Origin of the sequence: Actinophytocola xanthii, from assembly GCF_001921205.1 — a bacterium.
Classification (GTDB): domain Bacteria; phylum Actinomycetota; class Actinomycetes; order Mycobacteriales; family Pseudonocardiaceae; genus Actinophytocola; species Actinophytocola xanthii.
The window spans coordinates 1-55489 of the sequence record NZ_MSIE01000071.1 but is presented as its reverse complement, the minus strand read 5'-3'; the positions used below and the strand labels follow the sequence as shown (position 1 = coordinate 55489).

Genomic DNA, 55489 nt, shown 5'->3' with positions numbered 1-55489 from the left:
GGGATGGTCCCGGTCGTCGTAGGCCAGCCAGGACAGTGCGGCGTCGCCGAGCGGTGGTGCCCGGTCACCCGGACCCCGAACACCGTCCGACGAGCCGGATGCCGTCGCGGCGCCGTCGGCACCGTGGTGGCCACCGGGGCCACCGGCGGCGCTACCACCCGTCACCGCGTTCGAGCCGAGCGGAGCGCCCGGACGTTCACCCGGGCCACCGGGCACCGCGGGCGCGGCGGAGGTCTCGGCCGAGGTCCCGGCCGAGGTCGTCGCCGACCAGCTCTCCACCACCGGTACCCGGTTCTCGGCCGCCCAGTCGTCCACCGGTTCCCCGGTGACGGCCGTGCGGCTGGGCACCGGCGCTGTCGGCTCCACCGTCGGAACCACTGGCGTGACTGGCTCCACCATCGGAACGACCGGCGCAACCGGCTCCACTACCGGAACCGCCACCTCCGATGACGGAGTGACAGCCTCCTCCACCGGCGCCACCGCGGGAGCGATGGCATTGGTGAGCGGTGCGACGGTGTTGACCACTGGCGCCACCGCCGGGGCGATGGCGTTGGTGAGTGGCGCGACGGTGTTGACTACCGGCTCGACCAGCCGGTCGACGACCGGCGTGACCGTCTCGGCCAGCGAACGTGCCACTGGCTCCGCGGCTCCGGTGACCTTCTCGACCACCGGCTCCGCCTGGGCCACGGCACCGCGCACCGGCGACAGCAGACCTGTCACCAGGCCGTCGTCCCCGTCCGTTGTGCCCTCGTCCGCGCTCGCCTGTCCTGCTGAGATCAGTGCCAGCAATCCGAGTCCGAACAGGAACCCGACGACCGTGAGCACCTGACGAACGCTCACGACCGGTACGGCCGGCACCACTGTGTGATCCCTCATCCCATCACCTCCCCTCGATCGGGGGTCATCACATCGGGGGATTCGCGCCTGGAGACGGCGATGGCTTGGTACACGATGAGTATTTCTTTTCGTGCTGCCCGGGGTTTGACCAACCCGATAAGGGGAACGCGCGAGAAAACTCACTCAGTGTGGTGATCCCGCAGCCCGCGCAGCTGCTCCCGCCGGTCCTGCTCGACACCGGTCGCTGGTTCACGTACTCGGTACCGCAGAAGGTCCACATCGGAGTCACGGCGGGCGCCAGCAGCTGGGCGAGCACCCACATCCGCGCGGTGACCACAGGCGGCCTGAAGATCGAACACCGCTGACGCCGGGCCGGTATCCCTTAGCCTGCGGGCAGCTCGACCTCCACGCGGAGCCCGCCGCCGGCTTGTGGCCGGGCGTCCAGGCGCCCGCCGTGGGCGGTGACGACGGCCGCGACGATCGGCAGTCCGAGGCCGAGGCCCTCACCGGTGCGCTCACCGGCGAGCCGGGTGAAGGGGTGGAACAGCTGGTCCAGCTGCTCCGGCGGGACCACCGGGCCGGTGTTGGCGACGGCCAGCACGGCGGCGCCCGCCCGGGCACCGGTGGTCACCTCGACCGTGCCGCCGTCCACGTTGTGCAGCAGCGCGTTGTCCACGAGGTTCACCACCATCCGCTCGATGAGGCGGGTGTCGCCGAGTGCGGTGGCGGCGTCGAGCCGGACGAGCACCCGGCGGCCGGGCACCTGGCGTGCCCGGACCGCGCCCGCCGCGATCGCCGGGAGGTCGACGGGCTCGCGCCGGTCCAGGCCGCGTTCGCTGCGGGCGAGGGTGAGCAGGGCCTCGATCAGCCGCTCCTGCTGCTCCCCGGCCGCGAGCACCCGCCGGCAGACCGCCTGGAGCGCCGCCACGCTCGGGGTCGGGTCGGCCAGTGCCACCTCGAGGACGGTCCGCTGCCGGGCGAGCGGGGTGCGCAGCTCGTGCGAGGCGTTCGCGACGAACTGGCGCTGCGCGGTGAACGCGCTCTCCAACCGGGCGAGCAGCCCGTCCACGGTGTCGCCCAGCTCGGTCAGCTCGTCCCGCCTGCCGGTCATCGCGAGCCGTTGGTGCAGGTCGTTCGCCGAGATGCGGCGGGTCGTCGCGGTGATCGTCCGCAGCGGCCGCAGGACGCGTCCGGCCACGAGCCAGCCCAACCCGACCGACCCGACGGTCATGATCGCGAGCGCGATGCCGCCCTGCAGGAGGAACCGGCGCATGGTCTCGGCGCGTTGGGCGTCCAGGAGGGCCCTCGCGTCCGCGGCGCATGCGGCGAACTCGCCACCCAGCGCGACGGTGCCGTCCTGCCGAGCGCAGATCCGGCTGACGCCGTCGACGTCGGTGCGGAGCTGGACCACGGGGAACCCGCTCGCCAGCAGCAGGTAGGTGACGAGCAGCAGGCCCACCCCGGACACCAGGAACAGTCCGCTGTAGAGCAGAGCCAGTCGCAGGCGGACGGTGCGGCGAGGGGCGCTCACGGGCCGATCCGGTAGCCGGCCTGTGGAACCGTCTCGATCAGCCGCGGTTCACCGAGCTTGCGGCGCAGCCTGCTGACGGTCACCTTCACCGCCGTGGTGAACGGGTCGGTCATCTCGTCCCACACCCGCTCCAGCAGCTCCTCGGCCGGAACGACCCGTCCCCGCGCGGCGAGCAGCAGCTCGAGTACGCCGAACTCCTTGGGGCCGAGGTCGAGCGGCCGCCCGTCGCGGGTCGCGGTCCCGCTGGCGGGGTCGAGCACCAGTCCGGCGAGTGCCAGCACGGGAGGCACGGCGGGCTGAGCCCGCCGGAACAGCGCGCGGAGCCGGGCGACCAGCTCGGCGAACGCGAACGGCTTCGGCAGGTAGTCGTCAGCGCCGAGCCCCAGGCCGTCGACCCGGTCCTCGATGGTGGCCGCGGCGGTCAGCATGAGCACCCGGCCGCGTCGCTGGTCGGCGGCCAGCCGTGCGCACACCTCGTCGCCGTGCCGCCCGGGCAGGTCCCGGTCGAGCACGATCACGTCGTAGTCGTGCACCTGGGCGTGCGCCAATCCGCTGACGCCGTCGAACACGACGTCCACGGCCATCCGCTCACGGCGCAGCCCGACCGCGATGGCCTCGGCCAGCTCGACGTCGTCCTCGACCACCAACACCCGCACCCCCGCGAGTGTGCCCCGCCGGCGGTTGCGTCGCGGTTACGTCGGTGGCTGGCGCCGCTGTCACCACGCCGCAACCGGACGGTCGGTACTCCTGATGGCCATGACACGCCACTCACGCAGAACCGTGCTCGGCCTCATCGGCGCCGCTCCGGCCGTCGCGGCAGGCCTGCTGCCGGCCGGCGCGACCGCGCGGGCGTCCACCCGTGACGACGTCCTCGCGGCCAGGATCGCCGAGATCACCACTCGACCGGAGTTCGCCGAGTCCTCCTGGGGCATGCGGTTCCAGGTGCTCGGCGGCGCCGAGCCGGTCCATGCGGTCAACCCGGAGCAGCGGTTCGTCGCCGCCTCGACGGTGAAGGTGTTCATCGGCGGCTCGGCCTTCGCCGCGCTGGGCGCCGGGCACCGCTTCCGCACGACGGTCCACCGCACGGGCCCGGTCATCCGCGGTGTCCTGCGCGGACACCTTGTCCTGGTGGCCGGCGGTGACCTGCTGCTGGGACCGCGCACCAGGCCGGACGGCTCGCTCGCACTGCCGTACCCGGACCACTCCTACGGCAACGCGACCGAACCGGTGCCCGGAGACCCGCTGCGGCAGCTCCGGCACCTGGCCCGGCAGACCGCCCGCCGCGGGATCCGGCGGGTCGAGGGCAGGGTGGTCGTCGACGCCTCCCTGTTCCGCCAGGGCACCGAGGAGATCGCGAACGGGTTCACCCCGATCCCGGTGTCCCCGATCATGCTCAACGACAACATCGTCGACGTGGTCGTGACACCGGGAGCCCGCCCCGGCGACCCCGCGGTCTCGCGGGTGTCGCCGGAGACGGCCTACGTGCGCGTCGTCAACGAGGTCGTGACGGTCACGACGCCCACCCGGTCTCCGGCGTTCGGCCCGCCGACACCCGGCCCGGACGGCACGCACACGGTGCGGCTCAGCGGTGAGGTGGCGGTCGGCGCCACCCCGGTCCTCCTTCCGTACTACGTCCCGGACCCGGTCCGCTTCGCCGAGGTCGCCTTCGCCAAGACCCTGCACGAGGAGGGGATCGAGGTCGCCAACAGATCGTCCACATCGGACGTCGCGCATCGGGTTCGCGTCGCCGAGCACGTCTCGCCGCCGCTCGCCGACCAGGTGAAGGTGATGCTCAAGCTCAGCTCGAACGTGCACACGGTCTACTTCCCCTACCTGGTCGGGGCGATCGCCGGCGCGGACCCGGTCACCGCCGAGGCGACGGGGGAGCGGTACCAGCGTGCGTTGATCGAGCAAGCCGGCCTCGACCCGGACGATCCGGCCAACGGCGGGCACACGCCGGACTTCTTCGTCGGCTTCCTGAGCCACCTGGCACGGCAGCCGTACTTTACCGCCTACCGGGAGGCGCTGCCGATCCTGGGCCGGGACGGGACGCTGGCCGACGTCGTGCCCGACTCACCCGCGGCCGGCCGGGTGTTCGCCAAGACCGGTACAGGCGTCTCGCGGACGCGTGTGCACAAGGCCATGACCGGTTACCTCGTGCTGCCGGACGGGACCCTGGTCGTCTTCGCCGAGTTCATGAACCAGCCAGTGACCTCGCACACCGAGGCCATGCTGGTACAGCAACGCGCCGGCACCGCTCAGGGCGAGATCGTCACCGCCGTCTACGAGACCCTGGCCGGCTGAGGAGAGACCCGTGCAGACAGTCCACAGAAGACGATCGATACTGGCTCTCCTGGGTGCGACCGGGCTGGCGACGACGACCGGCGGCATCGCCCGCGCCGGGGGACGCGACCGCCTCCCGCGGGACCTCCTGCCCGGCGGCCGCCTCGACCTCTTCGTCGCCGAACGCGCGGCGGCCGACCAGTTCTCCGGCACCGTCCTGGTCGCCCATCGCGGCCGCCCCGTGCTCACCCGGTCCCACGGCCTGGCCGACAAGGCCGCCGGCATCCCCAACACGGCGGACACCGGCGTCGACCTCGCGTCGATGACGAAGTCGTTCACCGGCGTGGCGCTCACCCACCTCGCCGAGCAGGGCGCGTTGGCGTTCCACGAGCCGCTGGGCGCCTTCCTCGACGGTTTCCCGAGTGACGTCGCGGCGGTCACGCTGCACCAGCTGGCGACCCACACCGCCGGAGCGGGACGGTCCGCCCTCACCACCCAGCGTCCTCCCGGCGAGGCGGAGTGGGGAAGCGAGGAGGAGGTGTGGCAGGGGATGCTGGCGTACCTGCGCACGCTCCCCCTGCGGTTCACCCCCGGCACCGCGTTCGGCTACGGCAACGACGGCTACTTCCTCCTGGGCGCGGTCGTCGCCGCGGTGTCCGGTCTGTCCTACTACGACTACGTGCGGCAGCACGTGTTCGCCCCCGCCGGCCTCACCCACACCGAGTTCCACACCCGTCCGCAGGTCCTCGCCGCCACCGGTGTGGCCCATCCCTACGCGACCCAGCCGAACGGCGAGCGGGTCGACATGGCCCCGTCGCTGCCCTACATCGGGGCCCCGTCCCACGGCGCGTTCTGCTCGGCCCGGGACCTGCTTCGCTTCGCGCACGCGCTGCACACCAACGGTTTGCTCGGCCCCGCGTACACCCGGGTCGTCACCGGCGGGAAGCACGCCCTGAGCCCGGCCGACCGACCCGCTCCGGCGGGGCAGCGCGAGTTCTACGGGTACGGCCACGTCGAGACGGTGGCCGGGGAGCACCGCATCGTCGGTCACTCCGGCGGCGGTCCCGGCCGGGCGACCAACCTGGACGTGTTCCCCGAGACCGGGTGGACGGTGGTCGTCCTCAGCAACTACGACACCACGATCCGGCCCATCGTCGATCTGGCCCGACAGCTGGTGATGTCGGCAGCGGGACGTTCCGCCACCCTGCCGGTTGGCGGTTGACCGCGGTGACCGGGCTGCCACGACGAAGCGTCGACGAGACGACCACTGGGCAGGAACACCTGGGATTCGCCCGGCGCGGGATCCGAGTCGTCAGCTCGCCACGGTGCCCGTCGCGGTCCGGCGGCCGTGGAGGTCCCGGACGGCGGTGGTCGTCGTCTCCGGGCCGGGGTCGGCCCGGGCGACCAGACCCTGGTGGTCGAACAGCGGCGCGACGAGCCGGTACTCGAAGGCCAGGTTCCCGGTGAGGCCGCGAGCACGGGCGGCCTCGGCCATCGCGAGGGCCTGCAACGGACCGTGGGTGAGCAGCCCCGGGTAGCCCTCGACGTCCCGGGCGTAGTCGCGGTCGTAGTGGATGCGGTGCCCGTTGTAGGTCAGCGCCGAGAACCGGAACAGCAGCGTCGGCGACACGTCGATCGACCACTCGTCCTCGGTCGGCGGCACCGGCTCCCCGCCGTCCGGCGCGACCGGTGCGGGGCTCGCGGCATCCCGGTAGACGATGTCCTGTTCCTCGTCGACCACGACCCGGCCCGACTGCTCGAGCTGGTGCCCGACCACGAGGAAGGTCAACGGCCCCGAACGCCCCTCGGTGTCGCGCACGGACCGGACGGTCGAGCGCCGGGTCGCCGGCTCCCCACACCGCAGCGGCCCCAGCGTGCGGACCCGGCCCCCGGCCCACATCCGCCGCCGACCCGGACCCGGCGGGGCGGCGACCGTGTTGCGGACGGGATGGCCGTCCGGTCCCAGGTCGGCCTGGGCCGGACGGTCGAGCAGGTAGAGCCAGTGCCACAGCAGCGGCAGCCCCTCACCGCGCTCGAGGTCCGGGACCGGGACATCCAGGAGCGCGCCAAGCGCGTGGGCGGGCTCGGGCAGCAGCAGCTCGGTGCGCTCGCTGACGTCGGTCACGTGTGGACATTCTTCCGGAGCGGACCTCAGGACGGGAGGCGATACCGCTTCACCAGCTGGCGGGCGATGACCGTGCGCTGGATCTCGTTGGTGCCCTCGCCCACGATCATCAGCGGTGCGTCCCGGAAGTACCGCTCCACGTCGAACTCGGTGGAGTAGCCGTACCCGCCGTGGATGCGCATCGCGTTCAGCGCGATCTGCATCGCCGTCTCCGAGGCGAACAGCTTGGCCATGCCCGCCTCCAGGTCGGCGCGGTCCCCCGAGTCGTAGCGGCGAGCGGCGTGGTGCACCAGCTGGCGGGCGGCCTCGAGCGAGGTGGCCATGTCGGCGAGGTAGTTGCCGACCGACTGGTGCTGCCAGATCGGCTTGCCGAAGCTCTCCCGTTCCTGCGCGTAGCGGAGCGCGTCCTCCAGCGCCGCGCGGCCGACGCCGAGTGCCCGGCTGGCCACCTGGATGCGGCCGATCTCCAGTCCGCGCATCATCTGCGCGAACCCCTGTCCCTCCTCTCCGCCCAGCAGCGCGGTGACCGGTACGCGCACGTCGTCGAAGGTCAGCTCGCAGCTCTCGACGCCCTTGTAGCCCAGCTTCGGCAGATCGCGCGAGACGTGGAAGCCGGGGCCCTTCTCCACCAGCAGGATGCTGATGCCCCGGTGCGCCGGCGTCGCGGCAGGGTCGGTCTTGCACAGCAGCGCGACCAGCTGCGACCGGCGGGCGTTGGTGATCCACGTCTTGGACCCGTCCACGACGTACTCGTCGCCCTCCCGGCGGGCCGTGGTGCGCAGGGCCTGCAGGTCCGACCCGCCGCTCGGCTCGGTCAACGCCATCGTCGCCCGGACCTCGCCGGTGGCCATCCGGGGGAGGTAGGTGTCCCGCTGTTCCGGCGTGCCGTAGTCCACCAGGAGCTTGGCGACAACGGTGTGCCCACCCATCGCCCCGGCGAGGCTCATCCAGCCGCGGGCCAGCTCCTCGGTCACCGCGGCGTAGCACTGCGCGGACACCCGGTTCTCGCCCCACGGCTCGGGGATCGCCAGCCCGAAGACGCCCATGCCCATCATCTGCTCGACGAGCCGCTCGGGGTAGGTGTCGGCGTGCTCCAGCTCCCGCACCACCGGCCGCACCTCGCGGTCCACGAACTCCCGCACCACGGCCACGATCGCGCCCTCGTCGTCGCTGAGCCCGTCCATCGCGACATGATACGAACAGCGGTGTCCCGATGGAGGCCGTCGACCTGGTCGTCGCCGGTCAACGCTCGCGGGTGAGGCGGGAGCGGGCCAGGCCGATCCCGCCGAGGACCAGTCCGACGAGCCCCAGCACCACGGCCATGACGGCGCCGGCCAGGCCGTTGCCGGTACCGAGGCCTCCGGCCGCGTTGACCCCGTGCAGCCCGCCGACGACCACGCCGACCAGCCCCGCGACCAGCGCGCCGACGGCGCCGTCGCGGCGGGCGGAGCGAACCGCGAGCACCCCGAGGACCACGCCGGCCAGCCCGACCACGAGGGCCACCGTGGGCACGAGCCGCCCGTGGCCGAGCTCGTAGCCGGCGGCGACGGTGATGGAGACAGGTGCGGAGAGCAGGTGCGGGAGGGACATCGTGACTCCTTCGACGGGTGACAGGTACCGGAAACCTAGGCACCGGCGCGGTCGCCCGTCCTCGCCCGACGAGCGGGACCGGATACGCGTCTCGACGTAGCCGGCCCGCCGCGGACCGCGCTCCTCGACGTAGGCGTCCGGGCGGGCGGGAACCCTATGATCGCGCCATGCAGGACCGCCTGACGGTGTTCTACCTGCCCGCACGGGCGCAGGACGTGCTGCTTGCGCTGTTCGTCACGGTGATGCAGGTCCAGGGCACCGTCGTGCGCAACGCGGGGGCGCCGGAACCGGCGGCGCGCCACCTGTCCGACCTCGGGCAGCTGGGCTATGCCCTGCTGGTCCTCAGCGGACTGGCCCTGGTCGTGCGGCGCCGCCGGCCGGTGGCGGTGTTCGCCGTGACCGCGCTCGCGAGCCTGGCCTACTACCTGCTCGGCTTTCCGGACGGACCCGGCTGGCTCGGGCTGTTCGTGGCGACCTACACGCTCACCGCCCTCGGCGACGGACGCCGTTCGCTGGTGACGGCCGGTGCCGGGATCGCGGTCCTGGCGGCGTGCTGGCTGGTCGCCGCCGCCGACGTCGAGCCGCCGGCGGCGATCGGCTGGGTGTTCTTCCGGATCGGTGCCTCCGTCATGAGCGCCGCCCTCGGCGAGAGCGTGCGGTCGAGGAGGGTCGTGGCCGCGGAGGCTCTGGCCCGGGCGGAGCTGGCGGAGCGGAGCCGCGAGGAGGAGGCCCGGGCGCGGGTCGACGAGGAACGGCTGCGGATCGCGCGCGAGGTCCACGACACCGTCGCGCACGCCATCGCGATCATCAATGTCCAGTCCGGCGTCACCGCGCACGTGCTCGACAAGCGACCCGACCGGGCGCGCGAGACCCTCGAGGCCATCGAGCGGACCAGCTCCCACGCGCTGCGGGAGATGCGGGCCATCCTCGGTGTTCTCCGCGAGGACGGCGACGACGGCGACCAGACCGCCCCGTACCCCGGCCTCGGGCAGCTCGACGAGCTCACCGCCCAGGCCCGAGAGGCCGGGCTCGAGGTCGACCTCGTGACCACCAGCCCACCGCACCCGGTTCCCGGCGCGGTGGGCAGCGCCGTGTACCGGATCCTGCAGGAATCGATCACCAACGTGATCCGCCACGTCGGACCGACCCGCGTGCGCGTCGAGCTGGACTTCGGGGCGGACACCGCGGAGGTCCGGGTCCGGGACGAGGGCCGGCGATCGGGCACCCGCGTGGAGACCGGGCCCGCTGGCCGGGGCATCCTCGGAATGCGTGAACGGTGCCAGCTCCTGGGTGGCGAGCTCGACGCCGGGCCGCTTCCGGACGGCGGCTTCGCCGTCACCGCACGGCTGCCGTTGGCTCCGATCGGGACGGTGAGCGGATGATCCGGGTGCTGCTCGCCGACGACGAACAGCTGGTGCGGTCGGGTTTCCGGCTGCTGCTCGACACCGAGGACGACCTCGTCGTGGTGGGGGAGGCGACCACCGGCGCCGAGGCCGTGGAGCTGGCCCGCACGACCCGCCCGGACGTCGTGCTGATGGACATCCGCATGCCGAGGCTGGACGGCATCGAGGCCACCAGGCGGATCGCCGCGACCAACGGGCTCGACCAGGTCCGCGTCCTCATCCTCACCACCTACGACACCGACGCCTACGTCTTCGAGGCGCTGGCGGCTGGCGCGAGCGGCTTCCTGCTCAAGGACGCCGGCCCGGCCGAGCTCCTGCACGCCATCCGCGTCGTCGCGGCCGGCGAGGCCCTGCTCGCCCCGCGCGTCACCCGCCGGCTCATCGGCCAGTTCACCGCGCGACGGGCGGCCGACAAGGCCGCCGAGCAGCGCCTCGCGGTCCTCACCCAGCGGGAGCGCGAGGTGCTGGCCCTGGTGGGGAAGGGCATGAGCAACGCCGAGATCGGCGCGGAGCTGTTCCTCAGCCCGGCCACCGCCCGCACCCATGTCAGCCGTGCCATGGTGAAGCTCGGCGCCCGCGACCGCGCACAGTTGGTCGTGATCGCTTTCCGGACCGGGCTCGTCACTCCCTAGGCCGTTCCCGCCTCCCGGCTCGCCGGGCAACGTCCGCGGCCCGAGTGACGTTCGTCGCATGTGGTCAGGCGCGTCGGTGCGGTGCCGACCGGTTTGCCATGCCACGTCGCCTCGTTGTGTCCCTGCTCTGCTTGGCCGCCCTCATCGCGGTCTCCCCGGTGGCCCAGGCCAGCACCGCGACCACCGCCCCCGGCTGCGGGCGGACGGTCACTCCGGGAAGCACGACCCAGACGATCGCGGTGGGCGCCGCCAGCCGCAGCTACCTGCTCGTGGTGCCGACCGGTGTCGTCGCCGGTACGCCGACGCCGGTGATCATGGCCCTGCACGGCGGCAGCGACACCGCGCAGAACGCCCAGCGGTACATGGGGCTGGGCGGCCAGCGCCCGGCGATCTACGTCTACGCGCAGGCGCCGTACTGGCCGGAGGCCGGCGGCGTCGGGTGGAACGTCGACCCCGCCGGCGTCGACCTGCCCTACTTCGACGCCCTCCTGGCCGATCTCCGCAACAAGCACTGTGTCGACAGCACCCGGGTGTTCGCGACCGGCAAGAGCAACGGGGCCTTCATGGTCAACGCCCTGGCCTGCCTGCGTCCGGGCATGCTGCGCGCCATCGCGCCGGTCGCCGGCGGCGGCCCCCAGGGCTCCCGCTGCACCGGGACGACGACCCGGGGCCCGGCGGCCATGATCGTGCACGGCGCCGCCGACACCGTCGTGCCGCTGCGCTCCGGCCAGTTCACCCGGGACTACTGGCTCGCCCGCAACGGCAACACGGGAGCGGCGCCGACGCCCACCGCTCCCGCACCGTGTGTCCGCTACCCGGGTGCCGTCGTGCCGGTGCTCTGGTGCCAGCACACCGGCGGGCACACCTGGCCCAGCTGGACCGGCCCCGGGGTCACCAACTTCTTCCTCAGCTTCTGAGACCGATCCGGCTCAGGCGGCGGTGCTCGAGGACCACAGCCACCGCGTAGCCGCCCCCGCCCGCGGCGGTCAACAGCCAGAACAGGCCGGGGGTGCCGAGCGACAGCGCGGCCGCGGAGACCAGGGCGAGCCACGTGCCGAGGCCGTAGTGCAGCAGGTTGCGCCGCACGGTGCCCTCGGCGAGGTAGAGCAGGCCGACGACGAGGCCGGAACCGGCCGGCCAGAGCACGGTCGACAGCTCCGGGTTGTCCATTGTGGAGCTGAGTCCGGTGATCGCGAGGAACAGCGCGGCGAACGCGCTGACCCAGGCCAGGCCGAGTAGGTTGGCGGAGAGCCGGCCCGCCTTGTCGGCACCGCGTTGGGCGCGGGCGGCTGCGAGGGTCGCGAAGACGGTGCCGGCGGCCAGACCGGCGACGAGCAGCGTCGGCGGCAGCCAGCCGGGCAGTGCGAGCAGCGAACTCTGGGACAGGGCTGTCGAGCCGTGCCCGAGCACGTAGGCGGACCCGAAGCCGAGATAGGCGGCGCGGTTGTCGACCTCACCGGCGCGGGCGGGCGAGCTGGTTGCGGGGAGCGCGATCGTGGTCATGGTGGTGTCTCCGGCGTTTGTTGCAAGTGGACTACGGAACGATGACGACCTTGCCCGCGACGGTGCGGGACTCGGCCAGTGCCAACGCCTTCGCGGCGTCGGCGAGGGGGAGCTCGGCTGCGATCTGCGGGGTGAGCACACCCTCGGACAGGAGTCGCAGCACGGTCGTGAGGTCCTCCCGCAGGCGATGCTGGAAGGCGTCCAGGCGGCGCCTGCCCGCCCAGAAGTTGTAGAAGTGCGCGCGCTTCCCGTTCGGCAGGTAGTTCCACAACGCCAGGAGGGCGAACGACCTCAGCACCGGCAGCCGCGAGTTCCCGTCCTCGTCCTTGGTCGCGGCGGTTCCGTAGGACACCAACACCCCACCCCGGTGCAGCAGGCGCCACGACTCGGCGAGCCCCGCCCCGCCGACGTGGTCGAACACCGCGTACACCCCGTCCGGCGCCAGTTCGCGGATCCGTTGGTACATGCCAGGGTCGCGGTAGTCGACGGGGACGGCACCCAGCTCCCGCACGGCGTCGTGGTGGCGCGGTGACGCCGTGCCGATGACGGTGATGCCGGCGTGCCGGGCGAGTTGGACGAGCGTGGAGCCGACTCCGCCGTTGGCGCCGAGCACGACGATCGTCGCGCCGGCGGGTACCCGGGCGGTGCGGTGCAGCATCTGCCAGGCCGTGATCCCGTTGACCCCGATGGTCTCGGCCGCGGCCGCCGACACGCCTTCCGGAACTGCCACCAGGTCCGCGGCGTCGAGCAGCAGGTGGCTGGCCCAGCCGCCGATCTTGGTGACCGCGGCGAACCGGCGCCCGACCATCGCGGTGTCCACGCCCGGGCCGACCGCCGTCACCGTGCCGACCACGTCGTAGCCGGGCACGAAGGGGAACGTCGGCTGGTCGTAGTACTTGCCGCGGCGCATCTGCTGCTCGGCGAACGACACCCCGGTGGCGTCCATCCGCAGCGTCACCTGACCGGTGGCGGGGGCCGGGAGGTCGCGCTCACGGATCTGCAGCCCGCTCGGCTCGACGATGCCCGGCAGCACGACCTCCGTCGTGCGGGTGCCAACAGTGCTGTTCATGGCCTACTCCGTGTTTCGATCGCTTCTGGCTTACAGAAGTAAACTTACGACCGTTAGCATAAGGAGCGCAAGAGCTAACGCAGATAAGTTTTCGCATGTAAGCTCACGGCATGGTGAACGAGCCCGCCGCGCCGCCCGCACGCCCCCGCAACCGCCGGGGGGAGGGCGGCAGGCTGCGTGAGGAGATCGTGGCCGCGGCCGTGGAGCTGCTCGACGAGAACGGGGACGAAGGCGCGATCACCCTGCGCTCGGTCGCCCGCCGGGTCGGCATCGCCGCCCCCTCGATCTACCGGCACTTCCCGGACCAGCCCGCCATCATGCTGGCCGTCGTCCAGCAGGCCTTCGCTCAGCTGGAGGCACAGCTACGGACGGCCCTGGACGCCGCTGACGACGACCCGCGCCGGCGGCTGTTCGCCGTCTGCCACGCCTACCTGCGGTTCGCCCAGGACCACCCGCAGCGGTATCGGACCATGTTCGGCGGCGTCTGGATGCCCGCCCTGCAGGGCACCTCGGTGACCAGGAGCGACGTGGCGAGCCTCGGCGACACCTGCATCCGGCTGCTCACCGACGCGCTGGGCGAGTGCGTCACCGCCGGGCACGCCGGCGGCACCGACCCGCACGCGGACGCCGTCGCGCTCTGGCTGGGTCTGCACGGCCTGGCCCACCAGCGAGCGGTGACCGTGGCCTACCCGTGGCCGCCGGACATCGCCGACCGCATGATCACCACCCTGGCCCACCTCCGGGACACCTGAGCCGGCCGCGGACGCCCTACCAGGGCTGCCGCACCACGGAGGTGTCGAGGAGGCGCTCAGCGACCGTCAGGTCGTGCGGATAGGTGATCTTGAAGTTGTGCTCGTCGCCGCGCACCCAGCGGACCGGCAGCGAGGAGTACCGCTCCATGCACGAGGCCGTGTCGGTGCCGAGGAACCCCTCGCGGGCGGCCTGCTCGTACGCGTCGACCAACGCGGCGGCGCGAAAGCCCTGTGGGGTCTGGGCCCGCACGGCGCCCTCCAGCGGCGCGCCGCTGACCGTCGTGCCCGCGCCCGTGACGAGGTCCTCGGCCGGGAGACCGGGGACGGCTCCGCCGTGCTCGCGGGCCGCCTCGACCACCTCCGTGACCAGAGCAGGCCTGACCAGCGGGCGGGCTGCGTCGTGCAGGAGGATCACGTCGATCGTGCCGTCGTCGACCCGGTCGGAAAGGTGGCGCAGCGCCGCCAGCTCGGAGTCCTGCCGGGTGTCGCCGCCGTGGACGAGCTCGACCTGTGTGCCGGGCAGGTCGCTGGAGAGCACCAGGTCGAGGTGCTCGGCGTCCTCGGGCCGCGCGACCAGCACCAGCACCCCGACCTCCGGCACCTGGCCGAACGTCAGCAGCGACCACGACGCCAGCCGCCGGCCGGCCAGCGGCAGGTACGCCTTGTTCATCCCGGCGCCCATCCTGGTCCCCGACCCGCCGGCGAGCACGACCCCGGCCGCGTAGGGCACATCGGGCGTTCGTCTGCGCACCCGCCGATCATAGGAGCCGCCCGGTCGCCGGTCCCGGGTCCGTCAGAGGTGCCGGTGCAGGAAGTCCGCCGTCGCGTCGACCGCCTCGCCGACGTACGGCTCGGCGTCGTAGAGGTCGATGTGGACCTTCGTGTCCAGCCAGCGGATCTCCTTCATGCCGGGAGTCCGCTCGTACAGCTCGCGAGCGAGGTTCGGCGCGCAGTAGGCGTCCTCGACCCCGTGGACGACCAGTAGCGGTGTCGCGGCGAGCAGCTCGGCCGCGCCGAGGGCGTCGAAGGTCATCAACGCGTGCAGCGAGCCGCGGGTCACCTCGTTGCGCCAGTGCGGGGAGGCCGAGCGGTCCGTGCCGTAGTAGGCGTAGGGCTCCTCGCCCGGCATCGCCGCCTCGCCGTCGGCCGACACCGCCGGCAGCAGCTCGTCGTAGCGGTCGAGCATGCCGCCGAGGGCGGCCCGGTAGCTGTCGATCCCCATCCCCTCGGCGAATTGCACCGGGCTGTTGTAGGCACCGGCGATCCCGGCGACCGCGCGCACCCGGGCGTCGGTCGCGGCGGCACGCATCGCGTAGCCGCCGCCGAGGCAGACCCCGACCAGGCCCAGCCGCGCCGGGTCGACCTCCGGGCGGCCGGCCAGCAGACCGATCGCGGCCCGCAGGTCGGCGAGTTTGCCCTGGCTGTCCTCGTGCTGGCGGCGGCCTCCGCTCTCCCCGAAGCCGCGGTGGTCGAACGCGAGCGTGACCAACCCGGCGGCGGTCAGCCGTTCGGCGTACCCGCCGACGACCTGCTCCTTGACGCCGGTGAACGGGCCGGTCAGCGCGACCGCGGGAGAGCGCTGCCCGCCTGCCGGCACTCGCAGCTCCCCGACCAGCTCGACGCCGTCGCTGTCGAAGGTGACCCTCATGCGGCCCGCTCCTCGGCGGCGAGCCGGGCGAGTGGGGTGTCGGGCATCGGCATGGTCATGATCGCGGTCAGCTCCCGCTTCCGTGCGTAGGGCGGCCGTTCGGCGCCGGCGGCGAGCCTACGCCCAGACCGCGGCACCATGATCTCCTCCGCCTCAGCGTGCCTTCGGGTCGGAGCCGGCCTGCCGCCAGCGGGCGGGGCTCATGCCGTGTGTCCTGCCGAACGCGCGGGCGAAGTAGCCGGGGTCCGGGAAGCCCACCCGCCGGCCGACTTCGCCGATGGGCAGGTCGGTCGCGGCGAGCAGCCGTCTGGCCTGGACCATCCGGCGCTCCGTGATCCACTGCTGGACCGTGCGCCCGGTCTGCCGGCGCACGGTCGAGGTCAGGTGGCCGGGTGAGATGTTGACCGCGGCGGCGACGTCGCGCAGCGACAGTGGTCGCGCGTAGCGCCGCTCGATCACCTCGAACACCTCGGCGAGCAGCGGTTCCCGGTTCTCGCGCAGGTCGTCCACCACGTCGGCGGCCAGCCGGGACACCCCGACCAGCAACAGCACGAGGTGGGCGAGCGCGGCCTCCCGGTAGCCGTCCCTGCGTTCGGTCAGCTCCTCGCGCAGGGTCTGGATCCGGGTGGCCCATCCGGCCCGGTCCGGCTCGGGCACGCGCAGCCGCAGCGCCCCGATCGCGCCGCCGCGGACGAACGGGAACAGCAGCGGGTGGGTGCGCCAGGCCAGGTGGGCCCCGGGGACGTCCGGGCCGAGCGCGTCGGCGGTGAAGAACACGCCCCAGCCCTGGTTGTCGGCCAGGTCCGAGGCCTGGAAGCGGCCCACGACGTCGCCAGGAGCGATCACGAACAGGTCGCCGGCCTCGATCGGGAACGTGCGCCGCCCGGTGTGCAGCTGCCCGCCGGAGGTCTGGAAGTACGCCAGGCCGGGGAAGTCGTGGGTGTGCTCCTCGAACGAGGCCGTCCAGCCGTGCTCCAGCCGCCAGGTCCCCACCGGCAGCTCGCCGGGCGAGGGCAGCATCGAGTAGGTGGCCGGTCGGTCCCGACCAGGCGCCGTTCGAACGGTCCGCACCGTCAGATCGTCCCATGAAACCCGACAATCGGTATGGCTCCGCCGCTCCACGCGTCGACAGGATGTCCGTATGACCGAAAGAACGTCTCAGCCGAACACCGAGCGGGAGTACATCCCCGGCCTGGGCAAGCACTTCCTGCTTCCGCTCTACGACGTCGTGCACCACGTGTTCGGGCTCGGCCCGATCCACCAGCAGATGATCACGCTGGCCGGACCGCGGGAGGGGCAGCGGGTGCTGGACGTCGGCTGCGGCACGGGGAACCTGCTGCGGGCGACCGGCAGGCGGTACCCGAACGTGGACCTCGTCGGGCTGGACCCGGACCCGAAGGCGCTGGCGCGCGCCGCTCGCAAGGCGCGGCGGGCCGGTCTGCGGGTCCGGTTCGACCGCGGGTTCGCCCAGGAGCTGCCCTACCCGGACGGCTCGTTCGACCGGGTCCTCTCCAGCCTGATGCTGCACCACCTGGACGGCCCGGCCAAGGACTCGCTGCTCGCCGAGGTTCGCCGGGTGCTGCGAGCGGACGGGATGCTGGTTCTCGCCGACGCGGTGGTCGAGGAGCACTCCCGGGGACACGGCCACGGGATGCGCGGTCGGATGCGTGAACAGCTGCGCGACAACGTGGGTGACGCGGTGGCGGAGCGCATTGTCGCCGCTGGCTTCACCGTGGAACCCACCCGGACACTGGCCCTGCGCGTGGGCGGGAACGTCGGCATCGTCCTCGCCCGGCCACAACCGGAGAACCTCGGCGGTGGGCCAGGGCCCAGCCGCGTCACCCCGTAGAGGTGCGCCTACCCGCAGCCGCCGGAGTCGCCGAAGGTGCTGCAGGTGTCCTGGTTGTACGGTGCCGCCTGCCATGCCTCGGGGGACAGTCCGCGCCCGGCGTTGTGGGCGACGAACGTCCACGGGCCGTAGTACAGGTTGTCGTACCACCGGTTGTCCTGCTGGAAGGTGATCGCGTCGGAGACCGTCCAGGCCTTGTACGGGGACCAGTCGGGGAAGGTGCCGTAGTTCGACAGCACGGCCATCCGCCCGCACAGCGACAGGCACCCCGGCGTCTGCGAGTCGAACTCGAAGGTGTTCCCGTGTACGTGCACCCGCTGGGTCTTCCACCGGCAGTCGCCCAGCAGCGGCGGCGAGGCGATTCCGGGCTGGGCGCAGGACGAGACCTGCGGCACCATGGGCGTGCAGGACAGCCCCGAGGTGTTGGCCGGGCTGTTGCAGAACCGGTCCGCGTTCTCCCACAGCGTGATGGCCGACCAGTTGTCGGAGAACATGTTGCCGCTGATGTCGATCAGGTTGGTCCGCGCGGGAATTCGCGGCTCGCCGCCGGACTCGCTGATGTAGACGGCGGCGACCGGGAAGTTGTCGCCCAGCTCGGCTCGGCGCCGGCCCTGCGGCAACATGTTGCGGCGGAAGGTGTTCCCGCTCAGGACGAGGTTGTAGGAGAGCTCGTAGAACAGGCCCTCGGCGTCGTTGTCCTCGATCAGGTTGCCCTCGATGACGAAGTCGTTGTTGTTGGTGTCGGCCCAGAGCCCGGCGCCGCGGTTGTGGTGCACCCAGTTGTCGCGGATGTCCGCGCCGTCCACCGCCCAGAACTTCGCACCTCCGGTGCAGCCGCAACCCGGTACCTGGGCCTCCCAGTCGTCGGTGTTGTTGCCGGTGATCTCGTTGCCCTCGACGACGAGGTCGGAGATCCCGCCGTTGCGGTAGGCGTTGATGCCGTACTGGCCGTTGTTTCGCAGGCAGTTCCGCAGGATCCGCTGACCGTTCCCGGCCATCATCCCGGCGCCGTCGTTGTCCTCGATGACGTTGCCCTCGATCACCCAGCCGGGCGCCGAGTCGTGGTTGACCACCCCCTGGTTCAGCGACGCGACGAAGCCGCGGATGGTCAGGCCGCTGATCACCACTCCCGAGGCCTGTTGGGTGAACGCCGCCCGGTTGATCCCGCGCCCGTCCAGCACCGCGCCCGGTGCGCCGAGATAGACGTTGCCGTCCTTCGGTATCACCTGCCCGAACTGGTCGGCCACCAGCGTGTGGGTGCCGGGGCCGAGCCAGAACGTCGTGCCCGGCGGGCTGTTCCGGGTGGCCGTCGACAGGTCGGTACCCGGCATCACCGTCGTGGCGTCGGCGGGTGCCGAGGGCACACCGATGGCGGCACCGCACGCCCCGGGAGCCCGCTGCTCGGCCGCCGGCGATCCGACCGGCGCCGCGCCCTGCAGGGCGACCAGGGAGATCGCCAACGTCAGCGCGCGTGACGAAACCTTTTTCATGAGCCCTCCGGAAACAGCGTGCTCCCCCGCGTATTGAGGAGGGTGTCGCTGCCGGGCGCGGTGCCGTTGCAGTGGTTTCGAATTCCCCGCCCAATGCTGCGAAATACACGGCCGTACGGAGGAACGTGGTTTCGACCGGTCGGAATCCTCGGCTCAGATCCAGTGGGCGCGGTGGGCGTCGACGGCCTCGGCGGCCCAGCGTGTGATGGTGTCGCCGTTCTCCTCGGTGGGATAGACGACGTATCCCTCGGTGAAGCCGTTCAGCGTGGTGAACGAGACGCCGGCGTTGCCGCTGTTCACCGCGAGGTCCCGCTGCTGGCGCAGCCAGTCGGTGGTGAACCCGTAGCTCCCCAGGTGCGGGAAGACGATGCGGGCGTCGTACCCCGGCAGCAGCGGCGCGAGGTAGGGAATGCCGGAGGCCGCCCAGGTCCGGGTGATCTGCCGGGCGTAGGCCATCCGCTCGTCCGGGGTGATCTGCTCCTCCGGTTCCGCCGCGCCCGGGCTCTGGGAGGTGATGTTGAACGGGTTGATGCCCAGTACGCTCGACGTCGTGCGCAGGGCCGCCGGGTCCGGGCCGGCATGTGAGCCGAACGGAGGAAGCGGTGTGGGGTCGAGCCACCAGCCCGGCAGGTGGCCGCTGCGCTGGTGCAGCAGCCGGGCCGCGGTGTCGAACCCGGCCGCGAAGTCCACCGGGTCCACCTGCCCGAGGTGGATCGCCTCGATCTGCCCCAGTACGTGGCGGGCCTTGCCGGTCCGGTCGAAGACCCGCAGGAAGTTGGGCTCGTCACCGAAGTGCTTGAGCAGCCACCCGGCGCGGTCGAGCAGCACGTCGAGGTTCGTCGGGAAGTACTCGAAGAACCGGTTGTTCGGCGTCACCTCGAGCAACGGGGCAACCAGCAGGCCGACCTCCCTCGCCACGGCGAACAGCTCGCGGACCCGGGCGATCTGTTCGGCTTCGGTGTAGGTGCCGGGAACGTTCTCGTGCGGCCACCGGGTCCGGGAGAACAGCCAGGTCGGGGCGAAGGCGTCGGTGTCCCCCTCGTGCCCGAAGTAGGACAGCGTGACCGTGTTCAGCCCGACGCCGACCAGCCGCTGCAGGGCGAACCGGATGTCGGCCGTGCTCGTCCAGTCCAACCGGTCCGGGTCGAGGGGGTGCCGGGTGAACAGCGGCACCGAGTTCGGGTTGTGCGGTCCGCCGAAGAAGAGTCCTGTGTAGACCCGACGGTTGACGTGCGAGCCGTTGGCGATCCGCCCCCAGGTGCCGGCCTGCGCCGGCCGCGCGCCGGCCAGTAGTGGCACCCCGAGCGTGGCGGCCCCGCCGACCAGCGCCGCCCGCCGGGTGAACGTGTTTCCGGACATGTGCTCCCCCTTGTTCCTTACGGCCCGGCTTCTCACGGGCAGTCGGACGGTCCGGTCACCCGCACGAGGACCGGCTGGCCGACCTGGCCCGCTGTCGTGATCACGCCGGCCAGCGCTCCGCAGACGGCGGTGTCGGTCAGCGTCGGTGACTCGGCCGGTGTCGCGGGTACCGCGCTGACGTGCACCGCGGCGTTGGCCACTGGTGCTCCCCGGTGGACCAGCTCGGCGTCGACGATGCTCAGCCGGGCCAGGTTGGTGGTGTGGATCAGGGGTTCGGGCGTGGCGGACGGCACGCGGACGCCGGACAGCAGGACGTCGGTCGGTCTGGCCGTGTCCTGTCCGGAGACCCGGACCGCGGCACCGGGTCCGGAGGCGGCGACCCGCTCGACGACGCTGTCCAGGACGCGCAGGTTGACGATGCGCTCGCGGGCCAGGACGGGTGCCTGTGCGCTGCCGGGGACGCTGCGCAGGTGCAGCCGCGACAGGGTCACGTCGTGGGCGTTGAGCACGAACACGCCGCCGTCCTCCACCACCGAGTCGGTGAGGGTGACGCCTCGCACGACCTTGCAGCCCTTGCCGGCGACGGTCACGGTGGCCCCGGAGGAGCGGCCGGTGCGCAGGGTGAGCCGCCGGAGCTGGACGTCGCGGACCAGCGTCTCGCAGCCGGTGCCACCGGTCGGCTCGAAGTCGATGGCCTGGTCGCCGACCCGCACCGACTCGCCGCGTTCGACCACGAGGCCCTGCACGCCGCGCTGGAGGCTGACGAACGACCGGTCGCAGTCCAGGCCGACGACGTCCCGGATCGTCGTGTTCACCACCAGCGCCGGCGCGGTCCCGAGGGCGCCGAGCAGCCGGACGCAGTCCCCGCCGGTGGAGGCGCCCATCGTCGGCAGGGTGAACGCGAGCCGCTCGACGAGGACGTCGCGGGTGGGCCCGGTCAGCTGGAGCAGGTGGGTCTGTTCGCCGGTGTTGGAGCGTTGCGACCCGTCCAGGCTCAGGTCGCTGACGGCCACCCCCGACGCCCCGCCGGCGATCTCCACCAGGATCCAGTCCTGCGGCGCGGAGCAGCCGGGGCAGGTGCCCGAGCCCAGCATCGCCAGCACGGTCACCCCGACCCCGACCCCGGCGCCCCGCACCGTGAGCGGCTCGGTGATCCGCAGACTGCCGATCGAGTCCGACCCGCCCGGCCGACGGGTGGCGTGGAACCGCCCCGCCGCCAGTTCCAGACACCCCGGCCCGTCCTGCGCGGCGGTGATCGCCCGCTGCAACGCGTCGCGGTCGTCGAGACCGTCGTCCGGCACCGCCCCGTGGTCCACCGCCCGCACACACGCGGGCGCGGCCACCGCCAGTGTCGACACTCGTGTCGTCACTGAGGCCGACACCACCCCCACCCCGGCTCCCGTTGCCGCGAGCACCAGCCCCAGCACCATCGCCAGCCGACCGACCCGCCCGAACATGAGCACCACCGTCCCTCCGTCGCCCGCCGATCCTGGCCGCCGGAGTTGCAGTCCTGTTGCACCGTGACGTGCGGCGAGGCTGAAGTGCGGCGGCGTGGGGACGCGGACGCGAGGAGCAGCACCCGATTCTCCACAGCGCGCTGTCGGCGAGGCGGCAGGCGCCGAGCATGCGGATGGCCCGCCCCCGTGTCGGGAGCGGGCCATCCGGTGTGCGCTGTGGTCAGCTGCCGTAGGTGAACGACGTGTCGGCCGGGCCGGTGGTGTTGCTGTTGCGCAGGTCCCACCAGTTCGGCTGGCCGGGGTAGACGAGGCCGGGGTTGTCATCGCCCGTGTTGTCCCAGTCGCCGATCACCTCGAGGCCGCCCCTGCCGTAGTCGAACGTGACGTCGGCAATCCCGGAGCTGTTGGTGTTGCGCAGGAACCACCTGTTGTCCACGACACCGTTCGCGTCGAACCGCACGAGGCCGACGGTGTCGTCGCCGTCCGCGTCCCAGTCGCCCGCGATCGGGAAGCCTTCACCGCCGTAGTTCAGCGTGATGTTGGCCGCGCCGGAGGTGTTGCTGTTGCGCAGGTAGTAGGTGTTGGGGCTGCCGAAGGCCACGAGACCGATGGTGTCGTCGCCGTCGCCGTCCCAGTCCCCGATCAGCGGGTAGCCGTAGCTGCCGTAGGTCACTGTGATGTCGGCGACCCCGCTGGTGTTGCTGTTGCGCAGGAAGTACCGGTTCGGGCTGCCGAACGCCACCAACCCGATCGTGTCGTCGCCGTCGCCGTCCCAGTCCCCGACGATCGGGAACACGCTGCCCCCGCCGCCGAAGGACACCGTGATGTCCGCGACGCCGCTCGAGTTGCTGTTGCGCAGGTAGTAGGTGTTGGGCGAGCCCGGCCGGAACACCCCAGGAGTGTCGACACCGTCCCCGTCCCAGTCGCCGCTGAGGTGGTACCCGTTGCTGGCCTGCAGCACGCTCGGGTCGCCCTCGGCACCGGCCGCCGGTGCGGCCAGCAACGACACCGCCGCCATCGACACGGATAAGAACGCAGCGGACACCGCCGTTTTTGCTTTCATAATGCCTCCCCCATGAGATACGGAAGAAATCACAACCCGGTCACCCTATCGGAGAGTCACCGGGTTGTAATTCGCCCGAATGTCGTAGTCCTGTCCACTAAGGGCCCAACAAGAATGTGCGAATTGTTATGTAACACAATTGTTGAAAACTGCTTCATCTTTGTCGACCGTGGGGTTGACCGCCTCGCTATGGTTAGCAAGGTTGCTAAGTATCCGAACCGACGAACGGAGACCAGACGCGGTGATCACCGGCACCCACGCGGTCATGTACAGCAAGGACGCCCCGGCCCTCCGGGAGTTCCTCCGCGACGTCCTGGAGTTCGACTCGGTCGACGCGGGTGGCGGATGGCTGATCTTCCAGCTCCCGCCGGCCGAGCTCGGGGTCCACCCGACGGAGGCGGCCGACGCGGGCCACGAGTTGTACCTCATGTGCGACGACATCCACGCCACGGTCAAGGAGCTCGAGGGCAAAGGGGTGGAGTTCGTCCGACCCGTCGAGGACGCGGGGTGGGGGCTGCTGACCGCGATCCGTGTCCCGGGCGGCGGCCAACTCGGGATCTACGAGCCCAGGCACGCGTCCCCGAACTGACGATGAGCCGTCCTCGGGTCGTCCGCGAGCTCGGTGAGCTCGATGTCGTGTTCGGCGCGCTCGCGCACCCGACCCGTCGGGAGATCCTGCTCGTCCTGCACGACCGCGGCGGCGAGGTCACGGCCGGTGACCTCGCCGCCCGGTTCGAGCAGAGCTGGCCCACCACGACCCGCCACCTCGGCGTCCTGGTCCGGTCCGGCCTGGTCAGCGTTCGCAGGTCGGGGCGTGAGCGGCTGTACCGGATGGACCGCGACCGGCTCGTCGGAGGGCTCGGCCTCTGGCTGCACCAGGTGCGGATCGGCGTGATCGACCACCGCCGGGACCCCTGACGGGCGTGGTCAGTCGCGAAGCGCGGGCAGGTGCGCGCGTTCTCCCTGTGCGCCGAACAGGGTGAGCAGCTCCGCCGGCTGGTCGTCGGCGCTGCCGATCCAGTGCGGCACGCGCGTGTCGAACTCCGCCGCCTCTCCCGGGCCGAGCCGCAGGTCGCGCTCGCCCAGGACGAACCGCACTTGTCCATTGAGGACGTAGAACCACTCGTACCCCTCGTGGGTCTGCAGCTCGGTCGTCGGTTCCCGGCCCGCCGGCGGATAGATCACCTTGTACGCCTGGACCCCGCCGGCCCGCCTCGTCAACGGCACCACGACCAGGCCGTTGTACCGCACCGGGCGCAGGTGGATCCGCGGATCCCCGGTCGGCGGCGCCTCGACCAGGTTCTCGATGGGAACCCCGTGGACCCGCGCCAGCGGTAGCAGCTGCTCCAGCGTCGGGCGGAGCTTTCCGTTCTCCAGCCGCGACAACGTGCTCGACGTCAGCCCGGTCTCGTCAGCCAGCCGCGTCAGTGTCCAACCCCGTGCCCGCCGCAGCGCACGCAGGCGTGGTCCGACGCCCGCCAGGATGTCCCTCTCGGTGCTTCCCATGGACGCATCATGCGGATCTGCAACTTTTCTTGCAAGCCCGGAACGCCCCGTGGTGACGTTGTCCGCGGAGGTGACAGGCATGACCCCGACCCATACGACCAGACCACGACGCGCTGTCGCGTTGCTGACCGCCCTCGCGTTGGTCTCGGCCTGCGCGACCGACGCCGGCCAGGCGCCCGGCCAGCGAGTGGTCGCCGACTCCTTCGACGCCGCGACGCGCGGCGACGACGAGTTCAACCGGCGGTTCCGCCACGAGTTCGCCGACGTCGACGGCGTGCGGATGCACTACGTCACCGGCGGGACCGGCGAACCGCTCGTCCTGCTGCATGGCTGGCCGCAGTCCTGGTACGAGTGGCGCGAGATCATGCCGGCACTCGCCGACCGGTACACCGTGTACGCCCTGGACCTCCCCGGGCTCGGTGACAGCACGGGAGCACCGCCGAGCTACGACAAGGCGACCCTGGCCCGGTTCGTGCACGGCCTGGTCGCCGGCGAGCTCGGCCTGTCCGACATCAACCTGGTCGGGCACGATCTCGGCGCCGGCGTCGGCTTCCAGTACGTCGTCCAGTACCCCGAGCACGTCACCCGGTACGCGCACCTGGACTATCCCCTCCCGGGGCCGGTTCTCAGCGCCGCCCAGTACCGGTCGCTGAGCTGGCACATCGCCTTCCACGGGCAGGGCGAGTTCCCCGAGGCGGTCGTCGCCGACGACGTCCGGGAGTACCTCGCGCTGTTCTACTCCCACGTCGCCTACGGCGGGGAGAGCTTCGGTGGCCCCGGGGCGAGGCCCCCGTTCTCCGAGGCGCAGATCGACGAGTTCGCCCGCACCTACCGCCGTCCGCAGGTCCTGACCGGAGGCTTCGAGCTGTACCGGACGCTCGAGCAGGACGAGCGCGACAACCTGGCCGCGCCGCCGATCGCGGTGCCGACGCTGCTGATGACCGCGGAAGGGGTCCTCGCGCCCATCCGGTCCACAGTAGAACCACGGATGTCGCGGATAACCCGGGCCGTAGAGGTGCCGGGAGCGGGCCACTGGCTGCCCGAGGAGAACGCGGACTTCGTCACCAGCGAGCTGCTGGCGTTCTTCGCCGGCTGAGTCGACTCCCACGAGACGGAGAGAGAGAGACATGGACTTCGATGTGATCGTCATCGGCGGCGGCGCCGCCGGGCTGTCGGCCGCGTTGGTGCTCGGCCGGTCTCGGCGCGCGGTCCTGGTCGTCGACGAGGGCAACCCGCGCAACGCCCCGTCCAACGGCGTGCACAACTACCTCGGGCTGGAGGGGGTGGCGCCGCACGAGCTGCTGCGCCGCGGCCGGGAGGAGGTCGCGCGTTACGGCGTCACCCTCGTCGACTGCCGCGTGAGCGGCGCGACCCGGATCCCCGACGGCTTCTCGGTGGCCCTCGCCGACGGTCGGAGGTTCACCGCGCGACGCCTGCTGGTGGCCACCGGGCTCGTCGACGACCTGCCCGACATCCCCGGACTCGCGCGGCGCTGGGGGAGGGACGTGCTGCACTGCCCCTACTGCCACGGCTGGGAGGTGCGGGACCGGCGCGTCGGCGTGCTCGCGAGCGGCCCGCTGGCCGTGCACCAGGCCCAACTCTTCCGCCAGCTCAGCGACCGGGTGACGCTCTTCCAGCACACTGGCCCCGTCGTCTCCGCCGAGGATCGGGCGGGGCTGGCCGCCCGCGGGATCGAGGTCGTGGCGGGAACGGTCGAGGCCGTCGAGGTGACCGACGACCGGCTCAGCGGCCTGCAGCTGCACGGCGACCGGATCGTCCCCCTCGACGCGCTCGTCGTCGCACCGCGGCTGCGTGCGCACGACGAGGTTGTCGCCGGGCTCGGCCTGGTGGCGGCCGAGCGGGAGGTGGGCGGCCACGTGCTGTGGTCCGCGCTCGCGGCGGAGCCGAACGGGTCGACCTCGGTTCCCGGCGTGTGGGTCGCGGGCAACGTGACCGACGCGCAGGCCACCGTCGCCGCCGCGGGCGCGTCCGGTGTCACCACGGCGGGTGCCCTCAACGCCGACCTGGTTGCCGAGGACGTCAGGCGCGCCCTCGCGGCGGCGCCGTAGTGCGCCGGGGGACCAGGGTGCGGTGGATCCAGGTCACCGGGCTGCCCGAGGGCTACGTGCCGCCGCGTGACCTCGTCACCGGGGTGAGGCTCCAGGCCGACACGCCGGCGACAGGGGAGCTCCACAGCTCCGACCCCCGCATCAACCGTCTCCACAGGATGGCCCGATACGCCTTCGCCAGCAACATGATGTCGGTCGTCACCGACTGCCCCGGGCGCGAGAAGCTGTCCTGTCCGGCCGACTACACCATGCCGATGGGCGCGATCCACCGGAACCTCGGCCTGGACGCGTACCTGCGGACCACCATGCGCCACCTGGTCGAGGGACAGTCCGTCGCAGACACCCCGATGTTCGGCAACGTGGCCCTGAAGACCCCGGTCTACGACTGGGGCTACAGCGGGCGGTTCAGCGACGAGATCAACTGGGGCAACGCGATCGTGCTCGTGCCGTGGTTCCAGTACGAGCTCTACGGCGACACGCGGACGATGAGCGCGCACTACGACCGGATGGTCGACTTCGTCGACTACATCCGCCGGGAGAAGGTCACCGGCGACATCGTCGACGCCGCCCTGGGCGACTGGGTCGCCGCCGACCAGACGTCGGGTCGGATCACCGGCACCTGGGGGTACTACGTGATGATCACGAGGATGGCCGCGATGGCCAGGCTGACCGGCCACCATGCCGACGCCGGCGAGTACGAGGCCCTGGCGGCGTCGATCAAGCGGTCGTTCAACGACGCGTTCCTCAACGAGGCCCTCGGCCGGTACACGTCCAACGGCGACGCCGGCCCCGAGGGCGCGACCCAGACCGCCCAGGCACTGGCGCTGGACGCGGGGCTCGTCCCCGAGGTCTACCGCGCCCGCGTCCTCGACGCCCTGGTGGAGCTCGTCCAGAGCTACCACCCGATCGGCGACGGCCCCCACTTCAGCGGCGGGACCATCGGCATGGGCCCGATCATCCGCGCCCTGACCGCCGCCGACCGCGACGACGTCCTGTGGGACCTCCTGCGGCAGAACGAGGAGCCCGGCTACGGCCACTTCCTGGCCCCGACCCCGGCCAACCCCGACGGCATGACCACGATGGGCGAGCGCTGGAACCGCGGGGACTCCAAGAACCACATGATCCTCGCCCAGATCGACGAGTGGTTCCAGACCGGTCTGGCCGGGATCCGGCCGGGCGCCAACGCCTACCGCACGCTGGTCATCCACCCCAAGCCCACCGGCGAACTGCGGTACGCACGCGGCAGCTACGACACGCCACAGGGCACCGCACGGACCTCGTGGACCAGAAGCGGGGACCGCTTCACCCTGACCGCCACGATCCCGGCCAACACGACCGCGGAGGTCTGGCTGCCCGGCGACCACGTCTCCGCCCCCGCCCGCGCGGCCTTCGACCGCGTGGAAGGCCGGTACTCGGTCTACCGCGTCCCGTCCGGACGGTTCACCTTCACCGCGACCGACCTCCCGTAGGGCGGCCGCCATGCCTTCGTCCGCGACCGCCCAGGGCAGTACGTCTAGTTCTAGAGCTCGACCTCCGCCGGGCGCGCGTCCGGCCGCCCGTAGGCCATGATCCGCGCAAGCCCGAGCCGGAGCTGGTCGATGGCGGCGTCGTCGACGTCGAGCACCGCCTCGATCTCCGGGTCGTCCAGCCCGAGCTCCTCGAGGCTCGAGTCGTCGACCCGCACCCGGAGCACCCGGTCCCGGAGCACCAGCTGCCGGACAGCGCCGTATGCGGTCCCCTGGTCGGCGGTGACCAGGCAGTGGGTGTCCTCACCCAGCTCGGCGTCCTCCTCGTCCGGCTCGGTGAGGCCGCACATGAACAGCAGGAGCATGCCCTCGCCGTCCTCGTCCTCGGCCACCCCCGCCGTCAGGCACTCGAGCTCGTCGTCCTCGTCCACGCCCACCGCACGGGCGGTGAATCTCATCGTCATCCGGGGGATCGTAGTGCGGGCGGTCACCCCTTCGTACGCGACGCCGCAGTAGACAGGGGGCATGACGACCGAGCCCCCGCTGCTGCTGGTGCTTGACCTGATCGGGACGTTCGCCTTCGGCCTCAACGGGGCCCTGACCGCGGTGCGGGCCGCCCAGCTCGACATCGTCGGTGTGGTGACGCTGGGGGTGATCACGGCTCTGGGCGGGGGCATCATCCGTGACGTCCTGCTCGGCGACGTCCCGCCGGCGACCCTTCGGGACTGGCGGTACCTGGCGTTGGCGGTCCTGGGTGGGCTGGTGGCGTTCGCGCTCAGCCAGTGGCTTGACCGGTTGGAGATGTCGATCAACGTGCTGGACGCGGTTGGGCTGAGCGTGTTCGCGGTGATCGGGGCCAGCAAGGCGGTGGCCTTCGGGCTCGGGGTGGGGCCGGCGGTGATCCTGGGTGCGGTGACCGGGGTCGGCGGGGGCACCATCCGCGACACGCTCGTGCGGCAGGTCCCCTCGGTGCTGCGCAGTGACCTGTACGCGATCCCGGCCCTGCTCGCCGCCGCACTCACGGTCGGCGCCATCCACCTCGGGATCTACGGGCTGTGGGCCGCGCTGGCGGCGGCCGCGATCTGCTTCGCCGTCCGGATGCTCGGCGTCGTCCTCGGGCTCAACGCGCCGCGGCCGCGCGGCGCTCGCCCGGCGTCGGACGGGGGATGACTCAGCCGGCGGACCCGGCTGTCGCCGCCTCCGCCGACAGGTCACACTCCGGGTTGCGGTCGCGTGCCGCGTCGATGATGCCGTCGAGGCGCTCGCGGGTCGTGGTGAGGTCACGGATCTGCGCGTCGATCCGGTCTCGCTCGGCGGCGAGGTGGGTGATCATTTCGTCGGTCGCGACCCCCGTGTGCACGCACGGAAGCAGGCCGGTGATGGCCTTGCTGTTGAGCCCGGCCGCGTACAGCGCCTGGATCCACCGAACCCGTCGCACGGCGTCGTCGCCGTAGTGGCGCTGGCCGGAGGGACTTCGCTCCGAGGTCAGCAGGCCCTGCTCCTCGTAGTAGCGCAACGCCCGGGTGCTCACCCCGGCCGCTGCCGCGACGTCACCAATGCGCACGGCGGCCTCCATCTCGTGATCCACGTCACTTCTTGCTGCCTTTGACGTCAACGTCAGGTTTTAGCCTAGCACCAGCTCGCCCCCGCGGGAGACGACCGCGGGGGCCCGGCATCAGGGAGACGCCATGGACATCAGGGGTTCGGTCGCGCTGGTCACCGGCGCCAACCGCGGCATCGGCCGCCACTTCGTGCGGCAGCTGCTCGACCGCGGCGCGACCACGGTGTACGCCACGGCCCGCAGGCCGGAGAGTGTCGACCTCGACCTGCCCGGCGTGCGGGTCCTGCCGCTGGACGTCACCGACTCCGACTCGGTCGCGACGGCGGCGGCCGCGGCGGGCGAGGTGACCCTGCTGGTCAACAACGCCGGGATCTCCACCTACCAGAACCTGGTCGCCGGGGACCTGGACAAGATCCGACTGGAGATGGACACGTTCTTCTGGGGGTCCCTCCGCACGGTCCGGGCGTTCGCGCCGGTGCTCGGCCGCAACGGTGGCGGAGCCATCCTCAACGTGCTGTCCGCCATGTCGTGGTTCTCCTACGACGGCGCCAACTCCTACGCCGCGGCGAAGGCCGCGCAGTGGGCGCTGACCAACGGGGTCCGCCTCGAGCTGGCCGGGCAGCGCACCCTGGTGAGCGCCCTGCACATGGGAGCTGTCGACACCGACATGGTGGCCGGTTTCGACCTGGCCAAGCTCGACCCCGCCGACGTCGTCCGAGTGGCGCTCGACGGCGTCGAGGCCGGCGCGCTCGAGATCCTCGTCGACGACGCCAGCCGGCAGGCCAAGGCCGGGGTCGCCGGCGACCCCGGTGCGCTGTACCCGCAGGTGGTTTCCGCCTGAACACCGTCGTCGCTGCCGGGTGAGTTCTCAGTCCGGGAGGTTCAGCTCGGTGTTGATGACGGCCTCGACGAGCACCTCGCCGTCCGGGGTGAGGGTCACGCCGGAGTCGTCGAGGCGGGCGAGGCCACGGGACACGAGCGAGTCCAGCAGCGGGCGCCACGGCGGTGCCAGCAGCGAACGACCGAAGCGTGTCCGGTGAACCTCGTCGCTCACCGGCTGGAGCGAGGTCAGTGCCATCTTGACGGCGCGGGACTCCTGGGCGGCGGGGGAGAAGCGGGTGGCCGAGGCAAGCGGGACGCGTCCGGCCTCGACGGCCTCGACGTACCGGGGCCAGTTCACGTCGGTGATCGCCTCGGAGCGGCGGCAGCTCGAGCTGCCGCCCAGGCCGATCGCGACCTCGGCCTCCTGGCGGTCCTGATCGACCATGATGGACTTCCAGGTCTCCGGACCCCGACCGGCGCGGGCGAAGTACATCGTCGGGTGCTCGGTGTACCCGGCCGCGCGCAGGCCCTCGGTGAGCAGCTCCCGCATCTGGTACTGCTCGCCGAGCGGCGGCCACCGGTGGCCGGTGCGCGCGAGCTTGTCGCGGTAGTCGGGGAACTGCCAGGCCGCCGGCTGGACCCCGGCCACCCCCGTTCGGGTGTCCGTATAGGACTTCAGGTGCAGCTTCGTGCACACGACGGCGGTGACCTCGAGGTCGAGCACGGTGTCGAGGTCGCGGCGCACGCTGTCGAGCGTCTGGTCGAGCAGCCCGTACATCAGGTCGATGCTGACCCACTCGAACCCGGTGCGCTGCGCCTCGCGGACGAAGTCGACGCACATCCGCCCGCTGTGCTCGCGTCCGCACTCGTGCAGCACCGTGTCGTCGAAGGACTGCACCCCGCTGGACAGCTTCCGCACGCCGAGCGAGGCGAGGAGCTCGAGCTTGTCCGGGGTGAACGTGCTCGGATCGCCCTCGAACCGGATCGCGGTCTCCGGGCCGAAGGCGAAGTTCTCGCGGTAGAAGTCGAGCAGGCGGCGGATCGCGTCCGGTGGGAGCAGCGATGGCGTGCCGCCGAAGACGTTGAACTCGCCGACCGGCGCGTCGCGGAGGCTGGGCACCGCGGCCAGCCACAGCCGGGCCTCCCTGATGTTCCAGTCCACCCACTGCTCGGCCTTGGCGTCGGCGTTCGGTCCCTTGGCCAGTACCACCGGGTACTGGCAGAACCGGCACCGGTAGGCGCAGGTGGGGATGTAGGACCACAGGTGGATCGGCGCGGTCGAGGCCAGCTGTTCGTCCAGGTCGGCCAGGAAGTCGCCCGGCGGGTAGCCGGTCTCGTCGCCCGGGAAGACGTGCGCCCCGAACGGGTCCTCGACCACGTACTCCAGCAGGTGCCGGTTCTCCGGCCTGGCGAGGGTCGCGGTCACCGCGGCCGGCGGTCGCGACGGGTCGACGAGCCGGAGCGACTCGAGCGCCTCGGCGTAGGTCGTCTGGTGGTGAAGCTGTGTCGGGACGGCCATCAGAACACTCCTCCGTTACCGAAGTAGTTGTGCGCCTCGCCGGATTCCCTGTCCTCGCAGTAGTAGCGGACGAACTCCGCGAAGCGCTCCGGGGGCACGTCGGCGAGGCAGGGCGGCAGCGGCGGGGGGTACCCGATGTCCTCACCGACCGTCGCCCGCAACCGCGCGAAGATCTCGTCGGCGAACTCGAGGTAGAGCCGGTAGGACGGCGTCTTGTACGAGTGGATCGGGGTGAGGTCGATCATCCGCATCTCGTCGATGATCTCCGCGATGCGCCTGCCGAGCCGTTCGGCGAGACCGGGTGTGAAGAACTCGATCACCGCGTCGTCGTCCAACAGCGACGGGGTGAGCAGCACGGGCAGGATCACGTTCTTCGGCGTGAAGTCCTTGATGGAGAACTCCCACGCCTGCCGCGCCTCCTCCTCGGTGAGGTCGGCACCGGCGAGGGCACCGGGCGGTCGGACGTCGCGCATCACGATGATCCCGTCCGAACCGTACGCCCGCCCCGCGATCACCTCCTCGATCGTGTGGTCGACCCGGCGCGGGTTGATCTCGACCCTGGACCGGGGGACGTAGGTGATCTCCTCGCCCGACCCGCGCACCCGGATGCCGAAGTCCCAGTCGTCGGAGAGGTGGCTGACGAACCGCCCGTCCCTGAGCTGGTAGAAGATCTCGATGCCGCCGACCCGGTCGTGCACGTCCCGGTCGACGGCGAACCCCTTGCCGTCCGGGAACCCGCCGAACAGGGCCCACGTGACGTGCCGGCACCGCAGGGTCCGGATGATCGCGTCCCATAGCCTCGGCCGGTCGGCGAACCGTTCGGGGGCGTAGTAGTAGTCGCACACGCCGATCGCCGCCTTGCCGGACTCCATCGCGGTGAACAGCTCCGCGAGCCAGTCCGGGTCGACCCGGCAGTCGGCGTCCGCCGAGACCAGGTAGAACCGCTCGGCGCCGTTGACGCGGCCGTGGCTGCGCACGCTGGCGAACCGCATACCGGTGCGGCGGGCGCAGGAGACGCCCTGTTCCTGTTCGGCCACGACGTGCACGGTCAGGTCCGGGTGCTCCCGCGCGAAGCGGCGGACGACGTCGGCCGAGCCGTCCGTGGAGTTGTTGTCCACCACGACTACCTCGTAGCAGGCCCGATCGATGCCGCGCTGCTCGTAGAGCGACGTGAGGACCTCGGGCAGGTTCGCCCGCTCGTTGTAGACGGGGAGGACGACCGACAGCCGTACCCGTTCGTCCATCGGCGTGAGCACCAGCCGGTCGAGCAGCTCGACGGCGCTGTCCTGGCCGAAGTGCCGCGCCCCGAGCCGGTAGTTGTGCTCCGCCATGTCCGTCCGCCTCTCCTCGTCGTGCAACAGGTCCCGCACCTGGTCGACGAAGTCCCGGTCGGGCAGGTCCCCTGTGGCCGGGTCGAACACCACGCCCCGGAAACCCTTGCCGCCGTAGACGGTGTCGTAGAGCTGGTAGCGGGTGGTCAGGTACGGCACGCCGGCGGCGATCGCCTCGCCGATCGGGTTCCCGTAGCTCTCGTAGTCGTAGGAGGTCAGGAACGACACCACGGTGGCGTGGGCGAGCAGGTCGCGCACGCCGTAGTGACCGCTGGTCTCCTGCGGGGCGAGCCAGCCGCCGAACACCACCCGGTCGGTCACCCCGAGCCGCTCGGCGACCGCGGTCAGCCGGCGGAACTCGGCGGGGGACTCCTCGGCGTCGCCGGCCACGAACAGGTAGGCCTCCGGGATGCCGGCGAGCAGGTGCAGCTCCCGGTCGATCCGCTTCTGCGGGATGATCCGGGTGCACCGGGCGATCAGCGGTGCGTCGGGCGGAATGCCGTACGCCAGGCGGAAACCCGCGTTGCGTGGGTCGACCGTCGCGCGGCGACACGGGAAGGTGTTGGGCAGGACGTCGATCGCGGTGAGGTGCGGCGCCCACTCCAGGGTTCTGCGCCGCGCCTCCTCGTGCAGCGCCAGGTAGTGGATGTGCGGCGAGGCGACCGGGCGGGGTGTCGCCGGGTAGGGGAACTCGCCGTACTTGCCGCTGCCCGGTTCGCTCTGCCACATCAGATCGTGGTCGCGCCACAGCACGAACCGTCCCAGCCCGCGGCGGCGCCCGTACTCCTCGATGGCCTGGTACAGGGCGGTGGTGTAGGTGATGTTCTCGGGCAGCGTCCCGTTCTCCACCAACACGAACTCGACGTCGTGGCGCTCCCAGGTGACGACGACGAGCTCGGCCAGCTCCGCCGCGATCCGCGCCACGTCGGGTAACAGGTGGACGCCCCCGCCCCGGCCGACCACGTCCCGGAGCACCGCCGCGACGAAGTTCCTGTCGTAGCCGGCGATTCGGTCGACCCCCGCGATCCGGCCGAGCCGCACCCAGTCGGGCAGCAGGGCGGCTTCCTCGCCGTAGGGCCGGAAGAACTCGCCCTTGTCCGACTTGACGTCGTAGCCGAGGTCGAGGAACACGTCGTGTCCCTGGTCCGCGAACAGCCGCGCGGTCTTGACGAACTCCACGACGACCCCGGAGATCGGTGTCGCGTCGAATGACACACCCCAGAGCGACGTCATGTACTCGACGCTAACAACTGGGGACGTTCCGTGGGGATGGACACATGGGCCGTCCCACCGCGCCGGACACTCGGAGCGGACCGGCCCACCTGCTCGGCGGTCGCGGCCGGCCAGGCAAGATGCGGACCAGCACGAACGCTGGCACGCGCCGGTCCGCACCCGGGAATGCCCGGCGCCGGTCCGGCGTTCACCCTCACAAGCACGTGTGATGACCTGGGAGGACTGCGGTGGCGATGGACTCGGAGGAGCTGTTCGAGGTCGACTCCGACGTCCCGGACCTGAGCGGGGCGGTGCTGTTGCACCACTTCGACGGGTTCATGGACGCCGGTTCGGCCGGTTCGACGCTCGTGGAGCACCTGTTGGCGACCCACGAGCACCGGGTGGTCGCACGTTTCGACGTCGACGAGCTGGTCGACTACCGCGCCCGTCGTCCCGTGATGACCTACGACACGGACCGCTGGACGCACTACGACGCCCCCGAGCTGGTCGTGCACCTGCTGCACGATGCGGTCGGCAACCCGTTCCTGCTGATGACGGGCCCGGAGCCGGACCGCCGCTGGGAGGCCGTCGCGGCGGCCGTGCGTGCCCTGGTCGAGCGCTGGGGCGTGCGGCTGACCATTGGTTTCCACGGCATCCCGATGGGTGTTCCGCACACCCGGCGGCTCCTGGTGATCACCCACGCCACGAGGCCCGAGCTGGTCACCGAGAAGTCGCCGTTTAGCCGGGTGCAGGTGCCGGGTCACCTGTCGGCGCTGCTCGAGCTGCGCCTGGGGGAGGCCGGCCACGACGCCATGGGCTTCGCCGCGTACGTGCCGCACTACCTCGCGCAGGGCACCTACCCCGGGGCCGCCGTCGGCCTGCTCGAGACGCTGACCAAGGCGACCGGCCTGGCGATCGAGCCCGGCCGCCTGCACGAGTCCGCGAAGCGGACCGACGCCGAGGTAGCGCGCCAGGTGGCGGAGTCCGCCGAGGTGGCCGAGATGGTCGCGGCCCTGGAGCGCCAGTACGACTCGTTCACCGAGGCGTCCGACAACCTCCTGGTGGGCGAGGGCGAGCCGGTCCCGACCGCGGATGAGCTGGCCGCCGAGCTGGAACGCTTCCTGGCCGAACAGTCCCGCGACAACTGAGCCCCCCGTGACCCGGCGCCGAGCCCGCGCGGCTGTTCGTGCCGTCGTCGGGCTCGGTCTCTGCTGCGCGTCCTGTACGGCGACCGTCACCGGTTCGCCCAGCGCCGTCGCGCTCCCGAAGACCGAGGTGGTGGTCGCCAACCCGTTCACCGCCGCGGGTGAGCCCGCCGCCGACGTCACCGTTGTTGAGCAGGCCGTCGGGAGCTGCCAGGACTCCAACCTGGCCTCGGGCAACCCCCAGGCGAGACGGTGTTTCACCGAGGACTCGAGCGTGCTCGACCCGTGTTTCCTGCCGGCCGGGCGCCTGGCGGAGCGCGCGTTGTGCCTCAGCGACCCGACAGCGGGCGAGGCGGTCGAACTACGCGTCACCGACGACTCGGCCCTTCCCCCCGGCGAGCACTCCTACGACGGCGATCCCTGGTTCCTCGAGCTGGTCAACGGCCTGGAGTGCCAGCTCCTCGGCGGGGCCACCGTGGTGTTCCAGGGCCTGCGCATGAACTACGCCTGCGGCCCCGACCGCTACCTCTACGGTTCGCCCGACCGGCAGCAGGACACGTGGACGATCCGGTACGGCAGCGAGGCTCCCGCGGAGCTGACGTCGGTGCCCGTTCGGACGGCGTGGTTCTGACAGCTCACCGGGAGGGCAGCCCCCGCACGTAGACCGGCTTCTCCCCGTCCGCCACGGGGTACCGGAACCACCACGGGTCCGGATACTGACGGAGGAAGCCGTCGCGCGTGCCCGACTTCTTCGGCGTGGCGTTCGGCAGGCCGGTGGTGCGGAAGGGCCCACCGTCCTCGTGGCCGACCAGGTAGGTGTCCTCCTTGCCGGCTGCCGTGTAGTCGATAGCGATCCGCCAGACGACGCTGTACTTGGAGACGGACGCCTCCACGTCGATGACCACGCTCTCGCCGGGGTTCAACGACTCGGTGCTGGCCGCGAAGTGCGGGGCCGACGGCTCTCTCTCGTCCAGGTTCAGCGCGGCCACGACCACGTCGTCGCTGCCTTCCGGGGGCGTGTAGAGAACCGTCTTCCCCACCGGCGGCTTCCGTTCCTCGATCTCCGCCCGCACGCCGAGAACGCGAACGGGCTGATCGATGGCCTGCACGACGACGCGGGTGACGAGGCCGCCCACGTCGTAGGCGTCGTGGGCGCGCATCCACGTGATCGCCTCCGGGCCAGGCCCGGTGCCGCCCGCCTCCTGACCCGCCACGGTGGTGTTCAGCTCCTGGAGCTCGGCCGGCGTGAGCACGCGGGGGAACGCGAACGCGTTGTACGCCACCGGGGGTCGCGCCCCGTCGTTGGCGGCGTCGACCACCGGCGGGTTGTCCACGGTGTCGACGTCCACCACCGGACGCCCCGGGATGACCGTGTTCAGCAGACGAGGCGCGTAAACCACCGCCAACGACGCGACAATGGCGGCGATGATCGTGGCGCTGAGCCAGGAGACCGGACGTAACAGCAGGAGGCCGGCCTTTCGCCGCGGGGACTCCGGGCGCTCGCCCTGCGTCTCGGGCGCACGGGTTCGTCGTTGTTTCACAGCAGCCGCCCCCACCTGCGTTCGACGTGACGACCGAAATCTCACCAGCGCCGCGTCCTCGGGTCGGGTGTCGATCCGGCCATAGCCCTTCCATTGTCCCGCTTGGGCGGAGCTCCGCACACGACGTGAGGGAGCCGCCCTCGCCGAGAACCACGTGGCAGACTTCTTGCGCATGGATGGTCTGCTCACCAGCATCATCGCAGTAGTTGGCACCTTGTCCGGATCGGGCCTGACGTACCTGTTCGGCCGGCTCACTGCTCGGCGGGCAGAGCAGGTTGCACGTGATGAACGACTTCGGCAGGAGCGGATCGCGGCCTATGCCGCGTTCGCTGGTGCGATGACCGAGCTCCGCCAAGCCGTGATCACCCGATGGTTCGCGCAGCAGAGGGATCCGGACGGGCAGGACACGAGGGCCGCGTGGATCGAGGCGGACAAGCGCGGGGCCGCCGCAGATCATGCTCGTTTCCAGGTCCAGTTGCTCACCGACGACGCGGAGCTCCTTCGACTGGCCGACACCGCGTTCGAGCCGATCACTGCTGTGGATGAGGCGGCGGAACGCTCCCAGTTACGGATGTGCGAAGACCGCAGCCAGGAGATCCTCACAGCGTTCATTCGAACCGCGTCCCGCCAGCTCGGGTAAGACCTCGTCGGCGTGCTTCCGCCAGCCAGCGGAGCCCGGCGCGGCGCGGGTCGCAAGGGGTACGGCCATCGGTCGGAAGGCGCCCTGCCGGTGGTCGTTAAATCAAGGAATCTCCCGGGATAATTCCCCGCCAAAATCGGACCGCACCGCTGATAATTAATCTGACCGCCGCGTCTCCTTAGGCCGTTCGGACTTCCGTTGACACGTTTGAACGCTCTGTGTAACGCCGAGTCGGCCGACGAGGATGCGGACGTTCGACCGAACGCGTTTCCGGGGGTGGCTCGTCCCGGTGTAGAAAAACTTATCGACACGTGTCCGGCCAAGGAATTGGTCGGGCTGTTCGACGTCTTTTTCCACAAGCGAATCAGGGGACGGGCTATGGTGTCCAGAGTTGTCGTCGTCGGCGGGGGCACCGCCGGCTGGATGTGTGCCAACTATCTGCTGGCGGCGTTCGGGGACCGGGTCGGGGTGACGGTCGTGGAATCGGACCGCGTCCCCACGATCGGCGTGGGGGAGGCGACGTTCAGCACCATCCGGCATTTCTTCGAATACCTCGGCCTGGCCGAGTCGGAGTGGATGCCGGCCTGCGGGGCGACCTACAAGCTGGGCATCAGGTTCGAGAACTGGCGTCACCAGGGACACCACTTCTACCACCCCTTCCAGCGGCTGCGCTCGGTCGAGGGCTTCCCGGTCTCGGAGTGGTGGCTCGCGCGGCGCGACGGGGACCGGGCCGACCGCGACCTGTTCGTCGTGTCCGCCCTCAGCGACGCCATGCGAGCCCCGCGTTTCCGGGACGGGCAACTGTTCGAGCAGGTCGAGGCCGCCGAGCGGACCGGGGCCGGGACTGCGTGACGCCGGCCGCTCGACCCTCTCCGACCAGACCACGCAGTTCCCCTACGCGTACCACTTCGACGCCGCCCTGCTCGCGACCTTCCTCCGGGAACGGGCCGTCCGCCTCGGCGTGCGGCACGTGCTCGACGACGTGGCGCAGGTCGTGCTCGACGAGCGTGGGGCGGTCGGCCACCTGGTCACGAAAAACCACGGTGAGCTGCGGGGAGACCTCTACGTCGACTGCACGGGATTTCGTGGACTGCTGATCAACCAGGCGTTGGGTGAGCCTTTCGAGTCGTACCAGGAATATCTGCCGAACGACCGCGCGGTCGCGCTCCGGGTACCGGCGGACCAGGAACACTCCGGAATTCCTCCGTACACGCGCGCGACCGCGATGGACGCAGGCTGGATCTGGACGATACCGGTGTTCCACCGAAACGGGATGGGTTACGTGTACTCGTCGGAATACTGCTCGCCGGAGGACGCCGAGCGAACGCTCCGGGCCTACGCCGGCCCTGCCGCCGACGACCTGGAAGCCAACCACATCAGGATGCGGGTCGGGCGAAGCCGTCGTTTCTGGGTGCACAACTGCGTTGCGATCGGACTGGCCGGCGGATTCGTCGACCCGCTCGAGTCCACCGGTATCTTCTTCATCCAGTACGGGATCGAGCAGCTCGTCAAGCATTTCCCGGCGGAGGTCCGTCGGCGGAGCGCGCGGCGAGCTACAACAGCCTCCTGGCCCGATGTCTCGACGGTGTAAGGGAGTTCCTGTTCCTGCACTACTACGCGGCGGCCCGGGAGGACAACGCGTACTGGAAGGACGCCCGGCAGCGCGACATGCCACCCGGCCTCGCCGAGCGGCTCGCGGCGTGGGCTGTCCGGCTCCCCGACACCGAGAGCGTGTGGCCCTACTACCACGGCTTTGAGTCGTACTCCTACACCGCCATGCTGCTCGGTCTGGGCGGGGTGCGCACCGAACCGCGTCCGGCGCTGCGGCTGCTGGACCCCGAGCCGGCCGAACTGGCCCTCGCCGCCACCGCCGAGCGAGCACGCGACCTGGCGCGCCGGCTACCGAGCCACTACGAGTACGTGGCCTCGCTGCACGCCGCGGCCCGCGGCTGACCCCTCGACGCGCGGAGGCGACGTTGCCCGTCCTCGTCGGGGTGGGGTTGGCCGCGGTGCTCCTGGCGGCCGCCGTCCTGGGAGACCTCATGCGCCGGTTGCGCCAGCCACCGGTCATCGGGGAGATCACCGCGGTGTTCCTCCTCGGGCCGCTCGGGCTCGGTGCGGTGAGCCCCGGTCTGCATGCCCTGCTGTTCCCACCCCAGTCCCTGCCCCTGTACGCCGCGCTGGGCCATGTCGGCCTGGTGCTGTTCATCTTCAGCCTGGGCCACGAGTTCCGGTCGGCCGCGCTGTCCCACCGGTCCGAGGTCATGGCCGCCACGACCGCCGGGTTCCTCGTGCCCGCGGTGCTCGGCGGGGCGGTCGGCCTGCTGGTCTACGGCTCGACCTCCACCGCGGGGGGCGTCGGGAGCTGTCTGTTCTTCGCGGTGGCGATCTCGGCGACCGCACTGCCGGTCCTGTCCCGCATCCTGTTGGACTACCACCTGTCGGAGACGAGGTTGGGGCGCACCGCGCTGCCGGCGGCCGCGATGATCGACCTGCTCGCCTGGCTGATGCTGGCGGTGGCGGTGGGCGTGACCGGGAGCGACGGGGGCGGCTGTGGTGGTCCCGCTGGCCGGCCGTGGCGCTGCTCCTGGCCCTGGTCGCCGTTCGGCTCGGTTGGCGCAGGCGGCTGGCCGCGTCGGTGGGCCGGCTGGCGCCGCAGGCGGTGATGCTGGGTGGGCTGGCGGTGGCCCTGCCCGCCGCCGCGGGCACGGACGCGCTCGGACTGCACGCGGCGGCGGGCGCCCTGCTGGCCGGGCTGCTCTTCCCCCGCGTTGCACCCCCGACGACGCGGTCCGCGTCGTCCGGTGCACCCGAACGCCCGGCGACGGTCGCCGCCTTCCGCGCCTTCGGGCAGGTACTGCTGCCGGTGTTCTTCATGGCGGCCCTGATGGGGGTGCGCGTCGAGCCGGGTGGCAGGGTGCTGGCGGAGATCGCCCTGCTGCTGCCGTTGGCGGTGGTCGGGAAGGTCGTGCCCGGCTACCTGGTCGGCCGTGCCCACGCCTGGGGGCGACGCGAGGCACTGGCTCTCGGGGTCCTGCTCAACACCCGCGGGGTGACCGAGTTCGTGGTGATCTCGCTGGGGTTGGCCGCCGGCCTCATCACCCCGTCCACCTACCTGGCCCTGGCGGTGGTCGCGGTGGTCACCACCGCGACCACCGGCCCGGCCGTCACCGCTCTGCTGCCCCGCCCTACCGGAAGCACCAGGACCATGCCCGAGCCGTCTCCAGCCGACCCCGACGACACCACCGAGAACGGCGCCACTGGGGTGTCCGCCTCCGAGTTCAGGACGTTCATGCAGGGCTTCCCGAGCGGGGTGGCGGTGCTCGCGACCCTCGACCAGGAAGGGCAACCGACAGGCATGACGTGCTCGGCGCTGTGCAGCCTCTCCCTCGACCCGCCGATGCTGCTCGTCTGCGTCGGCCGCTGGGGCAGGATGCGCAGGGCCGTCGAGCACACCGGGTCGTTCACCGTGAACCTGCTCGACGGCTCCGGTGACGAGCTGGCCAGGGCGTTCGCGTCCGGGCGCGAGCGGGTCTTCGACGAGGTGGCCTGGCGGCCCAGTCGCCACTGCCGACTGCCGGTGCCCACCGACCACGTCCACCGCACTGCCGAGTGCGACCTGCACAGCTCGATCACGATGGCCGACCACACCATCCTGATCGGGCGGGTGACGTCGGTCGGCGAGCACGACGGCACCCGGCGGGCACCGCTGCTGCACGGGTTCTCCGAGTTCGCCGTGTGGCGGCCGGGGTCGGCGCGGCAGCGCCGGTGGTGAGCGGCCGCCTCCGGGTCCTGCTCGCACTGCTGGCGGTCTACCTGCTCTGGGGGTCGACCTACACCGCGATCGAGATCATGCTGGAGACCGTTCCACCCCTGCTCGGAACAGGGGTGCGGTTTCTGCTCGCGGCGCTGGTCCTGTCCGCGTTCCTACTGCCCCGTGGTGGCCGCGACCGGCTCCGGCTGCCGTTCGTACAGCTGCGGAACGCGGCTCTGGCGGGCCTGCTCACGCTCGCCGCGGCCCGCGGACTGGTCTCCTTCGGCCAGCAGTTCACCGCTTCGGGGCCGGCGGCGCTGCTGGTCGCGACGGTGCCACTGTGGATCGTCCTGTACCGGGTACCGGGTCCCGAGCGTCCCCGCCCGAGGGAGTTCACCGGTGTCGTGGCGGGCCTCGCCGGCCTTGCTCTGCTCTGCCTGCCCGGATCCACGGGAGTGTCCGCTCTCAGCGCCGCGGCGCTGCTCACCGCCGCCGCGTGTGAAGCCGCGGGGGCGTTCGGTACCGCGGCACTGGCCATGCCCGAGGACCCGCTGACCGTCGCGGGGGTACAGCTGGCCACGTCCGGCGCCGCACTGGTCGTCCTGTCCGCGGCCACCGCCGAGTTCGAGGAGATGGCGTTCGGGCAGGTCTCCGCGGCCTCGGCTCTCGCGGTGCTCTACCTCGCCGTTCCGGGTGGGGTCGTTCCGTTCGCGTGCCTGGTCTGGCTACTGCGCACCACGTCGGTGTCCACCGCGTCGACCTACGCGTTCGTCAACCCGGTCGTCGCCGTGCTGGTGGGCTGGCTGTTGCTGGGGGAGCCCCCGCAGCCGGCCATGCTGGCCGGCGGCGCCCTGGTGCTGTGTATCCGAACCTGGGACACCTGACGACCCCTGATCGAGGTGCGCGCGCCGGTGCGATCCTGTGCTACGACATCTGGTCCACCAGTCGCAGCATCTTCACGAAAGACTCGATGGCATTGAGGTGCTGTGCGGTGAGCGGGTCTTTGGAGACGTGCATGAGGTCGTTGCGGATGGCGACGACAGCGGCCAACAGGTCGAGGAACCGGCGGTGGTCCAACGGCCAGCCCAGTTGCTCGAATGCCTCTGGCTTGTCGAGGATGTTCTTGTACTGGCCGAAGGTCGGCGCCGTACCCCATTTCGGCGTGTGTTGGGCGAACTGCTCGGGCAGTGACTTCTGTACCTGGCTCCGCAGTCGCAGCTCCGCCTCGCTCAACAGCGAGAACGGTCGTGCCATTGTGCCGAACTGCCGAGCGAGGTCGTTAGCCGTGAGGACGCTGACAATGTGATGACCGTCGCCCTTGACGAAAATGAAACCGTTACGCTCGATCTCGTCGATCCGCCCGAACAGATCCTCGTTCTGGTCCACGATGTGCACGGGCGAGGTACTCGCGTCCCGCAGCGTGGGGTTCGACTTGCTGAGTTGCGCTTTCGCAACGGACTCCCAGCTGACCGCGCCCAGTACATGGGTACCGTCGAGTACGGGGAGCTGCGCCACACCGTAGCCCAGCATCGTCGTGATCGCGTCGAGAAGCGTTGCATCGCTGTTGATCGTCACCGGTAGACGGTCGTCGGGCAGGATGTTCCTGATCCGCACGCTCATGTGGTGGGTCTCCGGCTCATCCTGTTCCGCAGTGATTGTCGTGTCCTCGGCCTCTGCCGGCTCCGTGGACAAGGCGATCAGTTCGACCACGGAGTCGATGCGTCCGCGTGTGAAGGGTGGCCGGGTCACGATGCCGCGTTCGTCCAGCTCCGTGGCTACTACGTCCAGTGACAGCGTGGTACGTCGGGAAAACCCCCAGAGCCCCAGCAGATCCCGGATACTCAGCATCACCTGCTCCCCAGCGGCGACCTGAGCCCAGATTTCCTCGGCACTCGCGGTGGAATCGGTGGTGGCCGCAGGGGACCGCCATCCCGGGTCCGGTTTGCCCGCACCGATCGCCGCGATTCTGGCGGGGGCATCGTGTCTGGTCAGTTGGAAGACCGTGAGCAGTGAGCCGAGCGTGTTCCGCAGGTCAGGCTGGAACTCCTCCCGCGCGACCTCGGTGCGTTGCCAGGTCACCGGTAGCACATGCTGTGTTCCTAAGGGAGCGTCAGATCGAAACTGGTAAGGCCCAGCCGCCACGCCGATGGCGAATGTGCCGTGTGTCTTGAGCGGCAGGACGACCAGGTCGCCGACAGCGATCAGGTGGCTGAACCGCCACAGCTGACCCGCCCAGTTTCCGAGCAGGTAGTTGGTGCGGTTCGGGAAGGCCTCGCCCAGCAGCCGGCGCACGTCGCGCCGCGTATTACAGGTGCTGAGGTCAGGCAGTCCGGTCCACCCGACGATCGCCAGCCCTTCGCGAACGGCCTGCTCGGCTCGTTCCCCATGTCGTCCTGCTCTGACCATCCACGCTGAGGCTGTCATGGATCCCCCTTTCGTGCACATTACACCCATGAGCAGAGACATTGTTCCACTTACTGCCAGTCGGCACTCTGACTCGGCCGCCCCCGCCGGTACGGAATATTTCAACGCCGAACCTCGCGCCAGATACATCGACAACTGCGCGGCCGCCAACGCCGCTGCTACCTAACCGCGACACCATGCGCGCTGATGCATGCCACCACACGGCCGCGTCTCTGGCGCGTCGGGATCGACGTTAAGATCGTCCAGCAGATGCTGGGACACCAACACGCTGGCCCAATCTCTCTCGGGATAGGGAGCGTGCTGCGAATGCGGCCTGTGTCGATCGTGCCGGCCCGCTGGTCCGGGTTCGATAGTGGTTGCAGCTTGCCGGTCGCGGTCGGAGGTCTCCGGGAGTTCGCCCGCCCCGCCCGGTTACACCGTGCCCATCGAGTTCGGGCTGGACCGCTGGCTGTTCTCTGGTTGCGGCCCAGACTCCTTGATCCGTTCGACGAGCTCGTCGCGGTACTCCTGCGCTGCCTGAAACTCCGGTTCGTCGCCGGTCGCCCGCTTCAGCGCGCCTTCCAGGATTTTCAGCCCCTGGCGTTCTTCGCCACGCGCATCGGCCTGCCTCGCGGCGTTCTCCATGGCCTTGGCGAGCTTGGTCTGCGCGTCGGGTTCCGTGGCGGCCTGGTGGATCCGGATCCAGTTGCCACCCGGATCGACGACGGTGAACCCGGTGTACCGGTCGGTGCGCAGCCGCGGCCTGGTCCTGCGCAGGATGCCGGAGAGAGCAGTTTTCCGTGCACGGACCGCATCCCCGCCGCGAAGGCCTCGAACAGCTCGCTGGTGTCGGCAACGATGACCAGGCACGAGCTGTACGACTGCGCCGGGTCGTAGCCATCCATCCCGAAGAAGTGCAGGTTGATGTCTTCTCGTCGCACCGCGACGTGCGGGTTCGGCCGCGTCTGCCGATAGGTGATCTCGAAGCCGAGCATCTCGTAGAACGACGCGATCTCGTCGATGGATGGGCAGGGCAGGAGCGGAATCGTCAGTTCGTTCGCCACCGCCCGAAGCTAAGCCTGGACCTGGAAAAACGACACGGAGCTATCTGCTCACGCGAACAGCATGACAGCACGGCGCCTGAACCACGACCGCGGCGGGACTGGGCAGAGGTCGATCTCTAGCGTCCCGCCGCGTCGGGCGTGAGGGTGGTCTTGAGCACCGCGTCGAGATGCGCCCGCCGCAGCGGCTTGGTGAGGAACTCGTCCATCCCGGCCTCCCGGCAGCGCTGTTCGTCCGAGGCGAGCGCGGAGGCGGTGAGCGCGATGACCGGGGTGCGGTTCAGCGGCGCCGGCAGCCTGCGCAGCCGTTCGGTGGCCTGGTAGCCGTCGAGGCGGGGCATCTGGCAGTCCATCAGCACCGCGGCGTAGTTCCCCGTCCGCACCATCCGCAGGGCTTCCTCCCCGTCCGCGGCGACGTCGGCGCGGTAGCCGAGGCTGGTCAGCATGGCTACCACGACCCGCTGGTTGACCTCGTTGTCCTCGGCCACGAGGATCCGGGCGGTCCGCTCCTGCTCGGTCCGCTCCCGCTCGGCGGGGAGGGTGGGCGCGGGCCTCGGATCGGGGATCTCGCCTTGGTCCAGGACGGCTCGGTCGAGCAGTTGCAGCAGGGCCTTGCGCAACTGGGCGGCCCGTACCGGTTTGGTCAGGTATGCCTTGACCCCGCTCTCCCGCGCGGCCCGCGCGTCGCCCGCGTGGTCGGTCGAGGTGAGCATGACCAACCGGGTGCCGCTCAGCCGAGGCTCGCCGCTGATCGCGCGGGCGAGCCCTAGCCCGTCGAGGTCGGGCATCTGCATGTCGAGCAGCGCGACCGCGAACGGGTCGGCGGCGGTGACCGCCTGGTGCAGGGCGGTGAGGGCGGACGCGGCGTCGGTGACGCAGTGCGGCCGGGCCGACCAGGTGGACAGTAGGTCGTTGAGGACCTGGCGGTTGGTGGCGTTGTCGTCGACGACCAGGACGCGCACGCCGTGCATGTTCCAGGCGCCCCGGTCCTCGGCTGTCTGGACGGCGGCGTCGGCTAGCGGCAGCGTGAAGTGGAACCGGCTGCCTCGGCCGGGCTTGCTGGTGACGCCGATGGTGCCGCCCATCAGCTCGACCAGCTGCCGGCTGATGGTCAGCCCGAGCCCGGTGCCGCCGTAGCGGCGAGTGGTGGAGGCGTCGGCCTGGGTGAAGGCGTCGAACAGGCGGGCCTGCCGGTCCGGCGGGATGCCGATGCCGGTGTCGCGCACGGCGAACTCCACCTGCCGCTTGCCGCTTCGCGGATCCGGGTCGCCGACGTCGACCTCGATGACGACCTCACCCCGTGCGGTGAACTTGACCGCGTTGGACACGAGGTTGCTGAGCACCTGCCGGATCCGGTGCGCATCTCCGCGCAGCATCAGTGGCACGGGCGGGTGCACCACCACGCTGATCTCGAGCCCTTTGGTCTGGGCAGTGGTGGCCATCAGAGCGGCCACCTCCTCCGCCGCCGTCCGCACGTCGAAGTCGCCCGGGTCGATTTCCAGCTTGCCGGCCTCGATCTTGGAGAAGTCGAGGATGTCGTTGATGATGGTGAGCAGGGTGTCCGCGGAGTTCTGCACCATGGTCAGGTAGTCGCGCTGCTGGTCGTCCAGTTCGGTCTCGAGCAGGAGTCCGGTCAGGCCGATCACCCCGTTCATCGGGGTGCGGATCTCGTGGCTCATGTTGGCCACGAACTCAGACTTCATCCGGGAGGCGTCCACCGCCTGGTCCCGTGCGGCGGCCAGTTCGGTCAGTGTCGCGGCGAGCTGTCGCTCCTGCTGAGCCAGCGCCTGTTCGGCGATGTGCCGGTGGCGTAGTGCTGCCATCGCGGCCACCATGCCGGCGAGCAGCACCTGGGTGAGCAGTGACGCGACCGCGAGGACCCGCCCGGCGAAGCGTCCCGCGGCGGCGAAGGCGTCCTCGGCGTCCACCTCGGCGATAACGGCCCAGCCGAGGTCGGGGAGTGGCTCGTAGGCGGTGGCCACCTCCACGCCGCCCTTGGTTTCGCGGCTGGCACCGCCGCGCCCGGCCAGGGCCGCCGCCGCCTGCGGGCCGCTCGCCGCGGTGCCGGTCGTGGCGAGCAGTCCGCCGCGACCGTCGAGCAGCGTCAGCTCGACGTCCTGGGCCTCGCCCAGCCCGTCGGCGAAGGCGGTCAACGCCACCAGCCGGTAGTCCATCCCCACCGCACCGATGAGCGTCCCCTCGTGGATGACCGGCGCGACCAGGGTTACCACCCGTATGCCGGACGCGGTCCGGCGGCTGCCGGAAAGGTAGGGCTCTCGTGTCGCCACCACGCCCCGGAAGTAGTCCTCGTCGGAGATGTCCATGCCGGCCAGGCGCGGCGGGGGGTCCAGGGCCAGCACGGTGCCGTTCGTGTCCGCCACCCACGCGCTCGCGAAAGCGGTGTTCTGCGACCGCAGTGACGTGACGTGGGCCTGCAGCCGCAACGGGGCCGGTTGGTTCGCCGACAGCCGGGCGACCAGGTCGGGCCGCTCGGCGTAGGACTCGACCAGCGTGCGGAACCCCGCCAGCTGGTTCTGCACCCCGGCCACGACGACGTCGGCGCTGGTTCGGAGCCGACGGGTGACCTCGGCGTCGACGGTCCGGTTCGCCTCGTACACCGCCAGGGACGCCAACGCCACCAGCGGCAGCAGCGCCAGCAGCACGAACCCCGCACACAGCCGCAGCGCCGCGCGCCGCAGTGCCGCCAGGGTGGGGCCGTCCAGTTCGACGCCGCCGGTGTCGGTCGAGAGGCGGACCACGACCAGCAGGGCGATCACGACGGACCCGGCGGTGAGCACGGCCACGTCCTCGACCGACGACTGGATCGCGCGGATGACCAGCAACAGGGGCAGCGGCGCCAGTCCGGCGCACAGGACCAGGTAGCGGACCCACTGTGGGGCCGTTCGCCGCCCCCGGGTGGCCGACGGCGGGCAGAGGGCGGCGGCGGTCAGCGGAGGCAGCGACAGCAACCACCACGGCCACGACCCGTCCGCGACTCCTTGGACGCCTACCAGCACGGCGGCGGACAGTGCGACGTTGCCCACCAACACCAGAAGGGCCCACGCCGTCAGCAGCGCCGACCGTCCCCAGTTCCGTCTCGCGCCGGCGACCACCCCTGCCAGCAGCGCCACCGAGCAGCCGACCAGCGTGGCGGCCAGGACGTGCTCTCCCGCCGTCGGGGCCGCCGTCCGCGCGACCGGCGCCAACCAGACCACCCACACGAACACGGCGACCGCCACGCCGAAGATGGCCGCGTCGACCACGCTGCGCCGGTCGACTCCCTGGCTCCGCGCCAGCACCACCACACCTACCATCGACACCGCCTCCGCCCCGAGGAAGCAGCCGGCGCCGAACAGCGACATCGCAGCGTCCGCGTCGAACAGGGCGGGCCAGAGGTAGCGAGCGGTGAGGGCGCCGAGCAGCACCACCTGGGCGAGCGCCAGCACCCGCCACACGCTCGCCTCGGCCCGCCGGCGCCGGGCCGAGGCGACCAGTACGGCCGTGCTCACTCCGGCCAGCGCCAGCGCCGACAGCCACCGCAGCACCCCGTCCGGTAGCAAGAACAACGTACCGGTCGCGGCCAGCTGAGCCACGCTCCACCGCGCCCAGACCGGGAACACCTTTCCCGCCGGTGCGCTGCCGGACGATTCGTCAGCCGTCATCTCCACCTCGCCAAAGACCATTCCATCGGGTGCAGGTCCAGTAGGCCGACCGTCCACTCGGTGCAGATCATGCGCTGGTACCGGCGCAAGCATCGCAACGGAAACACTGTTCCGCCAGTACCGCGGACCGTGTGGACGCCGACCGTAGCCAGCGACGACACGAAAACAAACACGACAGAAGTCGGATCACCCACAGGGGCACCACGGCGGAGTCGGCCGCCGTCGGATCTCACTCAAAGTTCCCGAACAACCGAATCAGCACTCCAAAGAGTGCTTTTCGGGACGTTCCCTGCGGTTGATCGTCTGGGCTTCCTATCGCCCCACTGACGGTCGTCGCGCGATGATCAGCGCGCTGTGATCGGACATGACGGTCGGACCGATGTCGACCCTGTCGATGACCCCGTCCACCCGCCTGGCCATCGGCGCTGACGGCGGCCGTGAAGTCGTTCTGAAGCTGATCTGACGCATCCTCGGAGTGGACTGGACCTCGCCTGCACCACAGGCGACAAGCACCTTCCGACCGAAAGGACGCGCACATGTCAAGGATGCTCAAAGGCGCGCTGGGCGCCGCCGCGATCAGTGTCGTGCTTGCCACGACAGGGGCCGGCACGGCCTCCGCGGACACGTCCGGGAACTCGGCGCTGGGACGGGAAGACTACCCCTGCACCCTGTACCACTTCTGCGGCTGGGACGATCTCGGCCCCAACCCGACGAACCGGCTCATCGACATCTCCGGCGCCATCCCGTGTGGATGGACCTACGACCTGTCGTCGGGCGTGCGGAACCGGATCAGCTCGATCAACAACATGACGAGCGGGACTTGGCAGCTGAAGGACGGCGCGACGGTCGTGTTCACGGCGAACGAGAGCTCGTACGGATTCCTCCCGCCGCAGGCGCAGAACAACGTCGACAACCTGCGGTTCATCTGCACCTGATCTGAAACTCCGGACCGGCGGGGGCGTGCGAACGCCCCCGCCGGTTCACCTCGTCGGTCCCTCACGATGGCTCGCGCCAGTTCGCCATGGCGGCGCTTCAGGCGTGCTTCAGCTTCGCCTCACCCACGATGGGCGATGTGCGCAGGGCTTGGCTGACCGCGGCGAGCCACGCCGCTTCCTCGTCCAGATCGGCGGTTCCGGTGTGCAGCAGGGGGGAGTTGCCGGGCCGTGACGGCATGCCCCGTGCACGTGAGTGGAGGGCGGCCGCGATGTACGCCGCTTCCGCGACCGCCGAACGTTCCGACTCCGGCAAGTCCGCGGCCAGTTCCTTGGCCCGGTTCAGGACGGCCGGATCGAGGTGCCCGCGCAAAGGCCCGATGAGCACGTCGCGGATCTCGAGTACGCGCCGGTGAAGGCGAAAATGCATCTGGGTGACGGTGAGCGACTCGACGAGCGCCGGCCGGGGCGGCAGAAACGCTACGTCCCGGTCCGTCTGGTACAGAGCGAGCCACAGTGGACGCAGCCGCCGGTACCAGCGCCGGTGTCGTCGCCAGGCCAGCAGCCGAGGTCCCCATCTCGGCATGGTGATGCCGGCCAGAATGCACAGCAGAGAGGGTCCCGTGAGGTACAGCTGGACCCCGTCGGCGCCGGACTCGTACCAGGGCAGGTGGCCGCCAGCGGAGATCACCACCAGAAACACGAGCCGGTGCAGCATGGACACGACGGAGAGCCCGCCGCCGATCTGCACCAGTCGCAGTGCTACCCGCAGTGGCCCGGGCGCGGCATGTCTGCTGTATCTGGTACCGAGCCAGAACAACGCCCCGGACGTCAGACCGAGAACTGCGACCACGATCATCTGGTACTCGGCGACCCAGGGACTGTCGGCATACCGGGAGGAGATCGTTGGCAGCCGGTTGGGAAGCGGGCCCAGCACGTAGAACGTGATCAGGCCGACCGAGCTGAGCCCCAACCCGATCGCCCAGACGCGAGCCGCCCGGCGGGCCCGCTCCTCTGGCAGAACCGACCGAAAGACCTGGTTCAGCAGCTGGTGGGCGATAGCCACGCCGGCGAGGTGTTGCAGCAGCTGTGGGAGCGCAGGGACGCCGAACAGCCTGTGCACGAAGAAGTAGATCTCCGGATGTCCCAGGGCCAGCCCGACGACCAGCAGTAGACGGAATACCACGGAGCTGCGAAGTTCGTGTGCCTCGTTCGGGTCGGTTCTGACCAGGCGCGCCCAGCGGGTCAGCTGGACCACGAGGGAGATGGCCGCGGCGAGAATGACCGTCGCGAGAATGGCCTGGACCATTCAGCGCTCCAGTTGCCGAGCGATCTTGCGAAGCACTTCGTGGGTGTGGGCGTTCGCTGATCCCTCGACGGTGAGCTCTGCGGGTGTGGCTCGTGTCCGCCACACCCGCTCCTGCACGAGATAGGCGAACACCTCCGCCTCCTGTTCCTCGACGGCCGAGTAGCGCGTCCTGCCGAGGGCCTGGTGTACGAGTGCGGGGCTGAGCGCGGGAAAGAGCGTACGCAACAGGTCCTCGTCGAGAGAGCCGTCGTGTTCGTGGCACAGCACGTGTCCCAGCTCGTGCAGAATGATGTGATCCTGGTGCGCCGAGGAGGTGTGGGCCTCGTAGAAGATGAAGTCGGCGCTCGCCGTGCCGAGCCACAACCCGCAGGTGGACGTGCCGGCGAAGGGCAACGGTGCCATTCTGACGGGCTTGCCCCGGGCCTTCCAGCCCGCCGGCAAAGCTCGCCGACGTCGAAAGGCTCCGGGATGTCGAGCTGTTCGACCTTCACCTGACAGCGTCGGACCAGTTTGCGCACATTCACCTTCCCGGCGACCGCATGCGATCTGGCACCTTCCAGGTTCCTCCACCGAGCCAGAGTCGATCAACCCTAGTCGTCCAGCCCTTCAAGTTGCCGGATGCGCTCGACAGTGGTTCGGATGGAGTCGAGGCTTTCGGGGGACAAACCGGCTGCCCGCAAGGCGAGTTCGGCCACTCCGTTGTCACGTAGGGCAGCCAGCAGACCGAGTTGCGCGGCGGTCTGACTATGGGGGTAGTCATGCCAGTGCTCGCGGTGAACGTTCTGGGGCCGTTTCAGGTCGAGGTAGAGGGTCGGCCGGTGCCGCTCGCAGCGGGACGACTGCGCACGTTGCTGGTGGGTTTGGCGATGTCGGCGGGGCGTATGGTCTCGGTGCACCAGCTGACGGAGATCGTGTGGGGGGACAAGCCACCCGTCGATCCCCGGCGAAGCCTGCAGACCTATGCGGCGCGCCTGCGCGGCGCGCTCGGCACGCCGACCCTGGAGACGCATCCGACGGGTCTGCGCCTGCGTGCCGACCCGCAGGACGTCGACGCGTTGCGGTTCGTGCGCCTGCTCGAGGATGCCGCTCGGACCACGGACAGCGGTAGCGAGAGGGCTCAACTGGCCGAGGCGTTGTCGCTCTGGCGGGGTGAGCCGCTCGAGGACGTAAGCTCAGATCGGTTGCGGCGGACGGAGTATCCGCGACTGGTCGAGCGGTACCTGACCGGATTCGAGCGACTTATCGACATCGACATCCGCAACGGTGCCCACGAGTCGCTGACCGCCGAGCTGGAGCACCTGACGGCCAGGTATCCACTGCGAGAGTCGTTGTGGGCAAGGCTGCTCGTGGTGCTGGATCGTCGAGGCCGCCCAGCCGAGGCGGTGCAGCGATATGAGGACGTTCGTCGGCGGATCGCCGACGAGCTCGGGACCGACCCGAGCCCGGAGCTGCAACGGCTACACGCCAAACTGCTGGCCAGAGGCCACCGCAACAGGCCCGCGTCGGTGATTCGCGGGTGAACCCAGGCCGTTGCACGGCGAGTACCTCGGTTCGCGCACCGCACCGCGGGAACGACGACGCGACGGAGACGGCAGTGCCGAGACCGGTATCACAGCCAGTCGACACTCGCGGTCCCAGCAGCGAGCGATCCGGCACGGTGGAGCAGCGGGCTATCTTCTCGGCCTGAGAGAGCATTTCAGACCGCGCGGCGTGGTCAACCGCATCGGTTACGCGTGGCGTCGAGCGCCCTTCCTTGACTGAACTCCCGGTGTGCTCATACCACTGACGACCGAGTCGCGTACGCACCTGCATGGGCTGAACCGCCGGTCACCCCGAGGATGCCCGGCTCGGGTGGCGGTCGTTATGGTCAGTTGGGGAACATGGTGGGCTCGCCTTCGTGTCGGAGGTCTTCGAGGTCGCTTGTGGGGTAGACGAGCGTTTTACGCCGGTTCAGCTCGGCCCAGTAGGTGGGTTCGTAGTAGACCTGCCAGTCCAGGACGGCGGAGGTCAGCTCGGTGCGTCTGCCGAGGCAGAGGACGTGGTCGCAGAGGTCGGCGACGGTCTTGTCGGCGAGGCCTTCGATGAGTCCGGGCGGGTAGGAGCCGGGTCCGAAGACGTCGGTCGCCGGCAGTGCGCCGTAGGCGATGCGTCGGGCTGGTGCGATGGCGGGCCGGGGCCATCCTGCGACTGTCGCCTCGACGGCAGCTTCCCTGCCCTCGGCGACCGTCGAGTGCGTGCGCACGACGCTGACGCTGCCGGGGTGGCGCTGCTCGATCATGGCGGTCACCGTCCTCGAAGGATTGGGGAGGCCGCGGAAGAAGTGTGTGCCACCGCCGACAGCGATGCAGCGCCGCCCTGGGTCGAGGACCTCGCGGATGATCACGTTCGACCAGGTCTGGTTGCGTTGGGGGAGTAGTGCGAACAGGTCGTCCGAGCCGGTGACGCTGAGCCAGTCGATGGGCGGGTCGGGCAGCAGCACCCGCAGCGGTCGGGTCCTTCCTCCGTAGAGGTTGATCGCTCTGGTCAGGCTGAAGACCCGTTCCAGGGCGGGGAAGTCGCCGTTCGAGTTCGGGCTCTGGGTGGTGTCGCGCCAGATCGGTTGCAGGTCGGACCTGCGGACGATCTCGCCGGAGACGTAGGCGTCCGCCACGTTCTGGTACCGCGAGTTGCCGAACTCGACCACGACCGCGTCGACGGCGTCGAACCTCGGGTGTTGCATTACCACGGCGAGGAAGTCCCAGGTGTCCTGGAGGTGGTGCGCGCCCTCGTCGAGCGCGACGACCGGGGTGGCCGCGAACAGGTTCAGCAGGCCGTCGACAGCGGATCGGGGTTTCCCGGTTCGGGTGGTCGGTGCGGCGCTTGCGGTGCCGGTGGTACCGGCAGCGGCTGTGGCGGCCACCGCCCCGCGGAGGATGGCGCGCCGTCGCAGGGATGTCATGGGGTAAGCCTGGTTCGGATGCGGTTGAGGCCGCGACGGGCGAACGTCGTGGCCTTCCCGAACTCGTCGGCCGACAGCCGTGTCATCCGGTTGGGCGACAGCGCCTGCCGGATGAGCGGGGCTCAGTCGACGACCGGGAGCGTGATGAGGCGTTGCGCGAGCGCGGCGGTGACGGCCGCGGTGCGGTCGCCGACCTCGAGCTTGGTGAAGATCCGGGTGAGGTAGGTCTTGACAGTGGCCTCGGAGATCTTGAGCGCGGCAGCGATCTCCCGGTTGGTCGCGCCACCGGCGACGAGGGTGAGCACCTGCCGTTCACGGGTCGACAGCGGTTCGATCCGGGTGGCGCGGTGCTGGCGGACCAGCGTGGTTGCGACGGAGGGCGTCAGGACCGACACGCCGTCCGCGACGGCGCGGATGGCGTCGAGCAGGTCGTCGCGGCTGGTGTCCTTGAGCAGATAGCCGAGCGCGCCGGCGGCGATCGCCCTGGTGATGTCGGCATCCGAGTCGTACGTGGTGAGCACGAGGATGTGCGGTGGGGACGGGAGCGCACTGATGCGAGCGGTCGCGGCCACCCCGTCGACGCCGGGCATGCGGAGGTCCATGAGGACGACGTCCGGTCGCAACGCGGTGGCCAGCTTGACCGCGTCGGCGCCGTCGGCGGCCGTCCCGACGACGAGGAGGTCGTCGTGCGGATCGAGCATGGCCGCGATGCCGTCCCGGATGACGGCGTGGTCGTCGACGACGAGAACGCGGATCGGTCCGGTCATGCGCCTTCCCCGGTGGGCAGAACGGCAGTCACGGTGGTCCCGGCACTTCGTCCGCTGGTGATCGACAGGGTGCCACCGACGGCGGCGACCCGTTCACGCATGATGGCCAGGCCGTACCCGGTCGCGGGTTCGCTCGGGTCGAACCCCTGACCGTCGTCGCGGACCGTCACGTGCAGAGCGCCGGCCCGGTGGTCGACGTCGACGACGGCCTCGGTGGCATCGGCGTGCTTGCCGGCGTTGGCCAGCGCTTCCTGGACGATCCGGAGGGCGATGACGTCGACGTCGGGACGCCCGACCCCGCGGACGGTCGAGCGGGCCGGCACCCCGGTCATCTCGGTGAACCGCGCACAGACCTGGGCGACGGCCACCGCGAGGTCGCCGCGGTCGAGTTGTTCGGGCCGCAACGCCTCGACAGCGCGGCGGGTGTCGGCCAGGCAGGTCCGCGCGGACTGGCGGGCCCGAGCGACGAGCAGGGCACCCGGCCCGTCGAGGTGCTGCTCGGCGGCCTGCAGCTGGACGAGCACACCGGCCAGACCCTGGGCGAGGGTGTCGTGCAACTCGTGGGCGAGCCGCTGCCGCTCCGCACGGCGAGTCGCCTCCGCGAGCTCGGCGCGGGTGGCCACGAGCTGGTCGAGCAGCTCCTGCCGGCGCCGGTTCTGCCATCGCAACGCCTGCACCGCACCAGCGGTGCACATCCCGGTGACTATCGGCAGGGCGATCCCGACCAGGCCCACATAGGCAGGTCCGAAGCGGATGACAGTCCCCGGCTGCCAGCCGCCACCGGCGAACCAGTCCCGCAGCAGCGGCTGCAACACCAGCGGCAACCCGGTCGCCAACACCCCCACCCCGACCGCCGCGACCCGCGGCAGCCGCACGAACGTGATCGGCAACAAGCCGAACGCCACAGCGGAGAACATGGGGAACAACGCCGCCCCCACCCCGACGACGACCCCGCACGCGACCACGCTCCGCCGCACGCCTGTTCCCACCAACACCAGCGCCAGGGCAACCAACCAGTCCACGCCGACGGGAAACGTGACAAGAGTGGCGATCCCAGCGACGGCGAGTGTGAGGAGATAGAGGCCGTTCAGGGCGTGCACCCACCGATCCCCGTCGTCACCCAGCCTCCACACAACCCGCAGTCAACGCCCGACCGGATCAAGCGGAGGTAATGCCCCATCCGCTCATCGGCAGAAGAGGGCGTTCTGTGACCAGGGGGACTGTTCCAAGATCGGTGTTTCCGGCCCGACACGCCGGGCT

Annotated in this window: 55 protein-coding genes and 1 pseudogene (1 of these 56 cut by a window edge); 25 read left to right on the top strand and 31 right to left on the bottom strand. The window is 70.8% G+C overall.

Features of this window, described 5'->3' with window-relative positions; translation table 11 throughout:
* Positions 1-876 carry the 5' portion of a hypothetical protein gene (locus BU204_RS31090; protein ID WP_143229884.1) on the bottom strand. 6 nt of this gene lie to the left of the window's left edge, so 876 of the gene's 882 nt are visible here — the first part of the coding sequence; the start codon lies at positions 874-876; its stop codon lies beyond the left edge, outside the window.
* A 152-nt stretch (positions 877-1028) separates the two neighbouring features.
* Between BU204_RS31090 and BU204_RS40350 the strand changes: the two genes are divergently transcribed.
* Entirely contained in the window at positions 1029-1202 is a 174-nt protein-coding gene (locus BU204_RS40350) for a hypothetical protein (RefSeq protein ID WP_158073542.1), read from the top strand.
* 17 nt (positions 1203-1219) lie between these two features.
* Here BU204_RS40350 and BU204_RS31085 read toward each other — a convergent pair whose 3' ends face one another.
* Together BU204_RS31085 and BU204_RS31080 are read right to left on the bottom strand one after the other, a co-directional pair.
* Complete coding sequence (locus tag BU204_RS31085; protein WP_075129356.1) at positions 1220-2368, bottom strand: sensor histidine kinase; 1149 nt, start codon at positions 2366-2368, stop codon at positions 1220-1222.
* On the bottom strand, positions 2365-3024 hold the full coding sequence (locus tag BU204_RS31080; protein ID WP_075129355.1) for a response regulator transcription factor: 660 nt from the start codon (positions 3022-3024) through the stop codon (positions 2365-2367). Before BU204_RS31080 ends, BU204_RS31085 begins: the two co-directional genes overlap by 4 nt.
* A gap of 100 nt (positions 3025-3124) precedes the next feature.
* Here BU204_RS31080 and dacB point away from each other — a divergent pair, with 100 nt between their 5' ends.
* Both dacB and BU204_RS31070 read left to right on the top strand, forming a co-directional pair.
* Positions 3125-4672, top strand: coding sequence for a D-alanyl-D-alanine carboxypeptidase/D-alanyl-D-alanine endopeptidase (dacB, locus tag BU204_RS31075; RefSeq protein ID WP_158073541.1), 1548 nt, complete (start codon positions 3125-3127; stop codon positions 4670-4672).
* A gap of 10 nt (positions 4673-4682) precedes the next feature.
* Positions 4683-5873, top strand: coding sequence for a serine hydrolase domain-containing protein (locus BU204_RS31070; RefSeq protein WP_075129353.1), 1191 nt, complete (start codon positions 4683-4685; stop codon positions 5871-5873).
* A 90-nt stretch (positions 5874-5963) separates the two neighbouring features.
* Here BU204_RS31070 and BU204_RS31065 read toward each other — a convergent pair whose 3' ends face one another.
* The 3 genes from BU204_RS31065 to BU204_RS31055 are packed head-to-tail and all read right to left on the bottom strand — an operon-like array spanning position 5964 to position 8366.
* Positions 5964-6776 carry an FAS1-like dehydratase domain-containing protein gene (locus BU204_RS31065; RefSeq protein ID WP_075129352.1) on the bottom strand — a complete coding sequence of 271 codons (813 nt, stop codon included), beginning with the start codon at positions 6774-6776 and terminating at the stop codon, positions 5964-5966.
* A 26-nt stretch (positions 6777-6802) separates the two neighbouring features.
* The gene (locus BU204_RS31060) at positions 6803-7960 is read right to left on the bottom strand and encodes an acyl-CoA dehydrogenase family protein (protein ID WP_075129351.1); all 1158 of its coding nucleotides are present in this window, start codon (positions 7958-7960) and stop codon (positions 6803-6805) included.
* A 58-nt stretch (positions 7961-8018) separates the two neighbouring features.
* Positions 8019-8366: a DUF6223 family protein gene (locus tag BU204_RS31055; RefSeq protein ID WP_075129350.1), complete on the bottom strand. Its 348-nt coding sequence runs from the start codon at positions 8364-8366 to the stop codon at positions 8019-8021.
* Positions 8367-8533: 167 nt separating this feature from the next.
* On the opposite strand from BU204_RS31055, the gene BU204_RS31050 reads away from it, so the two are divergent.
* From BU204_RS31050 to BU204_RS31040, 3 genes are all read left to right on the top strand, one after another.
* The gene (locus tag BU204_RS31050; RefSeq protein WP_075129349.1) at positions 8534-9748 is read left to right on the top strand and encodes a sensor histidine kinase; all 1215 of its coding nucleotides are present in this window, start codon (positions 8534-8536) and stop codon (positions 9746-9748) included.
* Positions 9745-10401: a response regulator transcription factor gene (locus BU204_RS31045; RefSeq protein ID WP_075129348.1), complete on the top strand. Its 657-nt coding sequence runs from the start codon at positions 9745-9747 to the stop codon at positions 10399-10401. Before BU204_RS31050 ends, BU204_RS31045 begins: the two co-directional genes overlap by 4 nt.
* Positions 10402-10499: 98 nt before the next feature.
* Entirely contained in the window at positions 10500-11318 is an 819-nt protein-coding gene (locus BU204_RS31040) for an alpha/beta hydrolase family esterase (RefSeq protein WP_143229883.1), read from the top strand.
* On the opposite strand, the gene BU204_RS31035 is transcribed toward BU204_RS31040, so the two are convergent.
* Both BU204_RS31035 and BU204_RS31030 read right to left on the bottom strand, forming a co-directional pair.
* Positions 11308-11904, bottom strand: a complete 597-nt coding sequence (locus tag BU204_RS31035; protein ID WP_075129346.1) for an ABC transporter permease — start codon at positions 11902-11904, stop codon at positions 11308-11310. The genes BU204_RS31040 and BU204_RS31035 overlap by 11 nt on opposite strands.
* 31 nt (positions 11905-11935) lie before the next feature.
* Positions 11936-12973: a medium chain dehydrogenase/reductase family protein gene (locus BU204_RS31030; RefSeq protein ID WP_075129345.1), complete on the bottom strand. Its 1038-nt coding sequence runs from the start codon at positions 12971-12973 to the stop codon at positions 11936-11938.
* A 110-nt stretch (positions 12974-13083) separates the two neighbouring features.
* Between BU204_RS31030 and BU204_RS31025 the strand changes: the two genes are divergently transcribed.
* Positions 13084-13725, top strand: coding sequence for a TetR/AcrR family transcriptional regulator (locus BU204_RS31025; RefSeq protein WP_075129344.1), 642 nt, complete (start codon positions 13084-13086; stop codon positions 13723-13725).
* 16 nt (positions 13726-13741) lie between these two features.
* Here BU204_RS31025 and BU204_RS31020 read toward each other — a convergent pair whose 3' ends face one another.
* From BU204_RS31020 to BU204_RS31010, 4 genes are read right to left on the bottom strand one after another with little or no spacing between them, the layout of a single operon-like run.
* Positions 13742-14476: an IspD/TarI family cytidylyltransferase gene (locus BU204_RS31020; RefSeq protein ID WP_075129343.1), complete on the bottom strand. Its 735-nt coding sequence runs from the start codon at positions 14474-14476 to the stop codon at positions 13742-13744.
* Between the two features lie 42 nt (positions 14477-14518).
* The gene (locus tag BU204_RS31015) at positions 14519-15373 is read right to left on the bottom strand and encodes an alpha/beta hydrolase (protein ID WP_075129342.1); all 855 of its coding nucleotides are present in this window, start codon (positions 15371-15373) and stop codon (positions 14519-14521) included.
* Entirely contained in the window at positions 15370-15513 is a 144-nt protein-coding gene (locus BU204_RS40345; protein ID WP_158073540.1) for a hypothetical protein, read from the bottom strand. The genes BU204_RS31015 and BU204_RS40345 overlap by 4 nt, the downstream gene beginning before the upstream one ends.
* A 13-nt stretch (positions 15514-15526) precedes the next feature.
* Positions 15527-16444, bottom strand: a complete 918-nt coding sequence (locus tag BU204_RS31010) for an AraC family transcriptional regulator (protein WP_143229882.1) — start codon at positions 16442-16444, stop codon at positions 15527-15529.
* Between the two features lie 70 nt (positions 16445-16514).
* On the opposite strand from BU204_RS31010, the gene BU204_RS31005 reads away from it, so the two are divergent.
* On the top strand, positions 16515-17222 hold the full coding sequence (locus tag BU204_RS31005; RefSeq protein ID WP_075129341.1) for a class I SAM-dependent methyltransferase: 708 nt from the start codon (positions 16515-16517) through the stop codon (positions 17220-17222).
* 8 nt (positions 17223-17230) lie between these two features.
* Here BU204_RS31005 and BU204_RS31000 read toward each other — a convergent pair whose 3' ends face one another.
* The 4 genes from BU204_RS31000 to BU204_RS30985 all read right to left on the bottom strand — a co-directional run bounded on the left by BU204_RS31000 (position 17231) and on the right by BU204_RS30985 (position 22591).
* On the bottom strand, positions 17231-18712 hold the full coding sequence (locus BU204_RS31000) for a right-handed parallel beta-helix repeat-containing protein (protein WP_075129340.1): 1482 nt from the start codon (positions 18710-18712) through the stop codon (positions 17231-17233).
* 153 nt (positions 18713-18865) lie between these two features.
* On the bottom strand, positions 18866-20071 hold the full coding sequence (locus BU204_RS30995; RefSeq protein ID WP_075129339.1) for a hypothetical protein: 1206 nt from the start codon (positions 20069-20071) through the stop codon (positions 18866-18868).
* A gap of 32 nt (positions 20072-20103) precedes the next feature.
* Positions 20104-21537 carry a hypothetical protein gene (locus tag BU204_RS30990; RefSeq protein WP_075129338.1) on the bottom strand — a complete coding sequence of 478 codons (1434 nt, stop codon included), beginning with the start codon at positions 21535-21537 and terminating at the stop codon, positions 20104-20106.
* A 211-nt stretch (positions 21538-21748) separates the two neighbouring features.
* Complete coding sequence (locus BU204_RS30985) at positions 21749-22591, bottom strand: hypothetical protein (protein WP_143229881.1); 843 nt, start codon at positions 22589-22591, stop codon at positions 21749-21751.
* Between the two features lie 241 nt (positions 22592-22832).
* Between BU204_RS30985 and BU204_RS30980 the strand changes: the two genes are divergently transcribed.
* The gene (locus BU204_RS30980) at positions 22833-23180 is read left to right on the top strand and encodes a VOC family protein (RefSeq protein ID WP_075129336.1); all 348 of its coding nucleotides are present in this window, start codon (positions 22833-22835) and stop codon (positions 23178-23180) included.
* Between the two features lie 2 nt (positions 23181-23182).
* Positions 23183-23509 (top strand): ArsR/SmtB family transcription factor, encoded by a 327-nt coding sequence (locus BU204_RS30975; protein WP_075129335.1) that lies wholly within the window; start codon positions 23183-23185, stop codon positions 23507-23509.
* A gap of 9 nt (positions 23510-23518) precedes the next feature.
* Here the strand turns inward: BU204_RS30975 and BU204_RS30970 are convergent, their stop codons facing one another.
* Positions 23519-24097: a helix-turn-helix domain-containing protein gene (locus BU204_RS30970; RefSeq protein ID WP_075129334.1), complete on the bottom strand. Its 579-nt coding sequence runs from the start codon at positions 24095-24097 to the stop codon at positions 23519-23521.
* A 79-nt stretch (positions 24098-24176) separates the two neighbouring features.
* Here BU204_RS30970 and BU204_RS30965 point away from each other — a divergent pair, with 79 nt between their 5' ends.
* From BU204_RS30965 to BU204_RS30955, 3 genes are read left to right on the top strand one after another with little or no spacing between them, the layout of a single operon-like run.
* A complete protein-coding gene (locus BU204_RS30965) occupies positions 24177-25193 on the top strand; it encodes an alpha/beta fold hydrolase (RefSeq protein WP_075129333.1) in 1017 nt (338 codons plus the stop codon).
* A gap of 31 nt (positions 25194-25224) precedes the next feature.
* A complete protein-coding gene (locus tag BU204_RS30960) occupies positions 25225-26166 on the top strand; it encodes an NAD(P)/FAD-dependent oxidoreductase (protein WP_075129332.1) in 942 nt (313 codons plus the stop codon).
* A 17-nt stretch (positions 26167-26183) separates the two neighbouring features.
* On the top strand, positions 26184-27635 hold the full coding sequence (locus BU204_RS30955) for an alpha-L-rhamnosidase-related protein (RefSeq protein WP_198943050.1): 1452 nt from the start codon (positions 26184-26186) through the stop codon (positions 27633-27635).
* A gap of 50 nt (positions 27636-27685) precedes the next feature.
* Here BU204_RS30955 and BU204_RS30950 read toward each other — a convergent pair whose 3' ends face one another.
* On the bottom strand, positions 27686-28096 hold the full coding sequence (locus tag BU204_RS30950) for an Imm10 family immunity protein (RefSeq protein WP_075129330.1): 411 nt from the start codon (positions 28094-28096) through the stop codon (positions 27686-27688).
* A 61-nt stretch (positions 28097-28157) separates the two neighbouring features.
* Between BU204_RS30950 and BU204_RS30945 the strand changes: the two genes are divergently transcribed.
* Positions 28158-28802, top strand: a complete 645-nt coding sequence (locus tag BU204_RS30945; protein WP_075129329.1) for a trimeric intracellular cation channel family protein — start codon at positions 28158-28160, stop codon at positions 28800-28802.
* Between the two features lies 1 nt (position 28803).
* Here the strand turns inward: BU204_RS30945 and BU204_RS30940 are convergent, their stop codons facing one another.
* A complete protein-coding gene (locus BU204_RS30940; protein WP_332888602.1) occupies positions 28804-29220 on the bottom strand; it encodes a MerR family transcriptional regulator in 417 nt (138 codons plus the stop codon).
* Positions 29221-29320: 100 nt separating this feature from the next.
* Between BU204_RS30940 and BU204_RS30935 the strand changes: the two genes are divergently transcribed.
* Positions 29321-30034, top strand: coding sequence for an SDR family oxidoreductase (locus BU204_RS30935; RefSeq protein WP_075129328.1), 714 nt, complete (start codon positions 29321-29323; stop codon positions 30032-30034).
* A 27-nt stretch (positions 30035-30061) separates the two neighbouring features.
* Here the strand turns inward: BU204_RS30935 and BU204_RS30930 are convergent, their stop codons facing one another.
* Both BU204_RS30930 and BU204_RS30925 read right to left on the bottom strand, forming a co-directional pair.
* Positions 30062-31534 carry a radical SAM protein gene (locus BU204_RS30930; RefSeq protein ID WP_075129327.1) on the bottom strand — a complete coding sequence of 491 codons (1473 nt, stop codon included), beginning with the start codon at positions 31532-31534 and terminating at the stop codon, positions 30062-30064.
* Positions 31534-34098 (bottom strand): glycosyltransferase, encoded by a 2565-nt coding sequence (locus tag BU204_RS30925; RefSeq protein WP_075129326.1) that lies wholly within the window; start codon positions 34096-34098, stop codon positions 31534-31536. Before BU204_RS30925 ends, BU204_RS30930 begins: the two co-directional genes overlap by 1 nt.
* A 227-nt stretch (positions 34099-34325) precedes the next feature.
* Between BU204_RS30925 and BU204_RS30920 the strand changes: the two genes are divergently transcribed.
* Positions 34326-35225, top strand: coding sequence for a proteasome assembly chaperone family protein (locus BU204_RS30920; protein ID WP_075129325.1), 900 nt, complete (start codon positions 34326-34328; stop codon positions 35223-35225).
* A 7-nt stretch (positions 35226-35232) separates the two neighbouring features.
* Entirely contained in the window at positions 35233-35853 is a 621-nt protein-coding gene (locus BU204_RS30915; RefSeq protein ID WP_075129324.1) for a hypothetical protein, read from the top strand.
* A gap of 4 nt (positions 35854-35857) precedes the next feature.
* On the opposite strand, the gene BU204_RS30910 is transcribed toward BU204_RS30915, so the two are convergent.
* Positions 35858-36763 (bottom strand): hypothetical protein, encoded by a 906-nt coding sequence (locus BU204_RS30910; protein ID WP_075129323.1) that lies wholly within the window; start codon positions 36761-36763, stop codon positions 35858-35860.
* 172 nt (positions 36764-36935) lie between these two features.
* Between BU204_RS30910 and BU204_RS30905 the strand changes: the two genes are divergently transcribed.
* The 6 genes and pseudogenes from BU204_RS30905 to BU204_RS30880 all read left to right on the top strand — a co-directional run bounded on the left by BU204_RS30905 (position 36936) and on the right by BU204_RS30880 (position 42041).
* A complete protein-coding gene (locus tag BU204_RS30905; protein ID WP_075129359.1) occupies positions 36936-37403 on the top strand; it encodes a hypothetical protein in 468 nt (155 codons plus the stop codon).
* A gap of 378 nt (positions 37404-37781) precedes the next feature.
* On the top strand, positions 37782-38255 hold the full coding sequence (locus BU204_RS42070) for a tryptophan 7-halogenase (protein WP_269844673.1): 474 nt from the start codon (positions 37782-37784) through the stop codon (positions 38253-38255).
* Positions 38248-39356 (top strand): annotated as a pseudogene (locus BU204_RS42065) (tryptophan halogenase family protein). Before BU204_RS42070 ends, BU204_RS42065 begins: the two are co-directional and overlap by 8 nt.
* Before the next feature lie 23 nt (positions 39357-39379).
* Positions 39380-40069 carry a cation:proton antiporter domain-containing protein gene (locus BU204_RS42060; RefSeq protein ID WP_075129322.1) on the top strand — a complete coding sequence of 230 codons (690 nt, stop codon included), beginning with the start codon at positions 39380-39382 and terminating at the stop codon, positions 40067-40069.
* Positions 39979-41178 carry a flavin reductase gene (locus BU204_RS42055; protein WP_158073539.1) on the top strand — a complete coding sequence of 400 codons (1200 nt, stop codon included), beginning with the start codon at positions 39979-39981 and terminating at the stop codon, positions 41176-41178. The genes BU204_RS42060 and BU204_RS42055 overlap by 91 nt, the downstream gene beginning before the upstream one ends.
* Complete coding sequence (locus BU204_RS30880) at positions 41175-42041, top strand: EamA family transporter (RefSeq protein ID WP_158073538.1); 867 nt, start codon at positions 41175-41177, stop codon at positions 42039-42041. Before BU204_RS42055 ends, BU204_RS30880 begins: the two co-directional genes overlap by 4 nt.
* A 40-nt stretch (positions 42042-42081) precedes the next feature.
* On the opposite strand, the gene BU204_RS30875 is transcribed toward BU204_RS30880, so the two are convergent.
* The 4 genes from BU204_RS30875 to BU204_RS30865 form a co-directional block, all read right to left on the bottom strand.
* On the bottom strand, positions 42082-43563 hold the full coding sequence (locus BU204_RS30875) for a CBS domain-containing protein (RefSeq protein WP_158073537.1): 1482 nt from the start codon (positions 43561-43563) through the stop codon (positions 42082-42084).
* 429 nt (positions 43564-43992) lie between these two features.
* Positions 43993-44205: a hypothetical protein gene (locus tag BU204_RS41585; RefSeq protein WP_233160787.1), complete on the bottom strand. Its 213-nt coding sequence runs from the start codon at positions 44203-44205 to the stop codon at positions 43993-43995.
* A complete protein-coding gene (locus tag BU204_RS30870; protein WP_233160785.1) occupies positions 44151-44624 on the bottom strand; it encodes a VOC family protein in 474 nt (157 codons plus the stop codon). The genes BU204_RS41585 and BU204_RS30870 overlap by 55 nt, the downstream gene beginning before the upstream one ends.
* 116 nt (positions 44625-44740) lie before the next feature.
* Positions 44741-48283, bottom strand: coding sequence for a hybrid sensor histidine kinase/response regulator (locus BU204_RS30865; RefSeq protein WP_158073536.1), 3543 nt, complete (start codon positions 48281-48283; stop codon positions 44741-44743).
* A 536-nt stretch (positions 48284-48819) separates the two neighbouring features.
* On the opposite strand from BU204_RS30865, the gene BU204_RS30860 reads away from it, so the two are divergent.
* Positions 48820-49218: a hypothetical protein gene (locus BU204_RS30860; RefSeq protein WP_143229879.1), complete on the top strand. Its 399-nt coding sequence runs from the start codon at positions 48820-48822 to the stop codon at positions 49216-49218.
* Positions 49219-49315: 97 nt separating this feature from the next.
* On the opposite strand, the gene BU204_RS30855 is transcribed toward BU204_RS30860, so the two are convergent.
* Together BU204_RS30855 and BU204_RS30850 are read right to left on the bottom strand one after the other, a co-directional pair.
* Complete coding sequence (locus tag BU204_RS30855; RefSeq protein WP_075129318.1) at positions 49316-50524, bottom strand: MAB_1171c family putative transporter; 1209 nt, start codon at positions 50522-50524, stop codon at positions 49316-49318.
* On the bottom strand, positions 50525-50926 hold the full coding sequence (locus BU204_RS30850) for an ImmA/IrrE family metallo-endopeptidase (protein ID WP_075129317.1): 402 nt from the start codon (positions 50924-50926) through the stop codon (positions 50525-50527).
* Between the two features lie 362 nt (positions 50927-51288).
* Between BU204_RS30850 and BU204_RS30845 the strand changes: the two genes are divergently transcribed.
* Positions 51289-52044, top strand: a complete 756-nt coding sequence (locus BU204_RS30845) for an AfsR/SARP family transcriptional regulator (RefSeq protein ID WP_158073535.1) — start codon at positions 51289-51291, stop codon at positions 52042-52044.
* 347 nt (positions 52045-52391) lie between these two features.
* On the opposite strand, the gene BU204_RS30840 is transcribed toward BU204_RS30845, so the two are convergent.
* From BU204_RS30840 to BU204_RS30830, 3 genes are all read right to left on the bottom strand, one after another.
* Positions 52392-53462, bottom strand: coding sequence for a hypothetical protein (locus BU204_RS30840; RefSeq protein ID WP_143229877.1), 1071 nt, complete (start codon positions 53460-53462; stop codon positions 52392-52394).
* A 122-nt stretch (positions 53463-53584) separates the two neighbouring features.
* The gene (locus tag BU204_RS30835; RefSeq protein ID WP_075129314.1) at positions 53585-54229 is read right to left on the bottom strand and encodes a response regulator; all 645 of its coding nucleotides are present in this window, start codon (positions 54227-54229) and stop codon (positions 53585-53587) included.
* Positions 54226-55251, bottom strand: a complete 1026-nt coding sequence (locus tag BU204_RS30830) for a sensor histidine kinase (protein WP_158073534.1) — start codon at positions 55249-55251, stop codon at positions 54226-54228. The genes BU204_RS30835 and BU204_RS30830 overlap by 4 nt, the downstream gene beginning before the upstream one ends.
* Between the last annotated feature and the right edge of the window lie 238 nt (positions 55252-55489).

Excerpts from the sequence above, each read along its gene's own strand:
- BU204_RS31000 (WP_075129340.1), bottom strand. The coding sequence starts at position 18,712 with ATGAAAAAGGTTTCGTCACGCGCGCTGACGTTGGCGATCTCCCTGGTC.
- BU204_RS30930 (WP_075129327.1), bottom strand. The coding sequence starts at position 31,534 with ATGGCCGTCCCGACACAGCTTCACCACCAGACGACCTACGCCGAGGCG.
- dacB (WP_158073541.1), top strand. The coding sequence starts at position 3,125 with ATGACACGCCACTCACGCAGAACCGTGCTCGGCCTCATCGGCGCCGCT.
- BU204_RS30960 (WP_075129332.1), top strand. The coding sequence starts at position 25,225 with ATGGACTTCGATGTGATCGTCATCGGCGGCGGCGCCGCCGGGCTGTCG.
- BU204_RS31050 (WP_075129349.1), top strand. The coding sequence starts at position 8,534 with ATGCAGGACCGCCTGACGGTGTTCTACCTGCCCGCACGGGCGCAGGAC.
- BU204_RS30995 (WP_075129339.1), bottom strand. The coding sequence starts at position 20,071 with ATGTCCGGAAACACGTTCACCCGGCGGGCGGCGCTGGTCGGCGGGGCC.
- BU204_RS40345 (WP_158073540.1), bottom strand. The coding sequence starts at position 15,513 with ATGGTGCCGCGGTCTGGGCGTAGGCTCGCCGCCGGCGCCGAACGGCCG.
- BU204_RS31005 (WP_075129341.1), top strand. The coding sequence starts at position 16,515 with ATGACCGAAAGAACGTCTCAGCCGAACACCGAGCGGGAGTACATCCCC.
- BU204_RS30985 (WP_143229881.1), bottom strand. The coding sequence starts at position 22,591 with ATGAAAGCAAAAACGGCGGTGTCCGCTGCGTTCTTATCCGTGTCGATG.
- BU204_RS30855 (WP_075129318.1), bottom strand. The coding sequence starts at position 50,524 with ATGGTCCAGGCCATTCTCGCGACGGTCATTCTCGCCGCGGCCATCTCC.
- BU204_RS31045 (WP_075129348.1), top strand. The coding sequence starts at position 9,745 with ATGATCCGGGTGCTGCTCGCCGACGACGAACAGCTGGTGCGGTCGGGT.
- BU204_RS30840 (WP_143229877.1), bottom strand. The coding sequence starts at position 53,462 with ATGACATCCCTGCGACGGCGCGCCATCCTCCGCGGGGCGGTGGCCGCC.
- BU204_RS42070 (WP_269844673.1), top strand. The coding sequence starts at position 37,782 with ATGGTGTCCAGAGTTGTCGTCGTCGGCGGGGGCACCGCCGGCTGGATG.
- BU204_RS31030 (WP_075129345.1), bottom strand. The coding sequence starts at position 12,973 with ATGAACAGCACTGTTGGCACCCGCACGACGGAGGTCGTGCTGCCGGGC.
- BU204_RS30860 (WP_143229879.1), top strand. The coding sequence starts at position 48,820 with ATGTCAAGGATGCTCAAAGGCGCGCTGGGCGCCGCCGCGATCAGTGTC.
- BU204_RS30935 (WP_075129328.1), top strand. The coding sequence starts at position 29,321 with ATGGACATCAGGGGTTCGGTCGCGCTGGTCACCGGCGCCAACCGCGGC.
- BU204_RS30970 (WP_075129334.1), bottom strand. The coding sequence starts at position 24,097 with ATGGGAAGCACCGAGAGGGACATCCTGGCGGGCGTCGGACCACGCCTG.
- BU204_RS31025 (WP_075129344.1), top strand. The coding sequence starts at position 13,084 with ATGGTGAACGAGCCCGCCGCGCCGCCCGCACGCCCCCGCAACCGCCGG.
- BU204_RS30865 (WP_158073536.1), bottom strand. The coding sequence starts at position 48,283 with ATGACGGCTGACGAATCGTCCGGCAGCGCACCGGCGGGAAAGGTGTTC.
- BU204_RS30975 (WP_075129335.1), top strand. The coding sequence starts at position 23,183 with ATGAGCCGTCCTCGGGTCGTCCGCGAGCTCGGTGAGCTCGATGTCGTG.
- BU204_RS31055 (WP_075129350.1), bottom strand. The coding sequence starts at position 8,366 with ATGTCCCTCCCGCACCTGCTCTCCGCACCTGTCTCCATCACCGTCGCC.
- BU204_RS30905 (WP_075129359.1), top strand. The coding sequence starts at position 36,936 with ATGGATGGTCTGCTCACCAGCATCATCGCAGTAGTTGGCACCTTGTCC.
- BU204_RS31040 (WP_143229883.1), top strand. The coding sequence starts at position 10,500 with ATGCCACGTCGCCTCGTTGTGTCCCTGCTCTGCTTGGCCGCCCTCATC.
- BU204_RS31060 (WP_075129351.1), bottom strand. The coding sequence starts at position 7,960 with ATGGACGGGCTCAGCGACGACGAGGGCGCGATCGTGGCCGTGGTGCGG.
- BU204_RS41585 (WP_233160787.1), bottom strand. The coding sequence starts at position 44,205 with ATGGAGAACGCCGCGAGGCAGGCCGATGCGCGTGGCGAAGAACGCCAG.
- BU204_RS30835 (WP_075129314.1), bottom strand. The coding sequence starts at position 54,229 with ATGACCGGACCGATCCGCGTTCTCGTCGTCGACGACCACGCCGTCATC.
- BU204_RS31035 (WP_075129346.1), bottom strand. The coding sequence starts at position 11,904 with ATGACCACGATCGCGCTCCCCGCAACCAGCTCGCCCGCCCGCGCCGGT.
- BU204_RS31015 (WP_075129342.1), bottom strand. The coding sequence starts at position 15,373 with ATGAGGGTCACCTTCGACAGCGACGGCGTCGAGCTGGTCGGGGAGCTG.
- BU204_RS30965 (WP_075129333.1), top strand. The coding sequence starts at position 24,177 with ATGACCCCGACCCATACGACCAGACCACGACGCGCTGTCGCGTTGCTG.
- BU204_RS30945 (WP_075129329.1), top strand. The coding sequence starts at position 28,158 with ATGACGACCGAGCCCCCGCTGCTGCTGGTGCTTGACCTGATCGGGACG.
- BU204_RS30925 (WP_075129326.1), bottom strand. The coding sequence starts at position 34,098 with ATGACGTCGCTCTGGGGTGTGTCATTCGACGCGACACCGATCTCCGGG.
- BU204_RS30875 (WP_158073537.1), bottom strand. The coding sequence starts at position 43,563 with ATGGTCAGAGCAGGACGACATGGGGAACGAGCCGAGCAGGCCGTTCGC.
- BU204_RS30850 (WP_075129317.1), bottom strand. The coding sequence starts at position 50,926 with ATGGCACCGTTGCCCTTCGCCGGCACGTCCACCTGCGGGTTGTGGCTC.
- BU204_RS30950 (WP_075129330.1), bottom strand. The coding sequence starts at position 28,096 with ATGACGATGAGATTCACCGCCCGTGCGGTGGGCGTGGACGAGGACGAC.